General features: G+C 49.1%; 42 protein-coding genes (1 of these 42 only partly in view). 33 read left to right on the top strand and 9 right to left on the bottom strand.

The annotated features are described in order from the left end of the window. Positions 1-369: 369 nt before the first annotated feature. Together ABVT36_RS06305 and metH are read right to left on the bottom strand one after the other, a co-directional pair. On the bottom strand, positions 370-600 hold the full coding sequence (locus ABVT36_RS06305) for a DUF2970 domain-containing protein (RefSeq protein WP_368455795.1): 231 nt from the start codon (positions 598-600) through the stop codon (positions 370-372). A 56-nt stretch (positions 601-656) separates the two neighbouring features. Beyond that, positions 657-4,352 carry a methionine synthase gene (gene metH, locus ABVT36_RS06300; RefSeq protein ID WP_368455794.1) on the bottom strand — a complete coding sequence of 1,232 codons (3,696 nt, stop codon included), beginning with the start codon at positions 4,350-4,352 and terminating at the stop codon, positions 657-659. Positions 4,353-4,656: 304 nt separating this feature from the next. Between metH and nfuA the strand changes: the two genes are divergently transcribed. Further along, entirely contained in the window at positions 4,657-5,259 is a 603-nt protein-coding gene (nfuA, locus tag ABVT36_RS06295; RefSeq protein ID WP_368455793.1) for a Fe-S biogenesis protein NfuA, read from the top strand. A 71-nt stretch (positions 5,260-5,330) separates the two neighbouring features. On the opposite strand, the gene ABVT36_RS06290 is transcribed toward nfuA, so the two are convergent. Continuing rightward, on the bottom strand, positions 5,331-6,329 hold the full coding sequence (locus ABVT36_RS06290; protein ID WP_368455792.1) for an endo alpha-1,4 polygalactosaminidase: 999 nt from the start codon (positions 6,327-6,329) through the stop codon (positions 5,331-5,333). Positions 6,330-7,511: 1,182 nt separating this feature from the next. On the opposite strand from ABVT36_RS06290, the gene ABVT36_RS06285 reads away from it, so the two are divergent. Next, complete coding sequence (locus tag ABVT36_RS06285) at positions 7,512-9,629, top strand: Ig-like domain-containing protein (protein WP_368455791.1); 2,118 nt, start codon at positions 7,512-7,514, stop codon at positions 9,627-9,629. A gap of 761 nt (positions 9,630-10,390) precedes the next feature. Beyond that, entirely contained in the window at positions 10,391-11,944 is a 1,554-nt protein-coding gene (locus ABVT36_RS06280) for a cytochrome-c peroxidase (RefSeq protein WP_368455790.1), read from the top strand. Between the two features lie 320 nt (positions 11,945-12,264). Here the strand turns inward: ABVT36_RS06280 and ABVT36_RS06275 are convergent, their stop codons facing one another. From ABVT36_RS06275 to ABVT36_RS06265, 3 genes are read right to left on the bottom strand one after another with little or no spacing between them, the layout of a single operon-like run. After that, a complete protein-coding gene (locus ABVT36_RS06275) occupies positions 12,265-13,371 on the bottom strand; it encodes a mandelate racemase/muconate lactonizing enzyme family protein (RefSeq protein ID WP_368455789.1) in 1,107 nt (368 codons plus the stop codon). Between the two features lie 18 nt (positions 13,372-13,389). Beyond that, entirely contained in the window at positions 13,390-15,948 is a 2,559-nt protein-coding gene (locus tag ABVT36_RS06270) for a GH3 auxin-responsive promoter family protein (protein WP_368455788.1), read from the bottom strand. A gap of 47 nt (positions 15,949-15,995) precedes the next feature. After that, on the bottom strand, positions 15,996-16,436 hold the full coding sequence (locus ABVT36_RS06265; protein WP_368455787.1) for a hypothetical protein: 441 nt from the start codon (positions 16,434-16,436) through the stop codon (positions 15,996-15,998). 182 nt (positions 16,437-16,618) lie between these two features. Between ABVT36_RS06265 and ABVT36_RS06260 the strand changes: the two genes are divergently transcribed. The 15 genes from ABVT36_RS06260 to ABVT36_RS06190 all read left to right on the top strand — a co-directional run bounded on the left by ABVT36_RS06260 (position 16,619) and on the right by ABVT36_RS06190 (position 38,027). Then, positions 16,619-17,353, top strand: coding sequence for a helix-turn-helix domain-containing protein (locus tag ABVT36_RS06260; protein ID WP_368455786.1), 735 nt, complete (start codon positions 16,619-16,621; stop codon positions 17,351-17,353). Positions 17,354-17,748: 395 nt separating this feature from the next. After that, positions 17,749-18,432 (top strand): hypothetical protein, encoded by a 684-nt coding sequence (locus ABVT36_RS06255; protein ID WP_368455785.1) that lies wholly within the window; start codon positions 17,749-17,751, stop codon positions 18,430-18,432. A gap of 236 nt (positions 18,433-18,668) precedes the next feature. Next, the gene (locus tag ABVT36_RS06250) at positions 18,669-19,439 is read left to right on the top strand and encodes a zinc-dependent metalloprotease family protein (protein WP_367151317.1); all 771 of its coding nucleotides are present in this window, start codon (positions 18,669-18,671) and stop codon (positions 19,437-19,439) included. Between the two features lie 1,382 nt (positions 19,440-20,821). Further along, positions 20,822-21,862 (top strand): DUF1702 family protein, encoded by a 1,041-nt coding sequence (locus ABVT36_RS06245; RefSeq protein ID WP_368455784.1) that lies wholly within the window; start codon positions 20,822-20,824, stop codon positions 21,860-21,862. An 8-nt stretch (positions 21,863-21,870) separates the two neighbouring features. Next, positions 21,871-23,814, top strand: coding sequence for a CRTAC1 family protein (locus ABVT36_RS06240; protein WP_368455783.1), 1,944 nt, complete (start codon positions 21,871-21,873; stop codon positions 23,812-23,814). 20 nt (positions 23,815-23,834) lie between these two features. Beyond that, positions 23,835-24,761 carry a hypothetical protein gene (locus tag ABVT36_RS06235; protein WP_367151321.1) on the top strand — a complete coding sequence of 309 codons (927 nt, stop codon included), beginning with the start codon at positions 23,835-23,837 and terminating at the stop codon, positions 24,759-24,761. Between the two features lie 57 nt (positions 24,762-24,818). Next, positions 24,819-30,551 (top strand): SDR family NAD(P)-dependent oxidoreductase, encoded by a 5,733-nt coding sequence (locus ABVT36_RS06230; RefSeq protein WP_368455782.1) that lies wholly within the window; start codon positions 24,819-24,821, stop codon positions 30,549-30,551. Next, positions 30,538-30,987 carry an acyl-CoA thioesterase gene (locus ABVT36_RS06225; RefSeq protein ID WP_368455781.1) on the top strand — a complete coding sequence of 150 codons (450 nt, stop codon included), beginning with the start codon at positions 30,538-30,540 and terminating at the stop codon, positions 30,985-30,987. The genes ABVT36_RS06230 and ABVT36_RS06225 overlap by 14 nt, the downstream gene beginning before the upstream one ends. Positions 30,988-31,073: 86 nt before the next feature. Next, positions 31,074-31,355, top strand: a complete 282-nt coding sequence (locus ABVT36_RS06220) for a hypothetical protein (protein WP_368455779.1) — start codon at positions 31,074-31,076, stop codon at positions 31,353-31,355. A 2-nt stretch (positions 31,356-31,357) separates the two neighbouring features. Then, positions 31,358-31,819: a hypothetical protein gene (locus tag ABVT36_RS06215; protein WP_368455778.1), complete on the top strand. Its 462-nt coding sequence runs from the start codon at positions 31,358-31,360 to the stop codon at positions 31,817-31,819. A gap of 71 nt (positions 31,820-31,890) precedes the next feature. Next, on the top strand, positions 31,891-33,054 hold the full coding sequence (gene moeB / locus ABVT36_RS06210) for a molybdopterin-synthase adenylyltransferase MoeB (protein ID WP_368455777.1): 1,164 nt from the start codon (positions 31,891-31,893) through the stop codon (positions 33,052-33,054). A 22-nt stretch (positions 33,055-33,076) separates the two neighbouring features. Continuing rightward, entirely contained in the window at positions 33,077-33,694 is a 618-nt protein-coding gene (locus tag ABVT36_RS06205; RefSeq protein ID WP_368455776.1) for a hypothetical protein, read from the top strand. A gap of 307 nt (positions 33,695-34,001) precedes the next feature. Beyond that, the gene (locus tag ABVT36_RS06200; RefSeq protein WP_368455775.1) at positions 34,002-34,907 is read left to right on the top strand and encodes a hypothetical protein; all 906 of its coding nucleotides are present in this window, start codon (positions 34,002-34,004) and stop codon (positions 34,905-34,907) included. Between the two features lie 14 nt (positions 34,908-34,921). Continuing rightward, positions 34,922-37,264 carry an RND family transporter gene (locus ABVT36_RS06195; RefSeq protein ID WP_368455774.1) on the top strand — a complete coding sequence of 781 codons (2,343 nt, stop codon included), beginning with the start codon at positions 34,922-34,924 and terminating at the stop codon, positions 37,262-37,264. After that, positions 37,215-38,027 carry an outer membrane lipoprotein-sorting protein gene (locus tag ABVT36_RS06190; RefSeq protein ID WP_368455773.1) on the top strand — a complete coding sequence of 271 codons (813 nt, stop codon included), beginning with the start codon at positions 37,215-37,217 and terminating at the stop codon, positions 38,025-38,027. The genes ABVT36_RS06195 and ABVT36_RS06190 overlap by 50 nt, the downstream gene beginning before the upstream one ends. Before the next feature lie 61 nt (positions 38,028-38,088). Here ABVT36_RS06190 and ABVT36_RS06185 read toward each other — a convergent pair whose 3' ends face one another. Next, complete coding sequence (locus ABVT36_RS06185; RefSeq protein WP_368455772.1) at positions 38,089-38,478, bottom strand: hypothetical protein; 390 nt, start codon at positions 38,476-38,478, stop codon at positions 38,089-38,091. Between the two features lie 107 nt (positions 38,479-38,585). Between ABVT36_RS06185 and ABVT36_RS06180 the strand changes: the two genes are divergently transcribed. From ABVT36_RS06180 to ABVT36_RS06165, 4 genes are all read left to right on the top strand, one after another. After that, the gene (locus tag ABVT36_RS06180; protein WP_368455771.1) at positions 38,586-40,115 is read left to right on the top strand and encodes a hypothetical protein; all 1,530 of its coding nucleotides are present in this window, start codon (positions 38,586-38,588) and stop codon (positions 40,113-40,115) included. Positions 40,116-40,127: 12 nt separating this feature from the next. Beyond that, positions 40,128-42,818, top strand: coding sequence for a CRTAC1 family protein (locus ABVT36_RS06175; protein ID WP_368455770.1), 2,691 nt, complete (start codon positions 40,128-40,130; stop codon positions 42,816-42,818). Between the two features lie 115 nt (positions 42,819-42,933). Next, a complete protein-coding gene (locus ABVT36_RS06170) occupies positions 42,934-44,142 on the top strand; it encodes a hypothetical protein (protein WP_368455769.1) in 1,209 nt (402 codons plus the stop codon). 81 nt (positions 44,143-44,223) lie between these two features. After that, positions 44,224-44,733 (top strand): flavin reductase, encoded by a 510-nt coding sequence (locus ABVT36_RS06165; protein WP_368455768.1) that lies wholly within the window; start codon positions 44,224-44,226, stop codon positions 44,731-44,733. Between the two features lie 75 nt (positions 44,734-44,808). On the opposite strand, the gene ABVT36_RS06160 is transcribed toward ABVT36_RS06165, so the two are convergent. Then, positions 44,809-45,321 (bottom strand): Lrp/AsnC family transcriptional regulator, encoded by a 513-nt coding sequence (locus ABVT36_RS06160; RefSeq protein WP_367151335.1) that lies wholly within the window; start codon positions 45,319-45,321, stop codon positions 44,809-44,811. A 284-nt stretch (positions 45,322-45,605) separates the two neighbouring features. Here ABVT36_RS06160 and ABVT36_RS06155 point away from each other — a divergent pair, with 284 nt between their 5' ends. Further along, a complete protein-coding gene (locus tag ABVT36_RS06155) occupies positions 45,606-49,133 on the top strand; it encodes an indolepyruvate ferredoxin oxidoreductase family protein (RefSeq protein ID WP_368455766.1) in 3,528 nt (1,175 codons plus the stop codon). 234 nt (positions 49,134-49,367) lie between these two features. On the opposite strand, the gene ABVT36_RS06150 is transcribed toward ABVT36_RS06155, so the two are convergent. Continuing rightward, complete coding sequence (locus tag ABVT36_RS06150) at positions 49,368-49,895, bottom strand: phage integrase N-terminal SAM-like domain-containing protein (protein ID WP_368455765.1); 528 nt, start codon at positions 49,893-49,895, stop codon at positions 49,368-49,370. A 343-nt stretch (positions 49,896-50,238) separates the two neighbouring features. Here ABVT36_RS06150 and ABVT36_RS06145 point away from each other — a divergent pair, with 343 nt between their 5' ends. From ABVT36_RS06145 to ABVT36_RS06100, 10 genes are all read left to right on the top strand, one after another. After that, the gene (locus ABVT36_RS06145) at positions 50,239-50,604 is read left to right on the top strand and encodes a DUF4440 domain-containing protein (RefSeq protein ID WP_368455764.1); all 366 of its coding nucleotides are present in this window, start codon (positions 50,239-50,241) and stop codon (positions 50,602-50,604) included. Positions 50,605-50,716: 112 nt separating this feature from the next. After that, positions 50,717-51,166, top strand: a complete 450-nt coding sequence (locus ABVT36_RS06140) for a hypothetical protein (RefSeq protein WP_368455763.1) — start codon at positions 50,717-50,719, stop codon at positions 51,164-51,166. Positions 51,167-51,282: 116 nt separating this feature from the next. Next, complete coding sequence (locus tag ABVT36_RS06135; protein ID WP_368455762.1) at positions 51,283-51,732, top strand: hypothetical protein; 450 nt, start codon at positions 51,283-51,285, stop codon at positions 51,730-51,732. Between the two features lie 302 nt (positions 51,733-52,034). Continuing rightward, complete coding sequence (locus tag ABVT36_RS06130; RefSeq protein WP_368455761.1) at positions 52,035-52,904, top strand: hypothetical protein; 870 nt, start codon at positions 52,035-52,037, stop codon at positions 52,902-52,904. 140 nt (positions 52,905-53,044) lie between these two features. Further along, positions 53,045-53,923 (top strand): hypothetical protein, encoded by an 879-nt coding sequence (locus ABVT36_RS06125; RefSeq protein WP_368455760.1) that lies wholly within the window; start codon positions 53,045-53,047, stop codon positions 53,921-53,923. 74 nt (positions 53,924-53,997) lie between these two features. After that, positions 53,998-54,765, top strand: coding sequence for a hypothetical protein (locus tag ABVT36_RS06120; protein WP_368455759.1), 768 nt, complete (start codon positions 53,998-54,000; stop codon positions 54,763-54,765). A 151-nt stretch (positions 54,766-54,916) separates the two neighbouring features. Then, positions 54,917-55,726 carry a hypothetical protein gene (locus ABVT36_RS06115; protein WP_368455758.1) on the top strand — a complete coding sequence of 270 codons (810 nt, stop codon included), beginning with the start codon at positions 54,917-54,919 and terminating at the stop codon, positions 55,724-55,726. A 347-nt stretch (positions 55,727-56,073) separates the two neighbouring features. Beyond that, positions 56,074-56,364, top strand: coding sequence for a hypothetical protein (locus tag ABVT36_RS06110; protein WP_368455757.1), 291 nt, complete (start codon positions 56,074-56,076; stop codon positions 56,362-56,364). A gap of 14 nt (positions 56,365-56,378) precedes the next feature. Continuing rightward, the gene (locus ABVT36_RS06105) at positions 56,379-56,924 is read left to right on the top strand and encodes a hypothetical protein (RefSeq protein WP_368455756.1); all 546 of its coding nucleotides are present in this window, start codon (positions 56,379-56,381) and stop codon (positions 56,922-56,924) included. A gap of 133 nt (positions 56,925-57,057) precedes the next feature. After that, positions 57,058-57,671, top strand: partial view of a serine hydrolase domain-containing protein gene (locus tag ABVT36_RS06100; RefSeq protein ID WP_368455755.1) — the 5' portion only. Its footprint extends 844 nt past the window's final position; 614 of the gene's 1,458 nt are visible here — the first part of the coding sequence; its start codon is at positions 57,058-57,060; the stop codon falls past the right edge of the window.

Here is a 57,671-nt window from a genome sequence, read left to right as displayed (position 1 = left end):
TTATACAAAAAATAACAATTTTTTCCGCTATGTTAGTAACTAAAGGTTATATCAGCCGGGGGTTACAGCGGCCGGTCGGTTGCGCAGCGGTTGGGTATTTGGTCTACTTGGCCCACCGCCCTGTAGCGGTGGACCTCAGAAGATAAGAATAATCAGCAATCGGAGTACTGCGATGAATGAAGAGGCAGCTGTAACCAGTGATAGTGACAACCTGGCGGACGCAATCGCGGCAGTGGCATTGGTAGCGATTTTCGTTGCCGTGTGCATCTACTGGGTCGCCATTCAGTAAACCGCCACCTCCCTCGCTGCCCGGGTTCGTGTTGTACCGGGCTGGTTTCCGGCCCTTCCGGGGCCTCCGGATATCGACCCTCAGCCCATATTGGCCAGCACTGTCTTGACCACCAATACCAGGGCGCACACGAACAGGGCGGTGAAAATAACCCCGGCGGCAATGTAGGCGCCGAAACTGCCGCGGTTGAAATCCCGCTGTCGGTTCCTGTCACTCTGCACCCCCACCGCCGCAGCCAGGGTGCTCATCACCACCTGGCCGAAAGAGGGTTTGTGCGGTTTCTGCTGTGAGGATTCCGGTGTTTCTTTCATAGATAGTTTGTCTCCATCATTATTAACCCTGCAATCCAATGGATGATCCCTCACCGCTACTCCTCCAGATTCGGGGCCAGCCAGCGTTTCAGCTCCTCCACCGGCATACCCTTGCGCCGGGCCAGGCTGGCGACCTGGTCGCTGCCGATCTTGCCCACGTTAAAATATTTGGCGCCCGGGTGCGCGAAGTACCAGCCACTCACCGCGGCCGCCGGCGTCATGGCAAAATGCGATGTCAGTTGGACGCCGGTATTCTCCTCCGCATTCAGCAGCCGGAATAGGGCGGCTTTCTCCGTATGGTCGGGACACGCCGGGTAGCCCGGTGCCGGGCGGATACCGCGGTAGGCCTCCCTGATCAGTTCCTCGTTGCTCAGGGATTCGCCCTCGGCGTAACCCCAGTAATCCGTGCGGACCCGGCGGTGCAGATGTTCAGCGAAGGACTCTGCCAAGCGGTCGGCCAGCGCCTTCACCATAATTGCGTTGTAGTCATCGTGGGCGGCCTCGTACTGAGCCGCCAGCTCATCGGCGCCTATTCCGGTGGTCACCACAAAGCCGCCCACATAGTCGGCAACGCCGCTTTCCACAGGAGCCACGAAATCCGCCAGTGAGCGGCAGTGTCCGTCGCCGCCCCGTTTGTTCACCTGCTGGCGCATATGGTGCAGGCGCATCAGCTCTTCGGTGCGGGACTCATCCTTATACACGATGATGTCGTCCCCATCGCTGTTGGCGGGCCAGAGTCCGATCACCGCGCGGGCGCGGAGCAGTTTTTCGTCGATGATCTTTTGCAGCATCCACTGCGCGCTCTTAAATAAATCCGTCGCCGCTTCACCCACCACCTCATCGTTCAGAATAGCGGGATACTTGCCGGCCAGATCCCAGGAGATAAAGAAGGGCGTCCAGTCGATGGTGTCCAGCAGCTTTTGCAGCGGGAAGTCGTCGATCACGGTGATGCCCGGCTGTTTGGGCACGCTGGGCGTGTAACTTGCCCAGTCAAACCTGGGGGCGGCTGCCAGGGCTTCGCTATAACTCAGGCGGGTATCGGTGCGCCGGCGGTTGCCGGAGCGCTGGCGCACCTTGTGGTACTCCTCCCGGACGCCGCTGACAAAGCCGGGTTTCAATTCACTGGACAACAGGCTGCTGGCAACGCCCACCGCCCGGGATGCATCGGCTACGTAGACGGTTTGATCCCGTGAATACAGTGGATCGATTTTCACCGCCGTGTGGGCCTTGGATGTGGTGGCGCCGCCAATCAGCAGGGGGATGTCGAAGCCCTGGCGCTCCATTTCAGCGGCCACGTGCATCATCTCATCCAGGGAAGGGGTGATCAGCCCAGACAGGCCGATGATGTCACAGTTTTTTTCGGCGGCGGTCTGCAGGATCGTTTCCGCCGGCACCATCACCCCCAGGTCGATCACCTCGAAATTGTTGCAGGCCAGTACCACTCCCACAATGTTCTTGCCGATATCGTGCACGTCCCCTTTTACCGTGGCCATCAGGATGCGCCCGTTGGACTGGCGCGGGCCGCTCTTCTCCGCCTCGATATAGGGTTGCAGATAGGCCACCGCCTGTTTCATCACCCGCGCCGACTTCACCACCTGCGGCAGGAACATTTTGCCCTCGCCAAACAGGTCGCCGACCACGTTCATACCGTCCATCAGCGGGCCCTCGATCACCTCCAGCGGGCGGTTTGCCGCCTCCCGCGCCTGCTCTGTATCCTCTTCGATATAGGTGGTGATCCCTTTTACCAGCGCGTGTTCCAGGCGCTTGTTCACGGGCCACTGGCGCCAGCTGAGATCCTCCTTGCGCGCCTGTCCGCTGCCATCGCCGCGGTAGCTTGCTGCTATTTCCAGCAGTCGCTCGGTACTGTCCAGGCGCCGGTTGAGGACCACATCCTCCACCCGTTCCCGCAGCTCTTGTGCCAGGTCGTCGTACACTGCCAGCTGTCCCGCGTTCACTATGCCCATATTCAGGCCGGCCCGGATGGCGTGGTAGAGGAACACCGAGTGAATGGCTTCCCGCACCGGATTGTTGCCGCGGAAAGAGAAGGACACATTGGACACACCGCCGCTCACCTGAGCGCCGGGCAGGTTTTCGCGAATCCAGCGGCAGGCCTCGATATAGTCCACCGCGTAATTATTGTGTTCGTCGATGCCGGTGGCGACGGCAAAGATATTGGGGTCGAAAACGATATCCGAGGGCGCAAAGCCGACTTTTTCCACCAGCAGGTCATAGCTGCGGCGGCAGATCTCGACTTTTCTCGCCAGGGTGTCCGCCTGGCCCGTCTCGTCGAAAGCCATCACCACCACGGCGGCCCCATAGCGCCGGCACAGGTCCGCCCGCTGGATAAATTCCGCCTCGCCTTCCTTCAGGCTGATGGAATTGACGATGGGTTTACCCTGTATGCACTGCAGGCCGGCCTCGATCACCTCCCACTTGGAGGAATCGACCATAAAGGGCACCTTGGCGATTTCAGGTTCACCCGCCGCCAGGTTCAGGAATCTGCGCATCGCCGCGGTCGAATCCAGCATCGCTTCATCCATATTGATATCGATGACCTGGGCACCGTCCTCCACCTGCCGGGCGGCCACCTCCAGGGCGGTGTCATAGTCCTCCTCGAGGATCAGGCGTTTGAACCGCGCGGAACCCGTTACGTTGCAACGCTCCCCCACATTCACAAACAGGGAGTCGCTATCCACCACAAAGGGCTCCAGCCCCGCCAGGCGGAGAGCGGGCTTGGCCATCGGTGGTTTTCGCGGCGGTATATCGGCGACCGACCGGGCGATAGCGGCGATATGATCCGGTGTGGTACCACAGCAGCCGCCGAGAATATTGACGAATCCGCTCTGGGCGAACTCGGTGACAATGGCCGCGGTCTCCTGTGGAGTTTCGTCGTAATCGCCGAACTCATTGGGCAGGCCCGCGTTGGGGTGCGCTGAAACACAGGTGGAGCAGATACCGGAGAGGGCTTCCACATAGGGCCGCAGTTCCGTCGCCCCCAGAGCGCAGTTGAGGCCCACACTCAGCGGCTCCGCGTGGGCCACCGAATAATAAAAGGCCTCGGTGGTCTGGCCGGACAGAGTGCGGCCGGATGCATCGGTGATGGTGCCAGAAATCATAATCGGCAGCTCGGTTCCCAGGTCGTCAAACAGCTGCCTTACGGCGTAGATAGCCGCCTTGGCGTTGAGCGTATCGAACACCGTCTCGATCAGGATTATGTCGCTGCCGCCCTCTATGAGCGCCTGTCCCGCCTCCACATAGTTGTCCACCAGCTGCTGGAAAGTGACGTTGCGTGCCCCCGGGTCGTTCACATCCGGCGAAATGCTGGCGGTCCGCGATGTGGGCCCCAGCACCCCGGCCACCCATCGAGGCTTGTCCGGGGTCGACAGCGCATCGGCGGCCTTGCGGGCTATTTGGGCAGCGGCCAGGTTCAGCTCTGTGACCTGCTCTTCCAGGTCGTAGTCGGCCTGGGACAGGCGGGTGGCATTGAAAGTGTTGGTCTCAATAATATCGGCACCGGCGTGGAGATAGTCCCGATGCAGTTGTTCGATCAGATCCGGCCGGGTGATGTTGAGCAGGTCATTGTTGCCCTTGAGGTCCTGGTGGTGGTCGCCGAAGCGCTGGCCGCGGTAGTCCGCCTCCTGCAGCCCCGCCTGCTGGATCATGGTTCCCATGGCGCCATCCAGAATCAGGATACGCCGGGCCAGGGCGGCGTGAAGCTGTTGAATACGCAGGCGGCGGGAATCTGAAGACATGGAAACACTCTTATTGCGGACCGGGGCGGGCGGCGGCAATCTTAGCACAATCGCCGCGGGTGGCCCCGGTTGCCGGCACTCCCAAAGCCCTCCCCGAGATTGGTATGGCGCCTTGCAGCAGATCAGTGCCGTCGGTGATGACCCACCGGTCTAACCCGTAAGAGGCGGATGCCGCTATTGGGTCGCAGAAAGACACCATTTTCCCGCTTGGCCGGACTAACCCACCTTATTTCGGTGCAGGTTCCACTGCAGGGTCTCAGGGAGTAGAATACCCGACAAGGAAACTAGGTTATTCGGGAAAGCTATGTCAGAGCAGAGCGCAGAATTGAATGTGACCATCACCGAGTCCGCCCAGGCGTACCTGCGTGAGTTGTTGGAAAAACAGGACTGTGAGGGCATTGCCATTCGCATGTTTGTGTCCAGCCCCGGCACTCCCAACGCCGAAACCTGTATCGCCTACTGCCGCCCGGGTGAAGAGCAGGAAGACGATGTGGTTGTGGAACTGGAGGGTTTCAGGGCCTACTTCGAGAATCGCTCGGTTCCCTACCTGGATGAGGCCCGGGTGGATTACGCCAGTGATAAAATGGGCGGCCAGCTGACCATCCGCGCGCCCAACTCGCGCATGCCCAAAATCACTGACGACAGCCCCATCGAGGACCGTATCAATTACGTTCTCTACAACGAGATCAACCCAATGCTGGCTGCCCATGGTGGACAGGTCAGCCTGGTGGAGTTTACCGACGACCACTATGCGGTACTCAGGTTTGGGGGTGGCTGCCAGGGCTGCGGCATGGTGGACATGACCCTGAAGGAGGGCATCGAGAAGACTCTGAAGGAGAAGATTCCGGAGCTCGCCGGAGTGCGGGACGTCACCGACCACAGCGATAAAACCCAGGCCTACTACTGATATCAGGCTTGCTTTTCAAGGGCTCGCGCCGGCCTCCGCCGACGGTGCCATATCCCTGTACCGCGACCCGCTCACTGGGCTTCGAAAAACTCGAATTCGTCCACATTGTCCAGGTAGGCGCCGTCATACCCCGCATTGATAATCCGGTCCAGGTAGGCGCCCTCCCCACCGAACAGTATCTCCTGCCAGGGCTCCAGCCAGTAGCGTACATGGTAGTTTGTTGAAGTCACCGAGACCTGTTCGTCCAGCCAGATTGGGGGATTGGTGAGCCAGAAATCCTCCCAGTAAAAGAGGTCGCTCTGCGCCTGGCCGATACTCATATAGGCCAGCAGCAACCGCTCCCCGCCATCCCGCTTCAGGCGCATCTGCTGCAGCTGCTCCTGGCTGTAGGGTTCGCCATTGAAAAAGAAATCCAAAATCACCACGTCGTAATCCGTATCGGCCACCGCATCCACAAACGCCTGGGGATTCGCAAAGCTGCTCGGATTGATCAATTGCAAAAAATTGCGCGCAAAAGTGAGGTCCTCTATATCCGCCCGGTTTTCCCCCGGGAGCATCGTCGGGTGGGACGGAATTGTATTTAGAAGCCTTTGTGGTGCCGCGAATCCCAAATAATCCGCTTCCTGGTTGAGGCGGATGGACTCGTCGATATTCGCCTCACTGCTGGCAAAATCCGTCACCAGTGCCACCAGGTCCCCGTCGTCCCTGGCAATATTCAGCAACTGCTGCAGATTGTTGGATTGCGCCTCCGGCGTGGGTTGGTCGACTGCCGTGTTGAGCCCGAAAAAAACGCCCTGTTGCGCAATGCCATCCAGTGCATTGAGGTAGGCGGTTTCCGGGGTCCCCGAGGCCTGTCCACTGCTGGTCACCAATGGCAGAGCATCCTGGGGCACTATAATAAAGTCCCTGTCGCGGCGCTTGGCATAGCGACTTATTTCTATCACCAGGTCGCGCATTTCCTGGCGGTAATCGGTGGTAACGCCGTTGTCCGGCAGAAAATCCGGCACGTCGTCAAAATCACAGGCGAAGAGGGGCAATGCCAATAAAACGATTGCGAGGCGTTTTAGCATAGTCTTTTCCTTAAGCAGTGCATTTTATCCGCCCCAGCTTGGTATGGCCGGCTGAATCCCTGTCCACTTATAGGGTGGAGCTGCGCAAACAGGTATTGAGTCGCTGTATAAGCCGCTGAATAGGGATGAAGGGCTGGTGACTGTCGTTTATTCTGTCTATTCATAGATTCCCGGTCAACAGCCCTGGCCGCCCTTAACCTTAATTTACCGAGTTAAATGGGACACACAGATGTGCCACTGATGTCGCTTGCCGGATTAATCCAATAGATTTCAATAACAGCGGCCAACAGTGAATAGCTGTTTGGTGCTTCAGTCCCCACTGGATCTTTGGCCTCCTCCGGACAGGCTTATCCCGACCGGGTATCCAAGTATTGCAGCTTTGGCGGATATTGAAGCAGTGCTGTTCCAAATCTGTCCGCAACAGTCGTTTTGCTAAAAATATTGAATTTTTTTTCAGTTTTACCGCCCCGAATAGCTGATCCGGCTGTCGACCCAAATGGGCAATGCGCACTATTCTTCAGCCATTTGTGGCTTGACCTGGCAGGCACCGCCCATTGGAACGTCAAGCACATATCCAGCGCTTCAGGCTCAGGCGCCAGATCTGCAGATTTTTAGCTGGAGTAGGGAAACCCCTGGCACTGGCAGCGGGCAGGCAAAGAGGCGGCCTTGGCAGGCTGTTGGCAGAGCTTTTTCAGCAGCAATTTTGAACTGTTCGCTTGACGGGAAAGCTTAGGGCAGAGCTGTTGCTACGGTATTGAGGGCAGAACAGAGGGAATTTGTACAAGAAAAAATCTGATCGATTATTTTTATACCGAATTGCTCGCAAATTGGGCCGAAAGGCTTGGCGTGCACACTTCACAATTTGACAGGTCAAATGTAGACTTCCGTGCCATCTACAGGCTTGTGCAGATCCGGTGCGACCTCCTTTTAGTTTGCGCCAGATTGCGAAGCCATTGGGTGTTTGCATAGGACCTGGCGAATCACAGGACTCCGGTCCCCGGTCACTTCTTTTTTTAACTATGGCCCCCGCCTGGCCGTCGAATACTAGGGATAAAGACAGCTTTCTCATGAGTGGTACGACTTGGGTGAGCTTTTTCACGCGCGTCGACCTCCATTTGAGGTCTGTCGACAAAAACAATAACCGGGGAAGTGTTGCTCACCTGGGATATCAAAGGATAAACAGTGTCATTTAGTAAGCCTCTTCTGGTCGCTTTGGCCGCTCTGATTAGTACCATCCTGGCCGGCTGTGACTCCGGTATTTGGGATTCCCCCGCGGCCCAGCTGGAATCCATCCAGGTAACGACGCTGCAGGGCACCTCCACCGATATCTCGCTGACGGTGGGCGACAGTCAGTCATTGACTGCCCTGGGCCGCTACAGTGATGGCAGTACCGCCGATCTCACCAGCAGTGCCAACTGGAATAGCGGTGACCACGCCATCGCCACCGTAGATAGCCAGGGTGAAGTCACTGCTGTGGGCGTGGGCAGCACGACGGTGTCCGCCAGTCAGGATGGGATTGTCAGCAATACGGTGACGCTCACTGTGCCCTCCCTGGAAAAGGTACAGGATGTCACGCTGAATTTTGAGGCCGTCAAGCGTTTTCGTTTTGACTGGACCGAGGTTGCCGGCGCTAGCCATTACCGGCTATTGGAAAACCCCGATGGTATTTCCGGCTTTAGCCCGGTTGGCGAAGAGGTGACAACGGGTACCCTGGCACTGGAAGTGCCCCTCTACGCCCGTACCAATGCGCAATATATCCTGCAAGCTTGTGCCGGCCGGGGTGCTGGGGAGCTGTGTATCGACTCGGATCCCGTCTCGGTCAGCGGCACCCTGGTGGGCAGTATCGGCTACTTTAAGGCCAGCAATACGGACAGGCGTGATGGTTTTGGTTTCTCTGTGAGCCTGAGTGCCGACGGCCATACCTTGGCCGTGGGGGCTCCCGGTGAAAGCAGCAATGCTGTGGGTATCAACCCGGCTGGTCAGAGCAACAACGCTGCCGTTAATGCCGGCGCTGTGTATCTATTTGTTCAACAGGACGGCAGCTGGATCCAGGAAGCCTATATAAAGGCCAGCAATACGGATACAGGCGATAGCTTTGGTGGGGCTGTGAGCCTAAGTGCCGATGGCAATACCCTGGCGGTGGCGGCATCTGGTGAGAAGAGCAATGCCACTGGGGTCAACAGCACTGGCCAGGAGGTTAACCCGTTTCGATTTGCCGGCGCCGTCTATACCTTTACCCGCGATCAAAATGGCTGGGTTCAGCAGGCCTATATCAAGCCCAGTAATACGGATGCAGACATGGGTTTTGGTGGTTCCCTGAGTCTGAGCGCCGATGGCAATACCCTGGCGGTGGGGGCTGGGCGTGAAGACAATCAGGCCACTGGGGTCAGCAGCCAGGGGCCGCGCAATGGCGGTGCCCGCGACTCTGGCGCTGTGTATGTGTTTGCCCAAAATAACGGTATCTGGGCCGAGCAGGCCTATATCAAGGCCAGCAATAGCGAGGCAAATGATCAATTTGGTCTTGCTGTGAGTCTGAGCGCCGATGGTAATACCCTGGCGGTGGGGGCCAACGGTGAAGACAGCCCCGCCACCGGGGTGAATGGCAACCAAGGCAATAGTTTTCGCCAAGCGCAAACGAGCGGTGCTGTCTATCTATTTAGCCGCGATGCTGTGACTGGCTGGAATCAGGAGGCCTATATCAAGGCCAGCAATACCGGTGATGCGGACTTTTTTGGTACGAGCGTCAGTCTGAGCGCCGATGGCAACACTCTGGCGGTGGGGGCAGAGGGTGAAGACAGTAATGCCATCGGAATCGATGCAGACCAACAAAATAATAATGCCTTCAAATCCGGTGCTGTCTATGTGTTTAGCCGCGATGCCGGTACTGGCTGGGATCAGAAGTTCTATATCAAGGCCAGCAATACGGATAGAGACGATGGCTTTGGTGCGGCTGTGAGCCTAAGCGCCGATGGTAACACCCTGGCGGTGGGGACAATCAGGGAAGACAGCCGCACCACCGGAGTCAATGCTAATTCACAAAATAATACTGCCTCCAGCTCCGGTGCTGTCTATGTGTTTCGTCGCAACGCGGGCAGCTGGTTCGAGCAGGCCTATGTCAAGGCCAGCAATACGGACATCCGCGACGAATTCAGTAGTTCGGTCAGTTTAAGCGGAGACGGCACTACCCTGGCCGTGGGTGCACCCAAAGAAGACAGCGATGCCACCGGAATCGGTAATGATCAGAGCAATAGTGCTGATGATCCTTTTGATTATAATGCTGGCGCCGTCTATGTGTACTGAGCCTGGATGCCTGGCAGGCTGTTGCAAAAGTGTTTTTCAACAACCTGCTAGGGGCCAGTGAAAGGGGCAGTTAGTTTCCAAAACCCGGCTATGGGGCTTATCAAGCCGGCAATCCAATGGATGAGGGATCATTCACTGGATTGTCGCCCTTGAAAGCTTGCACCAGCATCCGCCCGGCGGTGACACACTTATGTATCGCATTAACCCGGCAATTTATCCAGCTGCCCGGTGAATAAAATGCGTTTAAAAAACAATTGTTAGACTGGGGCCCGGGGGCCGAACTCCCTGGGTTTTCCCCCTGGTAGAAAGAAGCAGTAAGCCCCTGGATTTATTGCCGGGTTTGCGGACATGCTCCGAAAATCCGGGCGGAGAAAAGCCGAATAAGACTTTTTTCAGTAACCGGTTTTTCTCAGTTGTCCCTTTCTTGATGCTTTCTTGGTGCTTTTGCTCCACACAGTTCAAAGGGCGGGTGTGTGGTTGCTGTTGTTAGTGGGGTCGAATGAAGCAAAATTCCTGCTTTCACGCTGATTTCAGCCAATTAATCAATGACAGGCAATGACAAGCAATTACAGTGGATTACACCGCTAAAAGCAATCGGTTAATTTGCTTTCTTATAAGTATTTTTTGAAAATAAAAATAGCTATAATGCGCCGCGCACAAAGAAGCACAATATTCAGTCCTTAAAATAGCCGGCTAATATTTTAATAGTGAGGCAGGTCGGGATGTTTAGATAATAGATTTACAAATAGCTGTAAGGGGGTATGGTGAATAGGTTTTCAATGTATTTCGGTAGGAAATCCCTAAACCTGGCGATTTCTTTTTGTATCTTAATATTGGCAGCGGGTTGTGAGGATAACCGCCGGCAAAATACAGCAAATACGCAAAGCGTGGGCGAGGATTCGCCGGAGGCTGAATTGCGCGAATTAGTCGCAGCCAAAGGCTTAAGCGGCGACCCGACGGAGGGGCGTGTTCTTCCCACTATCGATGATCCTGTCGCCCAACTGGGAATGAAGCTGTTTTTCTCCAAGGCGTTGGGCGGTGATATGAATGTGGCCTGTGTTAGCTGCCATCACCCGGTGCTTGGCGGTGGTGATGATTTATCCTTACCCATTGGAGTGGATGCTGAGATCGTGGATCTTCTGGGCCCAGGCCGATTTCACAGCATGGCCGGAGAGCATTTTGACGGTGGCCCAACGGTACCCAGAAACGCACCCTCCACCTTTAATATCGGATTGTGGGATCAGGTCCTGTTTCACGATGGACGGCTTGAAAGCCTGGGCAAAACGGCAGGTGCCAATGGCGACGACAATATGGGTATCCGCACACCGGATGTGAGTTTTGGTGAAGCCGATCCGCAGGCGGGTGATAATCTCGCTGTCGCGCAGGCGCGATTCCCGGTGACTTCACCGGAAGAAATGAAAGACTTTGGCTTAATGGCTGGCACTACCAACGCTGAAGTGCGTGCATTTTTGGCGCAACGAGTTGGGGGTTATGGCACACCGCCCGGTGGGGCATTATCGCCAAACGAATGGCTGCTTGAATTCCAGGCGGCCTTCAATGATGTTGACAGCACTGCAGAGGAACTGGTCACATTCGAAAATATCACCAAGGCCATTGCCGCTTACGAGCGATCCCAGGTGTTTGTTGAGACACCCTGGAAAGCCTATGTTCAGGGGGATAGTAGCGCGATTAGCGATAGTGCAAAGCGGGGCGCATTGGTTTTCTTTCGCAGTGTCGACGAGGGCGGGGCGGATTGCGCTTCCTGTCACTCGGGCGACTTCTTTACCGATGAACAGTTTCATGTTGTGGCCATGCCGCAGATAGGCCGCGGTAAAGGTGATGGAACCTATGGCGATGATGATTTTGGCCGCTTCAGGGAAACCGGTGATGAAAAAGACAAGTATGCCTTCCGGACACCTACTCTGCTCAATACCACGGTGACCGGTCCCTGGGGACATGCCGGCGGATACACCAGTTTAGCAGCCGCGGTGCGTCACCATTTAAACCCCCAGGCAGCCCTAAATTCCTATGATTGGGCACAGCTGGATCCAAACATTCAGGCAAGTAATATGCTTGAAAACACGCAATTGGCAATCGACAAGCTCCAGGCAAATCGCGCCGATGGCATAGCCGGTTTGCAAAATGTGAGCCTGGATAATCAACAATTTACCGATTTGATGGCATTTTTGGAGACACTGACGGACCCTTGTGTTGAAGACCGCGTGTGTATTGGCCAGTGGATCCCGGATGCGGGTGATACCAACCCGGATGCGTTGCGCGTTAATGCTATCGATTACAATGGCAATTTCTTATAACTGGATGTCATGGAAAAAGTGAAGGGTCGGTTTGCTACTCGCAGGCGATTCTCGTTTTTCGTGCTAATTTAAATCTCAACCAGGTAAGGGCGGCTGCTATCCAAGTGCGAAAGCAGCCGCTATTTTTTTGGCGGGTGGGATTTTTTTGAAGTTAGGAAAACTGCGACATTTCAGGCCGGATTGTTCGATAGTATCAGAAAGATATGGTGATCGGTATACGCCTCTAAGCTGTCCAATGAACTTGTAAATTCAGGCGATAACCGCAGAGGTCTTCAACGACCTTGATTTTTACCAAGTTCATTCTTGGTCATATTGGTTTGTCACAGTGCCCGTTGCATACCGAATCCAAGCGGGCCTACTTGTGGTGTAAGTCGGCCACCACGACCAAACATAAGATTAGGGTGAAAGATATCTTTACGAAGCAGCAGAGTACTGAATGCGCCCTCCTGGGCTATCAAATGGGGACCCGCCCGGCTCGCCAGGGTGAGAGCGACGCGGCTCAACAGACTGGTTTCGCCCACCTGGGCACCGATAATCACTGGAATCCCCAATTCTCTGGCGCGGTCAAGGATTTCAATGGACCTTAGCAGGCCACCCAGTTTTGATACCCGCAGATTCAGCAGCCAGGGCTGCGGAGTAAAAGGTTTCAGTTTTTTCAGGCATCCCAGGGTCAGGAAACTTTCGTCAAGGATAATTTTGCATCCCACAGCCGCTGCTATCTCCGCCATTGCCTCGTAGTCGTCTGCCTGCACAGGCTCTTCCACTGCGTAGAGCGGTGACCCCAGTCTTTTTAGATAGTCGATGGCGGTGGCACTGTTGTGCCAGAGGTTATTGCCGTCCAGCCGCAGGCGATATTTAACTGCTTTTCGGCGGAGGGCGGCTATTTTGACATTGTCGGCCCCGAAATCCCCGCTGAGTTTGAGCTTAAAGTCCCGGATACTCAGTGACAGGTAGCCGTTGAGCATGGATTCGAATGCTGGTGGTGAAGAATTATCCAGCACTGCGCTATAGCGAAATTCCCGCCCGGTAATCGAGGGCAGCTCCAGGCATTGTTCCACGGACTTGCCGGCGGCGCGGGAAAATGCATCTAACAGTGCCAGTTCCAGTGCGCACCAGGCTGCGGGGTTTTTGTCTATAAATATGCGGTTACACTGCACCCAGTGTCGCAGACTTTTCATATCGCTTACTTGTGCAACAACTTCTGCCATTACGTACTGACAAAAGGCCATCGCCGTCTGTAAGTTTTCTCCAGTAACATAGCTTCGCGGGCAGGATTCCCCAAACCCTATCTGACCTTTTTCCAGCTCTACGCGCACCAGCAGGGTCTCAGTGTGATCCCGGGTGGCGGATGCGTGGGAAAAGCTCCGCCGGAAGGGAGTTTGCAGTAGTTCCGGTGTGATACTGCGAATAGGATAGCTACAGTGCATTGCCTCTTAACCTCGCTTTTACTCACCCGCAGCCAGCAGGTAGTGGTCGCCAAAGTTGAATCGGTTTTCTCTCATATATTGCAGGCACAGGTATTTCAGCTGACTCTCTCGCTGACCGGCATCCAGAAGCGCACGCCGATAGTGTTTCCAGGTGCCGGGAGACAGAAATTGGACATGGACAGAGCCCAGGCGACCACTGGCCCGCTTGCATCGGTATTCAATATTGTGCGAGCTCAGGGCCTCATCCAGGTATTTTGCCAGTCTGGGCTCCGGGTCATCCCATGCCCGAATCGGGTCTCCCGCCTCCAATAAGAGTCGGTAATGGCTGCGTTCCTCATCGGCCAACATCAGGAAAAAGCGGGCGGATAGATCAAATGCCCGCTCGCAATCCGCTACCGCCTGCAAAACCTGCTGTTCGGATAGCTTCTCCCCGGTGATGTTGGTTACGCCCCGGCCTTTTTGTATAAAGTTCAGGCTGGGGGTTTGCTCAAATCTGCCATCTACCTGGACGATATCATTCATAAAGTAGCGGTAGAGCCCATTAAAATTAGTCACTATGACATAATATTGTTGCTCCTCCTGCAGTTGATGCAACAGCAGGTACTTTTCCTTCCCCTCACTACTGTTGGCTTCCCAGTCCGATCGTTCAACGAATTCGAAAAAATTCTGTTGCAGGCAGGGGAGCTGTCGGTAGCAACGATCTTTATTTTGTCCAGTACCAGCGGTTGCGGTAACGGTGCCACGTAATTCGGTGGCGATATAGCCTAGGTCCATCAGGTGCGTGTCGGGACTCATGGTCTGCCGGAGGTTTTTGATGGGAATGCCACAACTGCCACCGGTCCAGGTGACGACCAGCTTAAGCCCGGGCCAAATGTCGTTAAATCCGAGTTTGGGCCTGGTACTGAACAGTGTTTGCAGTTCCGCGATACGGCTCTCCCTGGCCAGTCCCTTTTTTTGTATCGCCTTCTCTATGTATGCGGGCAGCAACCCGGTTCTGGTTTTTCCCCGCACTGCATCGAGTAATTCCCAACGCTGTTCATTGAGTATTTCCAGTAGCATTAGTAGTGTCGATGGATTGGCGGTGCCCAGGCAGGAGATGTGTTTTTCACAAAGACTGATTCTCAGTATTTCCCGGTAGCGAATCTGGTGGTCTTCGATATCGAATAGCTCCCGGGGGAGCACATATTTTTTTTGCGCCAACCGGGACATGCTCTGAGCCACCAGGCCGGAGGTTGAGCCATAGGCGGCGCCTCCGGGCAGATAGCCCTCGACGGATGGGCTGGTGATTGTCAACAGTTTTCCCCGGTAGGCCTCAGGGCAAGCCTGGTAGATACAGTATCCGGCGAGTTCCTGGCTCGCTTTCAGCATGGCCAGTGCTGTGTTGCCAACGGGAATGAATTTGGCTGCGCCGGTGGTGCCACTGGTTTTGGCGTAGATAATGGGGCGGTCGGCGGTGACGCAGGGAGTGCCGGCCTCCCTTTGCCGGCGGATATAGGGTTCCAGGGTGTCATAGGTCTGCAGCGGCACCTGACGCTTGAAGTCGGCGTAACTGCGGATTTGCGCGAAATCAAATTCCCGTCCAATCTGGGTGTTGCGATTGTGTTGCAGAATCCTGTTCAACAGCTTCCACTGGGCGACTTCCGGTTGCTTTAGGTCGGCGAGAAACGGAGCCCAGAGCCGTTTTCCGGTCAGCCATATCCTCAGCTTGAGTCCGGTGTTCAAAAGTAGATTGCCGCATGGCGTTATTACCCGGTGGCAAAGCCACGCCCGGATGATACCGGTATCAAAGCGGTAAGGATTTGGGTGATTGCGGATTCCAACGGCATCAGGCGTTCTATGTTCCCTATTTGTGGGTAAATAGCGGGTTCCAAAGACGCTGTCCCAGATAATGAGGTTGTTGCCGAAATTGACTTGCGCAGCTTGCGGGTCCACATGATGGTGCCAACGGTGTAACTCGCCACCACTGATCAAGTGGTTTAATGGACCGAGGCGGATATCGAGATTGCCGTGCTGGAAAAATCCGTTGGTGGCATAGAACAGGAAATAGGCTGCCAGTACCTGAGGTTCCACCGCCAATAGCGCGAAAGGTGCCGTATCCAGTAGATATTGCATGGATTTCTCCAAGGGGTGGAAGCGGGCAACACTCAGGGCATAGAGCTTTTCAGTTTCGTGGTGCACGGCATGAAAACGCCATAGTAGGGGAATCTTGTGGCAGGCCACATGCAGCCAGTAACGGAGGAGATCCGCTATAGCCACCATAAGCAGAAGCTGGACCCAGACAGGGCTGCCGTGTGGCCACAAAAAGCTGGGGACTGCTGCAGATGCCCCAGCCCATGTGGCCAATGCAATTGACAGTGCGAGGGCCAAGCCGCGTGGCAGCATTACTTGCACCACCAGCATAAACACAGCGTCAATCTTTAAGTCACTGATGCTGGGCTGCCAGTCGCCCCGAAGGGGAATGACTCTCTCCAGCAGCAGAACACACAACAGTGCACCTCCAGCGGCGCCTGTGGATGCCGCAGTGGCGGACAGTCCCGCGGCCGCAAGACCTGAAAATCCCGCGAAACCCAGTAACATCACGACTGGGTATGCTGAAGCTGCCAATAGTTGCTTGCGGGATATCATCATTGAGATCCTCTCAAATGAAACCGAGCTACTAGTCCCAGATAAGCAGCCAATACCATATGGAAGAAGCTCGGCAATGCCAGTTGGAACCAGCGGATATGGGAAAGGTTGAAAAGGGCAGTCAAAAACCGCAGACACATCACGCTGAAATAGGTAAGCGCGAGATACATCAGAACCCTGCCCAATACCGGACTGGGCCGAATACCGGGTAGAGATCGGCAGAGGTGCACCATGCCCCAGAGCAGTAAGCACTGGAGGACGAACAGCTGCGGGTAGGGAATCAGGCCACTGGACCAGGCGTCGAATTCTGGCAGTGGCGCTGCGGGCCAAAGCAGTTCCAGGTACTGAGCTGCAACCCGCAGGCCAAACAGCAGCACAGCCAACCCCAACCAGGGCCTTAATCTTACGGCCACCGACTGGTGCCTTCGATGTGCTTTCATATGCCAGCTCCCTTTTTGTGCGGTTTTCACCACCCTAGAAAGCAGAATCTCGAAAAACAATACTTAAGACCATTGGTATTGAATGTTGCTACTATTTGTGCTGTATTGCGATACTCCCGGCGGCTGTTCCCGGGACAATCCATGTACTGGCGTGACGCGCCCGGCGCGGGAGTGTGACTGAAATGAAGGAAAGCCAATCACTGGTGAGAACCCTAAAGCAGTGTCTTAAGGCGCATGGCCTCACCTACAGGGATATCGCCCAACAGCTGGCGCTAAGCGAGTCCAGCATCAAGCGGACCTTTGCGGAAGAGACTTTCTCCATGCGTCGGCTTGAGCAGATATGCGGCTTGTTGGATATGTCGATTTACGACCTCGCCAAGCTCAATCGATCTGCCGAAGACGAGGTGAAGAATGTGCTTACCCATGACCAGGAGCAGGCGCTGGCACACGACGAGCGACTCTTTATCGGCTTTCACCTCGCCATCAACGGCTGGACCCTGGAAGAGATACTCGAGTTTTACGATTGGGGTGAGTCCGAGGCGATAGGAATGCTTGTGCGCCTGGACAGGCTGGGGCTGATAGAACTGCTGCCGGAAAATCGCATCAAGTTGAGCACCAGCAATGTAATTCACTGGAGGAAGAATGGACCGGTGCGCCGCCGATACGAACCCCAAGTGCGGGATGAATTTCTCCGTGCATCTTTTGCAGAAAAAGATGCAATGATGATTTTCGAGACAGTTGAGCTTTCAGTTGCCTCGACTACCTTGATTTCCCGCAAGATGGAGCAGCTGGTACGGGAAATCAACGAACTCGCAGATTTGGACAGCACATTGCCTATAAGCCGCAAGGAGAGCTGGGGCATGGTACTGGCGATGAGGCCATGGGTGTTTTCACTGGCGAAAAAGTTTCAGCTATAAACCCGGGTGTCCAAAGCTGGTCGCTTCCCTTATGTAGCTAGTGCTGACTTAAATGGCTTTGTAGCTATTTGTCGATTTTAAGTGCTCTTATCAACTTAAGGCTACTGGCATCATCTTACGCTCTGCACATCAAAAACCTGCATACGCAATAGAGCCGGCTGGTTCGCGAAAGTGTCGATTCTTCCAGGCTCCCTGGCCTAAGGAACCAGAATTTCTCCAGTGTGAAACTTTTGTGAAAAATTTCCTAAAAAGCTTTGCGTATTTTTCTACATTGCACGTCCTAGACAGATATCGGATCCAGCCGATCCGGTGTCTGGTACGGAGTCGGTGCCGCCCATGTGATGGGTTGCCTGTCTGAATCCCGGTTTTCTGTAGTGTTTGTAAGAGAAAGACCTGTGAGAAAAGTAATTCCCGCTATTGCTGTCCTGGCGATCGGAGGCTATTTAGCCTGGACAAAATTTAAGCCTGATGTTCAGCCGGTTACCGCGGCAGATGAAAAATCAGTACCCGTCAAGGGAGAAGTTCCTCCGCAGGCTGGTCTTGTGGACAGTGCAGGAGAGGATTCCATTACTGCCGAACCTGTAGAAGTTGTCGGGGAGGGGGAGAAAATCCTGTGGGCGGAGTCACAGCTGGCGAAGGAGGTCCTCCATGAAAATGGTCGCCTGCCGGTGGACCTGAATGGAGAAACCTACCTGGAGATAGATGTAGAGCTGCTGAATAGTCTCACAGTTGGGGACTACCTCGATATCTCTATACCCGGGGTAGAAGGCATTCACAGTGCCCAGGTGGGTGCTGTTGAGGAGCATGCCAGCGGGAATAAAAGCCTGCAGATGAACTTTCCCGGTTTGACCCGTTTGCACGGCGCTACCTTCACCCTGGGCCGGAACGCCGTATATGCCCAACTGAACCTTCCATCCGGTTCCTATTCCCTGGAGGCCCAGGGTGGCTATGCCTGGGTCGCTCCCAATGGTGCATTGATCCAAAATCATGTGGAAAAGCACGATGCAGATCTATCCTCCGACGCATCCCGTGAAAAGACCTGGAAGGACGAGGATGTCCCGCTCAACGACTTTGATTAAGGCAAGAATTGATTCGGGGCAAATTGCCGCGGATTGATGCACAGGGCAAAGGGACTGGCCCCGCAAATCCTGCAAATACCGGAAGTCTATCTTCACAGGCGATCAAAAGTCACGGACGGTCTTTTGGTCGAGTCAGGGTATTAACAAACGCATTGCCGACACACTATCGCGAAGCCGGTGCTCTATCTGGCTGTCGGGAAACGGCTATGCGTTACTTATAACAACAGGAGTCAACAATGAATCTCAAGAAAAGCCTCGCTGCCTTGGCTGCGGCATTGACTGTTTCCAGCGCAGTAACAGCGGAAACAGTGGATATTGCCATTATGTACACTTCGCCTGCGGCGCAGCATACTGGTGATATTTCAGCCAAGATTGATAATTACATCAGCTATGCCAATAACTCTTTCAGAAGAAACGGTATAGATATTCAGCTGCGCCTGGTGGATACCTGGCGCGCGACGTCGTCGGACCTCCGGGTGAATGAAGACACACTGGATCTGATTACCTTCCACCGCACTGTCAACAACTGGCGTGCGACAGAAAGAGCGGATATGGTGGTTTTCCTGGGCAAGGCGGAGAAACAGGTTATTGACGGCAGCACCTACACCACCTGCGGTATCGCCTGGGTAGGCAGGGGAGCAAATGGCTCCATGTATTCCAGTGCCCGTGATCGCGCATACAGTGTCACCGGTGTTGACTGTGGCTACAATACCTTCGTACATGAGCTGGGTCACAATATGGGGTTGACCCACTCCACCAAACAGGGTGATACAACCGGTGGTGTTTACTCCTACGGCCTGGGCCACGGTGTGGACAATAAGTTCTCCACCATCATGGCCTACCCGTGGCGCTATGGAGCCAATGTAACCCAGTATGACTGGTTTTCCGATCCGGACTGGTTCGAGTGCGGCGGTCTGGCGTGCGGTGAAAGGCGCAATGGTGTGGATGTATCCAACGCCTACCGGGCCCTGCGTCCCATAGTGGATGATATCGCCTCCTACTATTAATGCTCTGGCTGCTGCCTATAGGCAGCGGCTGCGCAGTTATCCGGTCTTTGACTGAAAGAAAACCAGGGCGCTCCCTGGTTTTCTTTCCGCTACGAAGCCAGCCAAACCTCTATTCATCGGCCCGCAATCGCTGTCGGTAGGAAGCGCACTTTGCAGACCCGTAATGCCCAGAGCTGCTATCCGCTGGCAGTCTGCATCATTCTGTACGTCTGTTGTCACTCCATCTGTAGGAGATGGAGCTGCGTGTGGCTCAATTCACTGACCAATTCCCCCTCCCCGATAACCTTATCCGCAAACCTGAAGCAATATAAACCTAGATCTGACTAACTGGTAGCTGTGATTACCGGATCGGTGAGCGTCGGTAAAAGGATGACGTATCCGGTTTCGAAGAGTTAGAACTGTCAACATTGACCTCTATCTACTGAGGTCGGATAACTTCCAGGAAGTTAAAATCAAAGTTTGGCAATAAGTAATAGTGTGAAGTATGGATTACTTATGGCGTACAAACTTCGACTTTATTCGGCTTAGTGTGTTTAAGAATTAAGATAAGCTTACTATCTAATTATTTATAGATTTTATGCCATAGTTGCTAAAACTGTTTTCCATAAACACGAAATCATAGATTTACCTCGAGTCAAAACACAATCACTCGATGCTTATAAGTGTTGTTCACAAATAATTAAAACAAAAAACATCTCTCTTGCGTTTTTAGTCTGTTTAATGGCAAATGTGACAGAATAAAATATTTATTTATGAAAATGTCTTATAAATAAAAAATTATTCGTTAACGAATATAAAACAAAGAAAAATGTAGATTTTTTTTCCGCTTGCTAGTACAAATTATCTGTGCGGGAGAAATCGCGCAACCTGAAAATTTAAGAAAGAAACTGAAAGAACATGAAAGAATCATGGACGTGTTATCCAAAAATAAATTAGGTTGGGATATCGTTTGGAAAGTATCAATTGTTACTTGTTAAGTGTCTGTGATTGGTTAGATAACTGAAAATCTTAAAATATTTCTTTGAATTTTTTAAGATAGAAGAATTGTATTTTTAATTTGATCCTATATGGATACTATTGACATGAAAAATAGAAGATAAAAATTTGGTTATAAGGTATAAAAAATTAGCTATAAGCCATTATGGGACTGTTTTGACATATAGATGTTCAAAATTATCAATTTTGAGAAAAATTATAATTAGCAGATATTCAAAATATGTAACGCAACTTACCTAATTATTACAAAAGTCTTGAAATAAAAGTTTCATCTCTCTCGGACTGGCTAATTATAGCCTGTGCCAGGGCGCTGTTTGCCAGATATAAAGTTGGGCTGAGTCTAAAAATTGAAATCAAGAAAGAAATAAAAAGAATGGATATGACTGATGTTAATTAGTTCCGGGATCTTTATTAAAGCAATTTTTGGGCAGCCGTTGAGTGAAGCAGATTTTACCAGGCGGGGCTTTAACTTGAACAGCTGTTCAAGAGATCGACTGGAGCTGGTCGCAAAAACGGTTCTTCGCGCCTATAACACCGCCCTAGAGGAGGGCTATTCATCGAAGCTGGTACAATCATTAAGAGCAACGCGATCGGAACTGAACGGGTTTTATAGCGAAGGCCTTGCGATGGGGCTGTTTTTGCGCAACGCCATTAAATTTTTTCGCAGTAGTGAGTTTTTTGATTTTATCGAAAATGAAGGCGCACCGCACAGCTATATGGCCTGTGTTGGCGCTGGATTAGCTGTGGGTGCAGTGGGCTTGCCCTACAAACGTTTTATGGACAGATTGAGCCCTCTATACGGCAGTCTGGTTATAAATGGGATTGGTTTCTACCATACCTATTTCAAGGCTCAGGCCAGCGTTTTTGAGCAATATCTTCCCAGAGGATTTGCCTCTAAAACTACTGGTAAACCAGTGCAGAATAACCTTTACATGGCCCAATACTACGCCGGTGCCGGTCGTGCCCTTTGGTTTATTTCCGGCGCGGATCCACATTCTCTCGAGCAATGTCTGCTGCATTACCCTGAATCGGTGCGCGCTGATCTCTGGTGTGGTATTGGCCTGGCCTGTGCCTATGCCGGCAGTATTGACGAAGCGGGAATTGCCTCATTAATCGCGATAGCGGGGGAAGAGCGCTATCAGAATGCGCTTCAGGTTGGGGCGGCACTTGCCTGCCATACGAGAATTCGTGCCGGCAATGCGGTAGAGCATAACGACCTCGCCGCAAATTGCCTGAGTAATAGCAGTGCCAGTCAACTGCATGCAATTGCAGTGAAAGCAATGGAGGGATTGGAAAGTACTGCAGAGATTGGACAAAAATCAAGTTGGGATGTCTGGCTGGAACGTATGGCTACAGTGCTATCGGAGGGAGGAGGCGATTATGCTTCCCAGGAAAGACAAGTTAAAAAAATAGCCAATGTGAAGTAGGGAGTGTAATGATGAGCCGCGTAGTTGCCATTTTTGTGATTATTTCCTGGATCGGTTTGTATGCCTTGGTTCAGCTGCCTTCTGTTAGCACAGAGGAAAAGCAAGCGCTGATAGAACGATTTGACTTTCGTCAATCTGCGGTTCCTGTGGACAACAGGATTCCGGCCGGTGACCGGCTGCCTGTGAATCCGGCTTTAAAACACATAGAGCCCTGGATATCCACGGTCGGAGCCAGCATCGCAGCCCTTGATTTGGACCTGGACGGATTGGAAAACGATTTATGTATTACTGATCCCCGTACTCGCAGCCTTTATGTGGCACCGGCAATGGCGACGGATCAGCGTTTTGCGCCTACCACCTTGCTGGTTGTCAATCGGGATTTCAGCGAGGCATCGTTTCCCAGTGGCTGTCGAGTGGGGGACTTTAATGAGGATGGCCTGGCAGATATCCTCGCAATATTCTTCGGACGCTCACCGATAATATTAATGCAAAAAGGCGATACAAATCTTCCCCTGGAGCAGAGGTTTGTCAAACAGGAACTGGTAACAGGTGATGTACAGGACTGGTATACATCGACGGCAACCCTCGCGGACCTGGACAACGATGGTCATATCGATGTGATTTTGGGAAATTATTTCCCCGATGGAAATAGTGTTTACAACGCAAACAGCACACACTACCCAAGCTTCCACAACTCCCTCTCGAATGCCGATAATGCCGGTAGCAACCGGATTTTTCTATGGCAAAAGTCGAACAGTGGTTCGGAGCCGTATGTGGAATTCAAGGAAACGGATTCCGGGATGCCGGAAGGAGACGATGAACGCTGGACTCTGGCTATAGGTGCCGCCGACATCAACCGCGATGGTGCCAGTGATTTGTATATCGCAAATGATTTCGGTCCCGATGGCATGTACCTCAATGAGTCTACTCCCGGGAGTCTAAGTTTTAGGCGCCTGACAGGTAAAAAGGGCTTTTCCATACCCAAATCAAAAGTGTTGGGGCACGACTCCTTCAAGGGAATGGGTGTGGACTTTGGGGATGTAAATCGCGATGGTTACTACGATATATTTGTCAGTAACATTGCCGGTGAGTGGAAGCTGGAAGAGGGGCATTTTTTATGGATGAATACCGGTGATAGAGCGGCAATAGACAAAGGAATTGCTCCGTTCGTGGAAAAATCCAGTTCCCTTGGAGTCGCATACAGTGGCTGGGGCTGGGATACAAAGTTTGCGGATTTTGACAATGATGGAGTCCTCGAGGCGCTTCAGGCAACAGGATTTTTCCGTGGAAAGGTCAATAAGTGGCCGGAATTACACCAGTGGTCGATGAATCTGGACCCACTGCTGAGCGACCCTAAAACCTGGCCAAATATGATTGGTGGAGACATCAGTGGGGATGAAGGAAACCCCTTCTATGTAATGTCCAGTGAAGGACACTTTGAAGATATCAGTGAAGAACTTGGTGTGGCTGGCCCCTGGCTGAGTCGCGGCTTTGCGATTGCCGATATTGATGGAGATGGGGATCTGGACTATGCCGTTGGCAACCAATGGGAAGATCATTATTTGCTACTGAATGAAACAAACAATGACAACGGTTTTTTGAGTCTTTCCCTCCTTTTACCCCTGGATAGCAATAGCGGCTTTTCTTCCTCTCCACGTCATCCTCTGGCGAGGGAGGGTACGCCGGCTGTCGGCGCGGAAGTCACGGTTACCGGGCCGAAAGGTGAAAAATTTATTGGTTTTGTCGATGGCGGCAACGGTCATGCGGGTGCGCGCAGTAAGTCGGTACATTTTGGTTTGGGTGCCGTTTCTGAAGATGAGGAGGTGAGTGTACAGATTCGCTGGCGCAATCGCCTTGGGAAATTGAACAACTGGGAAGGTAAGTTGCCAGTCGGACAGCATACTATTTTACTGGGCAACCAGGACCAGTACGCCGCAAATACAGATTTTTGAACGGATTAAGGATGGATACTGTGAGCATAATTAAAGATTTATTTGTGGGTCCGCCAAACCTGAAGATGGCGTTAATCAATAGCGCAAGCCTGGCTACTGTGTTGACGATTTTTGGTCACGCTTTTTTAGGCTTTGAGCAATCTTTGATGCAGATGGTGGTCGCGCTGTTGGCGGGATATTCTTCAGCTATTTTATTTGAATATATTGATGCTAAGTGCTTGAAGAGACGCCCACGCTATCTGGGCAACGGCTGGAATGGCTTTGTTTTTTTCATGTTGGCCCCCCACATGACGGCGATCACTATATCCTTCCTGATATATGTAAATGACAGCCTCCTGATGATGGTATTTGCAGTAGTCCTGGCGATTGGTTCAAAACATGTTTTTCGATTTAAAAATGGTGAGCGTTATCAACATTTTTTCAATCCATCTAACTTCGGTATAGCAGTAATCTTTTTGGCAGCCCCATGGGCAAATATTATTGTATATCAATTCACTGAGACCTACAGTGGATTTTGGGATTGGTTGGTCCTGATCGTTATTGCATTGTTGGGTATGCGAATGAACTTGTTTCTTACCAAACGCATGGCGATCATATTGGCTTGGGTGGCAGGTTTTTTCCTTCAGGCCTTCCTGCGCGGTCAATTATACCCCGTACAGATGGCAGCTGAAATTACTATGGTTACAGCGCCTGCATTCGTACTTTTTACTTTCTACATGATTACCGATCCAATGACTTCGCCTAGCAAGCTTATGGCGCAAATTGCGTTTGGTTTTTCTATCGCCATGGTGTATGGAATATTGATGTATTTCCATGTTGTTTTTGCCATATTTTTTGCCGTAACCATCGTTACCGGATCACGTGGTTTGTATATCATGACCAGCCTGTGGCTGGAGCGACAGAGGACGCAAACCAATCTAACAGGTAGCGCAGTACCTTCGTCCTGATTGATGTTTGCACTATAAAACTAAAAATTGTCTTGCGGGTTTATAGGAGAAGACAAGGTGAGAGAACATAGCTCAGTAGCTATTGTTGGGATTGACTGCCGATATGCGGGTATACACAATAAAAAGGATTTTTTAGATACTGTATTGAATCTGCGCCAACAATTTCGGCGTGTTCCAGAACAGCGTCTTAATCTGGACGACTACCACAATTCTGACAGAAGCGCTAAAGATCATACTTATTCAACCCAGGCTGCGGTGCTCAATCAATATACATTTGATCGGCTGAGTTATCGAATTGCTGAGTCAACTTTTCGGCAAACAGATATGACACACTGGCTGGCTCTGGATGTGGCCAACGGTGCCCTGGACGATGCTGGCTTTCCCAATGGCATTGGCCTGAACAAGGAGCGTGTAGGTGTTGTAGTGGGGAACTCACTAGCCGGTGAATTTACCCGTGCCAATAACATGCGTTTGCGATGGCCCTATGTTGCGCGTGTCGTGAGTCAAATCTGGGAACAGCAGGATTTGGGGTTGGGGATAGAAGCCAAACACCATTTCATGCATGACCTCGAGATGCTGTACAAGAGTCCCTTTCCAGAGCCGGACGCGGATAGTTTGGCGGGGGGGCTAGCCAATACAATTGCCGGGCGTATCTGCAACTACTTTGATTTCAATGGCGGTGGTTTCACTGTCGATGGCGCCTGCTCTTCCTCGTTGCTCGCCGTTACCCAGGCCTGTGACGCACTACAGGCCGGAGGATTTGATGCAGTAATCGTCGGTGGTGTGGATTTGAGTATCGACCCGTTTGAAATCATTGGCTTTTCCCGAACCGGTGCGCTGGCTCCCGAACAAATGCGGATCTTTGATCAGCACAGTCAGGGGTTCTGGCCCGGCGAGGGCTGCGGAATGATAGTGGTCATGTCTGAGGAGAAGGCACGCCGGCTCGGCTGTAATATTTACGCCACAATACAGGGTTGGGGGGTGTCCTCGGATGGTGGCGGTGCAATTATCCGACCTAAGGCTGAAACCCAGGCTCTGGCTCTGAATCGCGCTTATGAAAAGTCCCCCTATAACGCCGGGACAGTGAGCTACTTTGAAGGACATGGCACCGGTACAGCGGTGGGCGATGAAGCTGAATTGCGGGCTGTGTTAAGCCTGTTGCGAAAGACTGATCGAAACGAAGCCGCTTATATCGGTTCGGTAAAGCACCTGATTGGCCATGCCAAGGGCGCTGCGGGGATCGCGGGTGTGATTAAAGCGGCGCTGGTATTGAAGCACAGAATCCTCCCTCCCGGCATTCCCACTGATACGCTGCACCCCCTGCTTAAAGACAATCCCCTGTTATTGAAGCGATCCGACCGGCTTCTGGCCTATGAAGGCTCTGAACCTTACCGTGCAGGTGTTTCTTCCATGGGATTCGGGGGCATCAACACCCACTTGACTCTCGAGGCTGGAGACAGTGATTCAGATTCAACCCTGGGGCTTACTGCTCTAAGGAATCTGGGTTTTCTGACTGATAATCCCAGTATCGATAGTACCTGGCAGGATGCAAATCTTTTTCCCGTAGCTGGAACCAATAGAGCTGCATTGTTGGAACAATTGGAGAAGCTCAAGAGCTTCGCTTGGCAGGCATCAAATTCCGAGCTTACAGACCTGTCCTCTTATTTGTGTGGAAGACCTGAAGTAATTGATAAAAAGTGTAAGCACAGAGCTGCGCTTGTAATCGAAAATGGTGCCAAAAATGGCATCGCGCTCAGTAAAAAAATATTGAGTCTGATTGAAAAAATTGACAGCGGCGTCGACAGCTATTTTGATCCTGAACAGGGTATAGCTTATGGCAAGAGTGGAGGGGAAGCTCGCATTGGTCTGCTTTTCCCGGGGCAGGGTGCTCCTGTTTATCCGGATAGCGGTGCTTATAAACGTTTTCTCGACAATGAGGAGCTCTTCACTTCATTAAATAAACGGGGAGCCCGTAGTAGTCCCGTTGACACGGCGATTGCTCAACCGGCGGTCGTCAGTGGCAGCTTGAACGCGTTGCAGGTATTGGAAAAATTTGGAATCCAGGCCGAGTTGGCTATCGGACACAGTGTTGGTGAGTTGGTGGCAATGTGCTGGTCCGGATGTCTGGACAGCAAAGATACGGTTTCCCTGGCCGCGAAACGCGGCTCTTTGATGAGTGCCCGCGGTGAAGCCGGTGGCGCTATGCTGGCTTTGCATGCCCCCAGTGAATTGGCTTTGAATCTGGCACAGGAATTCGATGTCGAGGTTGCGTGCTATAACGGACCTGAAGATACGGTGCTCGCCGGTGCTGTCGATAAATTAAAAGCCTTACAGGAGCGTATTAAAACCGATCATTTCTGTACGCTTCTTCCGGTTTCGCATGGCTTTCACTCCAGAATGATGAAAGCGGTCGATAAACCACTTGCTGACTATTTGTCAGAGCTGGATTTACAAAATCCTGCCAAGCGGGTTATATCCACGATATCGGGGAATACTGTCAATGAAGCGACTGCATGGCGCTCACTATTGGTAAAACAGGTTTGCGATCCAGTGCAATTTTATCAGGCAGTCACGCTGGCGCAACCGGAGATCGATCTGTTTGTAGAGGTGGGGCCTGGACATACGCTGGCCAGTACCCTGAAAAATTATAGTGCTAAACCAGTAATTTCTATAGATATAGGCGGAAAGTCCACCTTTCCATTGCTGAGTTTGTTGGCCCTGAAATTTACCAGTGGAAAGATTGGCCCAAGCGAATTTGGCCAGCTCAATTTAAAAAATAATGCCATCGACTGGGATTGGTCATTTGATTTTCTTACCAGTCCCTGCGAACTGATTACCGACGATGAGAGTTATGAGGCGTGGTTGCAGGAACGCGAAGCCAAGGCCATGGAAGCGGCCAGTAAGCAGGCCAGCTCGAGCGAACATGTTTCACAGGGTGACGGTGCCAGTAATGGCGGTAATCCCACGGCGATACTGGCGTATACCAAGGAGCTAATCAGTGAGCGCCTGGAAATTCCTGTGGCTTCCATTCAGGATGACGACAAGATTTTATCTGATCTGCATATAAATTCCCTTGCCGTTGCAGAAGTGGTTTCAAAAATTGTCAAGCACTTTGGCAAGGAACACAAAGCTTATTCCACTGCAGCCCTGCTGGCCAACACCGACGGTCGCTTGAGAGAACTGGCACAACTGATTGCCGACAGCGCTGGCGATGCCCGGGCCCTAGACTCCACTGCAGATGTAGACCTGGAGGCATTACCCAACTGGGTGCACTGTTTTGAAGCGGTTAAAAAACAGTTGCCGCCGATGGATTTGGTTTCCCGGCAGGAAGCCATAAATGACTGGACTTACTTTGGGACAATACTGCCCCAGTGGCGCCAGATCTTGGATAAGCGGGGCAAAGATCCTGCAGCCCAGGTGGGTAAACTTGCATTTTACGGGCTGTCTGAAGGCAGTGCTGTCAATGACGCAATGCTGAATGAACTGGTTGAACTGTCCAAGCGGGAACTGCATTGTGTAGTTGTAATACAGCCGGGAAATGCGCCAAATATGGCACCCCTTTGGCGCACCTGGCACCTCGAGAACAGTCACATACCCGTGTGCTATCTGCGCATTCCCAACATCGATACGCGCTGGGTAGACCGGTCTCTGGTGGAGGCATCTCTGGGGGCAGGTTGGCATGAGATAGAGTATGACAGCGATTCCGGGCGCTCGCAGATGCAGTGGCAGCGGATCCAACTGGATGGAGAGGCGGCGCCCTCGATACTCACCCCGCAAGACAGGCTCCTGGTAACCGGTGGTAGTTCCGGGCTGGGCTATGCATCTGCCTGCCACTTGGCGAAAACCACGGGCGCATCTATTGTCCTGCTGGGGCGGAGAAGCCTGTCGCAAGATACGGAACTCAGCAAACGTATACAAACGTTGTCTCAAGAGGGAATCAGAGCCAGCTACGTATCCGTGGATGTCGGCGACACCCAGGCACTGGCAGGGGCAATAGACCTTGTTCAAAAGGAGGGGGGCCAAATTTCCGCTGTCCTCCATGCTGCGGGCATCAACCAGCCAAAAGTCCTGGGTGAACTCAAGCAGGAAGATTTTGACACCACGGCTGGGCCAAAAGTGGTGGGGTTGGCAAACCTGCTTAAACAGTTGCCGGCCTTGAAGCTATTGGTGGGCTATGGCTCCATCATTGCGGAAAGCGGCATGCACGGCAACGCCGACTATGCTCAGGCCAACGAAGAGATGGCGGAACTGATTGGAGCCTACGGGGCCCGCCACCCGGAGACCCGCTGCCATGTGCTCGAATGGTCTGTATGGTCAGAGATCGGTATGGGCAGTGCCGATGGTATGGAGAGACAATTATCGGCCATCGGCGTGTCATCAATCCCAGTGGAAACCGGGCTGGACATACTCGATGCGCTGCTGAGACAACAGCATCCTATTCCACTGCGCACGCTGGTTTGCGGGCGATACGCTGGGTTGCCAACCCTTAAATTTGCCTCCAACCGACTGCCATCCCATCGTTTCCTGCAATATGTTCAACACTACCATGCCGGAGTGGAACTGGTAGCGGACAGTGAGCTTTCCTTCGAGCGGGACCCCTACTTAAAAGATCACGTTTACCGTGGTCAGTGCGTATTGCCGACGGTCATTGCCCTCGAGGCTATGGCTCAAGTGGCCAGTGCATTGGTACCAGGGGCAAAAATCCAAACCATTCAGGACTTGAACATCCGTGAACCGGTCTTGATTCCGAAGCAGGGAGCCGGGCGTATACGTGTCAGCGTTGTTCGGCTCAGTAACAACCAGTTATGGGGCAGTGTGCAAAGCGGAGAAAACCGTTTTAACAGCCACTGTTATGAAGCCCGGTTATTACTCAGCGCCCAGGTGCGACAGGAGTTTCCACCTTTTCAGGATGGCGGGGAAAATCTGGCTATAAATCCCGTTGCGGATGTATACGAGCCACTATTGTTCCATACCGGTCAGTTTCGCTGTATCGATAGCTTTCAAAAAATCACACATCTTGGCGTACAGGCCAAGGTCGAAAGGCAGCAAGAAACTGCCTGGAGCAGCCAATATTCACTGGATCTTGTGTTGGGAGACATTGGAATCAACGACGCTGTGATTCATGCTCATCAGGCGGCGATACCGCACGAGAGTATTTTGCCGTCCAGTGTAGAGTCAATCTCCTATATCACTGAGAGTGATGCGACTCCTTACTATATTGAAACCGAACAAATGCGGCGTTGGAAAGATGGCTTTTTGGTCAACGCTAAGTTACGGGATGCTCATGGTCAGTTGCTGCAATATTGGCAGGGATTGACTTTGACTCCTGTATCCGGAGCCCAGGTATATCAGACTCTGCATCAGGATCTACTGCCGGCTTATATCGGTCACCGGTTGGGCGAGACACTGAATCAGTACAGTGTTGTGGACACCATTGCGCTGGTGGCAGATAAAGAGCATGAATTCGCGTTATCGGCGAATTCAATTCCGCTGAATTGTAATTCCCGGGTGATTAATATTGATCCACAGTTGACCCAAGGGCTGCTTAAAGTTTGGTTTGAGGCGAATGACGCTGGTGGAGCCGAGGTCTGGACCGAGGTAAGGCGGCTCTTGCCTGAGTTGAAGAGCGCCAAACTCGTTTCCGCTAATAGAGGTTGGGCACTGGTCAGCGCTCGTGGAGAACAATATTGGATAAGCTTAATTCCACTGAACAGTAGGGATAAATACCTCGTACTAAGTGGTGCGTGTAAAGAGGAGGAACTGGAATATGCCTATTGTGAGAACCAATGACGGTGCATTTTTTGAGCACAGTTTTATTACCACATTTGAACAGACCAATGTGGTTGGAAATATTTACTTTGCAAATTTTGTTGTCTGGCAGGGAAGCTGCCGGGAAATGTTCATTCAGGAATATTGCCCGGATGTACTGGAAAAAATTAATAGTGGATTGAAGTTGATTACGCTGGACGTTTCGTGTCAATACCTGGATCAATTGTACGCATTTGACAAAGTGGTGATGCATATGAATATAGGTGTCTTGGGAGCCGAAAAAATGATGCTCCAGTTTCGCTATTACAAAGAAGACAATAGTGGTGAAAGAAAACTCGTATGCGTGGGTTCACAAGGCACAGCGGCCATGCAGGAAATTAATGGGAAAGTCAGAGCGGTTCCATTCCCGGACTCTATGCTCGACACAATAGATAGCTATGATATGATCGAAAAATAATAATATTTTTAACTAGATATAGTGACGAGTATGGCGAGCGATGAAATTATTATTTCATAACTTGATTCCCTAAGAGGATTATATAGATGAAAAGTATAAAGCTTAATTTTCCTTCCGCATTGCAAAAGTTTATGCCCGGTATTTTCGAAGTTGATGTGGAGGGAGATACTTTAATGGATCTTTTCCGCACACTGGATGATCATTCGCCTTCCAGTGATATCAGCGAGCGTATGATCGATGATGGTGATTTGCGCCCTTTTTTAAGGATGTTTTTGGGAGAGAAGGACGTTAAACAGCAGGGTGGATTGTCAGCCCCCATAAAGGACGGCGATGAACTAACGGTATTAATGTCGAATGCAGGTGGTTGAGAATGCAGGATTTTTACATTTTTCTACTGAGTGTCCACGCCGTAAGTAACGCAATGTGGGTGGGAGCGGTATTTATGGGGTCAATTATAGATTGGCCCGCGATCAAAGCCATGGCTAAAAATGGGAAATTTCCCTTCCTATTTGTAGTCGGGCAGGGATCAAATGTATTTTTTTGGGTTTACCTGGCCATATTTTTGCAGATCACAACCAGTACCGGCCTGGCAATTATGCATCCCCCTGAAGGAAATACAGAAATATTATTTTTGGGATTGAGAACTTTTGCTTTATCGATAATGATTGGATTTACCCTGTATGGAACCTTTTCCAGCTGGCCAAAATTACAGGTTTCTTCCAGTGGCGAAGCTTGGACAATTTATCGATATTATATGTACAGGGCCTATGCTATTTTTGCCTGTGGACTGCTCAATACAGTGGCAATGGTGATGCTGTATATGGATATATAGTGTTAGCTAAATCGGCAAAGAAAATTTTTTGACCGAGTTGCCATTGTAATAATTGTTAGGGACAAGCGCCTATGTCTACAAACGATTTTTTTAAAAAGCTACAGACATCTGTAAAGGAAATTGCACCTACAACTGCTTTGGAGTTGGTTAGTGAAGGTACATCAAAATTATTTGATATACGCGAAGATCGGGAAATAGAATCCGGTACGGCGCAGGGCGCAAAACACATAGCTAGGGCATTTCTGGAGCTACAGATCTCTCAACATGCCCAGCCTGAGGATACAATCATACTGATGTGCGCCTCGGGTAAGCGATCCCTCATAGCCGCACATCAACTGCAGGAAATGGGTTACCCGGATGTTGTTTCCCTTGCAGGCGGATTTGACGCCTGGAAAGCGTCGGATTTACCCAGCTGCCAACCCCGCATTTTGGCAAGTCGGGAGCAATCACGTTACGCGCGTCATCTATTGATGCCAGAAGTAAGTCTAGAGGGGCAATTGAAATTAAAGGATAGCCGGGTACTGATTGTCGGTGCTGGTGGTCTGGGCAGCCCGGTGGCTTTATACCTGGCGGCAGCGGGTGTCGGCACCTTGGCTATGATTGACGACGATAAGGTGGAGTTGAGCAATTTGCAGCGTCAGGTCATGTATACAGAGGATGACCTGGATAATGCAAAAGTGCAAGCGAGCCTAAACCGATTACAGGGGATGAACGCGGATATAGAGATTATTGCTATTGAAAAGCGACTCAACGGCGATAATGTCGAAGAGATATTTGATGGTTACGATGTCATTATCGATGGTACAGACAACTTCAATACGCGCTATTTAATAGCCGATGCCTGCACCAAATTGAAAATACCCAATATACATGGATCAGTGTACCGTTTCGAAGGATTGGTGTCGATATTTGCACCGGATACCAATCCTTCTACGCCCTGCTATCGGTGCCTGTATCCGGAACCACCACCACCGGAATTGGCTCCCTCCTGCAGCGAAGCAGGAGTTTTAGGGGTTGTTCCTGGTGTGGTAGGGTGCTTGATGGCCACGGAAACGGTGAAGTGGTTACTTGGAATAGGGGAGCCATTGCTCGGCCACGTGTTGAGTATCAATGCTCTGCGCATGACTTTTAAAAAACTGCCGATAGAGGCTAATCTGGAGTGTCGCTGGTGTAAAAGCACTGCTGAAGATTTTCCCGATTACGTGGAAGTGCAATCAGCTGCCTGTGCACTGTAAAAATAACAATGAGGAGTAGGCAATGAGTGATTTTTCTTTGACTCGCGTGAGTAGCATAAACCATCTTAAGGCGTTTATCGCGGGCAGTAGTTATCCGGTTATGTTTTTACCTTTGTTTGTCTTTGGGCAAATGCACCGCTTGCATCCAATAGACTTAACCAATCCAAATGGAGTTATCCGTCCACTCATTATAGAAAATATGCTGATTGTTCCAGCTTTGTACTTCGGTATATGGAATATGCTGTTTTTGTGGATTAGCAGCATGTATAGCACACACCGTTTCTCCAGGATAGTTCGCTACGGGCTAGGTGGCGCCGCCCTGGGATTTTTCTTTGCAACTTATGGCTTGATTGTACATGAAATGCCAACCGAACTTTATAATTTACCGGCCGATCGACAATTTGTAGCACCCATTGGAGCTGCATTGGTTATGTCCATTATATACATGTTAGTGCAAAGACCACTAAATATTCTTTTTGGTGTTGAAGTCAACGATGCTACAGAAAGATATAGCGCCAATGGAGAGTCTCTACCATCCTGGGGGGCAAAGATAATTTGCGCGGGTCTTCTGTTCGCTGGTCTTCCTTTAATCGGTATGTTGATTTGGAGCAGCTATTTCCCCTGGCAATATCCTGGATAAAATAAAGTCAAGAATTAACCTTTAATTTGGTACTGAGAGCGAACGTAGAAATATATCTTCAGTACCAAATTAATTACGTAATTTACTAGGTCTGGCAGGTTGCGGATAATCAGAAAATCTATAGATAAAATATATTATATGGATATGAGTCGTACGTCTTTATCCGTAATTTGTATAAAATTAATGAATTTATACTATTCAGAAAATACATGGTAGGTTTAAGTTAAATTTTGATATCTGCGAAATTTATGGATTATCGCTAAAAATAGATGCGACTACATCAGTTAACTAACATTGAGCTATAGAGATGAATAATCAGTATTGGAGAGGTTTGGAGAAGGATCAAAAGTTTCTCTACTTGTCCGCTATATTCGGTTTGATTATTGGTGCTGTTAGCATTGTTCTTTTTGCGGTGCAGGGAGGTCCTCTTACAGGTACTGTATCCTGGCGGAAACCAATTCTTTTTTCTATCAGTTTCAGCATGATACAGATTAATATTGCCTGGTTATTGAGCTATTTGCCCGTATGGAGGAGGAGATCTCTAGTTACTGTGGGCTTTATCGGCTGGGCGGTAACATTGACACTGGTCTTTGTGTTTATGCAGCAACTGCGCGGGACCATGTCGCATTTCAATTGGTTGACAGGTACTTTCAATGCCATTATAGCCAGGCTAATCATATTGTTTGCGGTTTTGGCTTGTATAGGCGCACTCGTTATAACTTTTCAAAGTTATAAATCGCTATCTATGTCTATATCTCCGGCGCTGGCAAGGGCTATTAGGGCGGGACTGGTCTTCTTTAGTATAGGCAACGTGCTAGGCTTTACCATTATAGCCAATGTTGTCTATTTATTATTTTATCTTGGACGTACTGATGCCAATCTATATGTTGCCGGAGAGGCAGGACGTATCCTGTTACCCCATGTAATTGCATTGTATGGGCTATCTTTCTTGAGTATAGCCTATTGGGTTATTTCAAAATTTCATAATAGCGAAACTTGCTTTAAGAGAATAACTTATTGGATTTATTTCTATTCCGGGTGTATCGGCTGGTCGATGCTACAGGCATACCCTGGAGAGCATACAAGAAATTTTTACATGGTTTCATATATAACTTTTACGCTACTAGTAATCGCTCTTGCATACGGTGCCTACAGGACATTAAGCAGAACATTACATAAAAATAGTATTGTCCAAACTGTGTCATCGAATTAGGTAGGCTGAGGATAATGGAAAAGTGGGAAAACCGCCTTGCAGTTTGGGTTGTACAAAAGCGCTGGTTGGTAATAGTAGTGGCGCTAATAATAATTCTAACAGCAGCGAGTGGCATAAAAAACTTATACTTCACGAATAATTTTCGCGTATTTTTCAGCGAAGATAATCCAAATCGATTGGCCTATGAAGCACTGGAGAATACTTACACGAAAGATGATAATATATTGATAGTACTGGCTCCGGATGACAGGCAGATTTTTACAAAAGATAATCTGAAGCTGATTAGTAGGTTCACAGACAAAGCCTGGGGAGTACCTTTCTCGACCCGTGTCGATTCAATTACCAATTTTCAGCATAGCTATGCAAATGGTGATGACCTTAGCGTTCATGATTTGGTGAAAAAAGGCCAGGCTCTGGACGAACAGTCTCTGCGCAAAATCCAGGAGATCGCTCTGGATGAGCCACTGCTATTCAAGCGGCTAATTTCTGAGGATGCGGCGGTTACGGGAATAAATATAACCGTGCAGATGCCAAGGAAAAATGAAATTGAAGAAATCCCTGCAGCAGTGAAGTTTGCCAGATCCATGGCGGATGAAATACGAAAGGAAAGGCCTGATGTAGAGGTTTACTTGACAGGAACTCTGTTGTTAAACAATGCATTTCCAGAATCATCACAGCGGGATATGAAAAAGCTGGTCCCACTTAGTTTTGCAATCATGCTTATCCTGCTGGCCGTTATAGTAGGCCGTTTTTGGGGGACATTATCAACTTTTTTGGTTATTGTTTCATCAATCGTGGTGGCAATGGGAACCGCTGGCCATCTAGGATTTCCACTGTCACCACCCTCGGCACTATCTCCATCGATTATTTTGACAGTTGCAATCGCCAACTGCGTGCACATTCTTGGATCCATAAACTTTGCTATGCGTAGAGGTTTGGTCAGGGAAAAGGCGTTGCAGGAAAGTGTGCGCATTAATGCGCAACCTATCCTGCTGGCTTGTGTAACTACCGCGATTGGATTTTTGTCGATGAACTTCTCGGATGTACCGCCTTTTAATCACCTGGGAACAATAGTAGGGGTCGGTGTGCTAGCCTCCTGCTATATGTCTCTGTGTCTTCTACCGGCCATGATGAGCTTATTCCCCCTTAGAGTTCAAACAGGTGAGGGTAGGGGAGCACACTTAATTGAAAAATTAGCAGACCTGGTTGTACGTCGCAGGGTGAGTTTATTATGGACTACAACGATGATTGTAGTTCTACTTATTGGAAATATTCCCCGTAATGAACTAAATGATACTTTCTTACATTATTTTGATGATTCGATTCAATTTAGAGTAGATAGTGATTATACCACTAAAAATCTCACTGGGTTGTACTATCTGGGCTATTCCGTAGAGTCTGGAGAATCTGGTGGTATTCACAATCCCAGGTTTTTATCTGAACTGGAGGCATTCTCTCAGTGGTTTCGGCAGCAGCCAGAGACAATTCACGTTAGCAGTATTACCGATATTTTAAAACGCTTAAATAAAAATATGCATGGAGATAATCCAAATGAATATAGGATACCTGGGGATAGGGACATGGCAGCACAATATATCTTGTTGTTTGAGATGTCACTCCCATATGGACTAGACCTTAATAATCAGTTAAATGTCGATAAATCATCTACACGTATGACGGTATCAGTAAAGACTCTGTCATCAAAACAGCTATTAGCATTGGAGAAAAGAGCAAATGACTGGCTTGGAAAAAATACTTCAAATTTAAAAATTACCCAAGCTACAGGTACGAATGTTGTTTTTGCAAAGCTCGGGATGCGCAACATCAAGAGTATGCTTTTAGGCACAACGGTAGCATTATTAATTATTTCTTTTTTGTTAATGCTCGCTTTTCGATCCGTAAAAATTGGACTTATCAGTCTTATTCCAAACCTTGTTCCCGCCGCTATGGGTTTCGGTTTATGGGGTATATTAGTTGGACAGATTGGACTAAGCCTCTCAGTCGTAATGGCTATTACCATGGGGATAGTGGTAGATGATACCGTGCATTTCCTAAGTAAATACCTGCGAGCCAGGCGCGAACAGAATTTTAATAGTGAAGATGCTATTCGCTACGCTTTTAAAATGGTGGGTCCGGCATTAATTATAACTTCATTTTTACTGGTGATTGGCTTTTCAATACTAGCTACATCAAGTTTTTATTTGAATTCCGGTATGGGACTTTTAACTGCTATTGTTATCGTGTTTGCACTCCTTGCGGATTTGCTATTGTTACCTGCGATACTTATGAAAATTGAGGAAAGAAAGAGTGAAAATACCGTTTCTGATCATGGTGATCCTGTGCCTGGGACTGTATAACGGTTCTTTAGGAGCGCAAAGTGAGCAAGTTGAATCCACTGACCCAGTAATTAAAGGATTTGAAATTGCCAGTGAAATGATTCGTAAAGATTCAGGTTGGATAGATCAACATGTAGAAATGGAAATGATACTTTCCAATAGGCGGGGTGAAAGTAGTACGCGATCGCTTAATATTAGACGGTTGGAAGTAGAAAATGACGGTGATAAAACACTTACTACCTTCCATTACCCAAAGGACATTAAAGGGACTTCATTTTTAAGTTATACCCATTCGTTAGATCCAGACGACCAGTGGCTATATTTGCCTGCGTTGAAAAGAATTAAACGAATTTCGTCCGCTTACAAATCCGGTCCCTTTGTGGGGAGCGAATTCGCATACGAAGATATGACATCACAAGAGCTGGAAAGGTACACCTATAAATGGCTCAGGGATGAATTCGTTGGCGAGCGAGAAGCGTTTGTAATCGAGCGCCAACCTGCCTACGAATATTCCGGCTATTCTCGCCAGGTAGTATGGCTCGACAAAATTATGTACCAGCCATTACGCTTAGACTACTACGACCGTAAGGACAGTCTATTAAAGGTGTTGAATTTCGAAGGCTACAAGAAATATCTGAATAGGTTTTGGCGTCCCGATAAAATGCACATGGAAAATATTCAAACTGGAAAAAAAACATCATTGATAATGACTGATTATAAATTCGAGAACGGGTTTACTGATAGGGACTTTGATCGCAATGCATTGAGACGTAACCGAGGCTAGTAATTTTACTTGTGGAGCAGTATGTCCTGCTCCAGTCAAGGCTGGAGCAGGAAACAAAGTGCTAGACCTTGCTTTTAGCTAAGTAGGAAACAAATAGTGTATATATGCAGGTTAAACCGATTACAACAACCGCCCCCCAGAATGATACGGGGAGAAGATACTCGGCATCGGAACCGCCAGTGGCGATGAGGTAAACCCACTCGTCCAGTGCCAGGCATAGGCCGATTCCAAATAATATTGTTGCAAAATTGAGAAGCTTGTCATACCCCTGCAAGATTATTAGAGGCACACAGGCAATGACCATCAAAACTAATCCGGTATAGAGGTGATGGATGTTGTATGGACCTATGTCAAGATTCGTCCCAGGAGAAAAGTACAGATATGTACGCATAACAATAAAGCATACAATCATAGAAGATAAGAAAAGACTAAGACGGGTTTTGTTTAACATAATAATGAGGTCCTTTTATGATTTTGCAGTAGTTTAGCGGGCTTTACAATAAAATAAAACAGCAGTCTACAGGTATTTCTTTGACTGCCGAAAGTTTGGAGAAACTTATGACTCATTGGATACGGTATGGGCTGCCTATCGTGGCTATAGTGGCAATTTCGGCTTCGTTAATTGTTGGTGATTTTCGTGAAGGGGAGAAAATAAAGTTTGATCAAGAGCATCTCGATGCTAGTGGAAATGTGATCAATCCGTCCACACAATCCCTCAACCGTTACTATTCAGTACTTCGGGATATGGAACGTATTGACATTGAGTTTTCCGAAAAAACCAAAAGGTTATCCATGGCCATAAGGTCGGAGGATACGGACGCTGAAAATAAAAAAATATATCTAAGTCATATAGATGCAAGATTTTTGACGCCTCTACTTCCCTATCACCACGATGTACAGATTGATAGTTTTGACAAGGCCAATCTTATGCTTGCTGAGTATGCGAGAAATGGTATTCAGCTAAGCTATCAGCAAAATAATACACTATTTGGATATTTTAACGCACAGGAAGGATTGTTCAGCAAAGCCGATGGAGAATACGACTATCACAACGGCTTAATTCAGCCGAAACCGGATTTGAGGCCGACCCGCTTCAGTGTTACCAACAACTGTCTAAAACCCGGTTTGTGGGAACTTAACGCAACTGACTCTGTGGGAGAAATGTACCATGGTTGGTTCGACTTCCCCAAGGATACTTATTACCATATGATACGTTCCATAAATGGAATAGAGATTTCAGATATTTCTCTGTATATGACACTGCGTTATCAAAAGGATATTTCAGATGTACCATTGCAATTGGATAAGCTGCGCACCAAGCAAGAATCCCTTTTAACTGTCAAACCCACGGTAGTGCTGGACAAGCCGATTGCGGGTTATTCTACCCAGGATTCACGGCGCAAGGTGCAAAAGGGATACTTCAAAGTTTATAGAGATGACTATCAACTTAAAACCAAATATGTGTCAGAACTTAAAGAGGGTGATATTTTTCAGGTAAAGCGCTTTGTAGCCCCGGGGGTTTACAGTGGAACAGAATCCGAGGAAATTCCTTTTGGAGATGACTGGAATCTGGCGGAAATAAATAGCGTATTTCCGAAAACAAGTTATACCGAAGAAAATAATTTTAAAAATGAAAACGGATATATAGAAATTTTTCTTTATAAAGGTGACGGCGACCGGGGAATAGTCGTAGGTAATATCCCGGTGGATCTCTTGGTGGCTCAAGAAGACTATGGAATATCAGCCTTCGGTGTTGGTATTTTTCCGCCAATGGAATCGATAGAGCGACGCTACCTCCGCTATCACCAGGGTCCTGTTCCCCACTACGCCTATGAAGTTCAGAAGAAAGATGGAAAGTGGGCTTTGGTAAACAATCATGAGACTGGATACGAACAGGTTTTCTTGCGACCTTTCGAGCGTGATGGCGAGTGGTACCTGCGTGTCAACATTGTTTCCTACGAGCGAATCGTCGATCTTGTAGAGTTGGAGTTACCAATTACAGGAAGCCTGAAAAATAGGATTATCAATGCAACCGATTCCTATGTGCCTCCATTGTTTAGAGTTTATGAAGATATCAATATTCTGTGAGAAAGACTGGCTATGAAGAGATTTGGTATAGGTATTGCTAGCGCAATTATAATAAGTATTGCGGTGTACTTTCCGCTGAAAAATTATATTCTCAAGAAATACGGAGTATCTGAAGTAACCGTCGCTGTTAGTGTTATTAAGCAGTACTTGGGATTAGAGAAGCCAAATGTAATACAGCAGTCGCCTGCTTATCAGAGAGAAGCACCTGAGAAGCATCCGCAAGCTATAGCAATCGATTCTGAATTTATACCTTTTCGGGACATCGGATCATCGCTGGGCGACCGGGCACTCAGAAATAACAGCATGCTCTGGGCGCAGGGGGGAGCCATATTCGATGCCAATAATGATGGTCGGGAAGATATTTATCTAGCCCACTCTGGGAGGCCTGTGTCAAAAAGGGTTGATGAACGTAATGTTTTGACTGGGGAAACTGCTCCGGCTAAACCCAACGTTCTATACATAAACCAGGGTAATAATGACAGGGGACATCCAGTTTATCTAAGTATCCAGGAACTTTCCAAAAACGGTAATGACCTCTTTCTGGAAGAAGAATTGCTCATCGAAAATAAATATAACCCGCGCAATTCCTCAGATGATGATGAGTTCTCTGTAGGCCGTATATCGACTGGTGCTATAGCGGCGGATTTTAACGGGGATGGCCTGTTGGATCTGTATGTACTGGCATCCCACTACGGAATTATGGCGCAGAGTCACGAATTGGGATTTCCATCTTATCCAGCAAAGAACCACCTGGGTAGGGAGGCGCGCAGCGCTCGCGAAGCCGTGGTAGTCCGGACGCCTGCTTTTCTCTGGGGTGAGCTGCAGGACGGCAAAGACGTAATGGTAAATTTTGGTGAACAGCTTGAAGCCGAGGGGAGGAACTCTTTATTTATCAACCGGGGTGATAAGGACGGAGATGGTTTGCCAGAGTGGGAGGACGTGACCCTTGAGGCAGGTGTGGGCGGGAACTGGACTTCGACCAGTGCTGCCGTGGCTGATATCGACAGGGATGGAGATTTGGACTTGTATGTTGCCAACTTTCTCGACCCCGATTATTGGGGATTCGGGGCAAAGTACTTCGCCGGCAATCGCAACCAACTTTATATCAATCAACTCGCTCAAACCGGGAATTTGACCTTTTTGGATAAGAGCGAGAGCTTCAATGTTGCTGGCCTGCATTTAGAAGAAGATCTCGAGGCCAGCGTGTGGCGAGATAAGGATCAAGACTTTTTTAAAACCTCGATGCATATTGTGGAGGGTAAGCAGGTTGGCGAGCAGGCTGATCATAGTTGGTCGGCAATGTTCATGGATTTTAATCAAGATCACTGGCCAGATCTTGTTGTCGCCAATGATATGAGCAATCGCCTTAGGATCTATGAAAACGTAGAAGGCAATTCTTTTCGTTACCTGGAAGCTTTCAACGATGCTAATTGGGATGGCTGCTGGATGGGGCTTTCGGCCGGAGATTTAAATGGTGATTTAAAGGAGGAGCTATTAATAGCGAACTGTGGCAGCCAAACCATGTCGGCAAAAAATACCGGATTATTGGTTGATACTGAAGAGGAGCTGAACCTCACTGCACTCGCATACATTAATTATATGAAAGGTAAGAGTACCTTACACCACGCTGTGCTGGAATATCACAGCGATAGTGGTAAATTTCAGGATCTTTCGGCTGATGTGAAAGTCAATCATTCATCCCATATACCGCCGGATATGTCAAATCCTATGAATTTCACTCAACGTGACAAGGCGTTTTTTGAAAGGAATAGTTTCTCTACAAGTTTACGTGCCTATGAATTCGCCTGGAACATTTCTCTGCTTGATATTGATAATGATCAGGATCTGGACCTGTATATGGCAGGCGCATTGGCCAGGGGTAATGACAATTTCATTGGTGACACACTAGGCAGCCCGGGTCGCCTTCTGGTGAATGAGGGTTCCGACGGCAGTTATGAATTCACGGACAGGACTCTAGAGTATCAATTGTTGGATATTCTACATATGGATTACGCCCACAACCCTCCACGCCGTGTAGCTCCTGGCACTGGTTGGACTAAGAGAGATTACATTTATATAGGTGATACCGATGCCTATAGCGCCAGTGGAGTTGATGCCGCGGAAAGTACTATCCGCGATATTTTTCGTATGCACGAGGCCGCCAGTGCAACCTTCAATGCGGACGTAAATGGAGACGGATTTATTGATATCTTGGTGACTCATACTGGGGGCTATAATTCTATTTCACCCCAGGCGAGAAATCTTAAAGTCGAATTTGGTGGCAGAATTCTTGCTGTTCCAGCTCCCAATAAAGTGGTTAGCCCGCCAACTCAGTTTGAAGAAGGTCATACCTCACTGTACATCAACGGTGGTTCAGCTAGAAATTCACAAGGCAATTGGGTAAAGATTAACCTTCGCGATCGGAGTTCAAATAACCTGTTTGCGGTCGGTGCCAAGGTAATTGTCAATGAAAATAAACTCTATTACACCCGTATTGGTGGTCCAGTATTTGGTGCAGTCACTACCGACCTGCATATTGGCTTGGGCAATGAGGCTCTACACTCTGTTGACATTACCTGGCCATCCGGTAGTACGAGCACACAAAAGATAGTCCTTGATGGCAAGCTTGTAAATCAAACGATTTGTATTGACAGGGAAATAGGTATTTATAGTTGTGAATCAGTATTTTCTTATCAAGAGTAATGCAGCTATAGCTGGCGCATATTTTATGGTGAATACTATGCTGTTAAAAATATTAAAATTTATCAATCCATACTATGTTTTTTTATAACATTTGCTTTCAGCGAGCCAACTCAGTATGAAAATCACCTTGTGGCGTACCCTGTCAGCAGGTGTTTTTTCTGTGTCTTGCTATTTCTTGTCGACAAGCCTGGTGCATGCACATGAGATTGGCGGCGAAGTTGTTTTGGACAAGCGGTTTTTTTATCATTCGCCTGTATACCAGAATCAATCCCGGCATGAAGATCCTTCGGTTTCGCTGGAGGCTGAATACTACAATAATTGGGATAATAAGCGGCACTCTCTAGTATCTTCTATTTTCTATCGCTATCACAATAGTGGTCGACAACATTTCGATATCCGTGAATTCTATTGGGAGAGTGTCTCAGATCTTTGGGAGATGCGTATCGGGGTGCAAAAAATCTTTTGGGGGGTATTGGAATTTCGGCACTTGGTCGATGTGATCAATCAAACTGATGCGCTGGAAGATCTCGACGAAGAATCCAAACTGGGCCAGCCTATGGCCAATTTTACTCTGGTTAGGGATTGGGGAAGCTTTGATTTATTTTTAATGCCTTATTTTAGGAAGCGGGCGTTTGCTAATACAGAGGACAGATTTCGAACTCCTCTACCTGTCGACTCCAGTGAGAGTAGCTTTGAATCCGGGGCGGAGGAAAAGCATCTCGATGTGGCTCTGCGGTATGCACATTTAATTGGAGATTGGGAAGTTGGCTTTTCTCATTTCTATGGCACTAATCGAGACCCGAGTTTGATACTGGTAAATCGACTGGATTCCTCACCTGTATTAAGACCCCACTATTCTATTATTCATCAAACTGCACTTGATTTGCAATTGACCACAGGTAATGCCCTATTTAAGTTTGAGGGTTACCGACGTGTGGAAAATAACTCTATCTTCAATACTGTGGGTATTGGGTCCGAGTATACTTTTGTAGGGGTAGGGGAATCCGAAATTGATGTTGGAGTCCTGGCTGAATATTACTATGATGATCGCGGAAATGAAGCCACAACCCCATTTGAGAACGACTTGGTGCTTGGGACCCGTATTGTTTTTAATGATTATCAAACCACCTCTTTAATTATCGGTACGACTGTAGATATAAAAGACGATAGCCGCTTTTATACCATTGAAGGCTCCCGCCGTGTCAGTGACCAGTTGTCAGCAGAATTGAGGGCACGAATATTCTCTAATACGAATAACACTGAATATAGTTATCCATTTCGACAAGACGACTATTTCGAAATTTCAATATCGTACAACTTCTAAGTTTACCCGGGAGAATTTATGTTCGTTTGCCTTTATCAGAATTTATTCTCAAATGATTTATGAAGTAGAGAAAACTATATTATGCAAATGATTGGCCAAGATTTAAATTCAGATATTGGCGAAGCCATGAAGATGGGAATGAGGCGGCTTGCATCAGGAGTTTGTATACTCTCTACGAAATGTTCTGCGGGGACGCCATCTGCAATGACGGTTTCTTCGGTCACTTCCGTATCGGATACACCGCCCTCCCTACTGGTTTGTGTTAACAATAGGACATCGACCGGAGAGGTTCTGAGAGAGGGTGTACCTTTCTGCATCAATGTGCTCTCCTATAATCAGCAGCTTATCTCCAGGTATTGTGCTTCGCCAGACTCAAAAAATTTACGTTTCTCTGATAATCGCTGGAAGTATGTTAGCAGCAGTGGAGCACCCTATTTGGAGGGCTCTCAGGCAGTCTTTTTCTGTGATCAGGATCAAACTATATCCTATAACACCCACGATATTTTTATTGGGCGTATTCAAGAGGTGTTGGTAGAGGCTGGGCCAGTATCTTCCCTGATTTATCTCGATGGGAGTTATCAAAGGCTTTGAGAGGGCGGAAAAGAATTCCGCCATTTTTGGCAATGCCTTGGCTAAGTGTTCACTCTGGCCAGCGGAGCTCCGCCATTATAGTTGACCAGCGCCTGCTGGGCCCCCTTGCTGCTCCAGCAATTGTTCCAGCGGCAACTCAGTGCGATAGCGAACCTGCTTCAGGGAAAAACTGCTCTTGATATGGTCGATACCCGGCAGTTCGGTGAGCTTTTTATCGAGGAACTCCTGGTAGGCCTGCAGGTTGGGAACCACAACGCGAAGCAGGTAATCGAAGTCACCGGTCATCAGATAGCACTCCATAACCTCCGGCCACTGGCCGATCACAGACTCAAAGTCCTGCAGCTCTTTTTTTACCTGGTGGTTCAGGGTTACCTGAATGAACACGCTGACCGGGAGCCCCACTTTTTGGGGTTCCAGTAGGGTAACAGCGCGCTTGATAAAACCCTGTTCGTGCAGGTTTTTGACCCGGCGGGAACAGGGAGAGGGGGAAAGACAGACTTTTTCCGCCAGCTCAATATTGGCGATGGTGGCGTTCTCTTGCAGTATCTCGAGGATTTTTTTGTCGGTGGCGTCCAGTTGGTAGGCCATAGTGGATAAGTGTCTCCTGTGGTGGATGGCTGCCTATGTCGCACATTGACAAGTCGCCGGTTTATGGCTCCAGCCTGAGTGGCAGCGCAGTGAGGACCGGCCTCCATCCGCTTCTTCAATATTCTCTAGCAGTGACTATTTTGAGTGTTTTATTGCCTGTCAGCAGTAATCATTAGTGACCCGTGCCGCCATTATGCCCGATTTGGGGTTAAATTGGTATGACCTGCCCTTTGCAGCGGTGATAGCTTAGCCCCCGTAGTAATTAACAAAAGCAGGTGCTACCCATGGCGATGGTTGAAGGTGATCAGGAGTTTGGCTTTGACACGGAGTATTCGCTCCAGGCCGCCTTTACCCGGGAGTCGGGCCGTGTCTTTCTGACCGGCATCGACGCATTGGTACGTCTGCCCCTGATGCAGAAGCGCATGGATGAAATGGCCGGTATTGCCAGTGCCGGTTTCATCTCCGGGTACCGGGGCTCGCCACTGGGAGGCTACGACCAGGCGCTGTGGCGCCACAAGAAGCTGCTTGCCGGGTACGATATCCACTTCGAACCGGGCGTCAACGAGGATCTCGGGGCCACCAATATCTGGGGTACCCAACTGATTGACCACTATCGCCAGCATGCGACCCGGGACGGTGTCTTTGCCATTTGGTACGGCAAGGGGCACGGCGTGGATCGCAGTGCCGACGTTTTTCGCCAGGCGAATGTCCAGGGCACCGCCAAGCTCGGGGGGGTATTGGCCCTCTGTGGCGACGATCACACCGCCGAGTCCTCCATGTTCTCCCACAACACTGACCAGATCTTCGAGTCAGTGATGATGCCACTGCTGTTCCCGGCCACTATCGAGGAGTACCTGACCCTGGGTCTGGCGGGTATCGCACTGTCCCGCTATTCCGGTCTCTGGGTGGGTTTTAAAACCATCACAGAGACGGTGGAGGCCGGCGCCTCCCTGCTGGTTCCGGAGCTGCCACGGTTTGCGGTTCCCACAGATTTTCCCATCCCCCCCCACGGCCTCAATTACGACCCCCACCTGAATTGGCCGGCGGAGCGCCTGGAGTACGAGCGCCGTATGATGGAGGAGCGCCTGCCCGCGGCCCAGGCGTTTGCCTTCGCGAACCAATTGGACAGGACCACCCATGGGGCTGACCACAAGCGTTACGGCATTGTCACCGTGGGTAAGGCCCATGGCGATCTGCTGGAAGCCCTGCAGCTGCTCGATCTGAGCGAAGAGGATCTGCGCCGGGCCGGTATTTCCATTTTTAAGGTGGCCATGTCCTGGCCACTGGAGCCCAAGGGGATTGGTCAATTCGCAGATGGTATGGAACGCCTGCTGGTGGTGGAGGAAAAACGCCCGCTGGTGGAGGATCAGCTGAAAAACCTGCTCTACGGTTGGGACCACGCGCGCCGCCCGAAAGTGGTTGGCAAGAAAGATCTGAACGGCGAGGACCTGCTGCCGGCAATCTGGGGCTTCGGGCCGGATCAGGTGGCCAAAGCCATGGCCCGCTGGCTGGCGGATACAGATCTGGCGGAAAGATTGATTCCGGCGGCGGAAAAACTGGGTGGCGATGTGCCGCAGAAAACCCCGGGCTTGCTGGTACGGGAGCCGATATTCTGTGCCGGTTGCCCTCACAACACCTCTACCAAGCTGCCCGAAGGCAGCCTGGGCAGTGCCGGTATCGGCTGCCATATTATGGCCCTGGGGAAGGGGTTGCGCACGGATACCTATTCCCATATGGGGGGGGAGGGCGCCCAGTGGGTGGGCCTGCACCGTTTCTCCAGCGAAGGACATATTTTCCAGAATATGGGTGATGGTACCTACAATCACTCCGGCCTGCTGGCCATTCGCCAGGCGGTCGCCAGCCAGGTAAATATCACCTATAAAATACTGCTCAACGATGCGGTGGCCATGACCGGCGGTCAACCTGCGGACGGAGAGGTCAATGCCCCCAGTTTGGCTGCGCAGCTTATCGCCGAGGGGGTTGGCGAAGTGGTGTTGCTGAGCGAAAACCCGGATCACTGGCGGGAGCAGCGCCACAGATTGCCCGCCCAGGTGGAGATAATGTGCCGTTCCGAGCTGGATGCAGTGCAGCGTCGACTGCGCGAGACCCCCGGCGTTACCGCAATTATTTACGAACAGGTGTGTGCGGCGGAAAAGCGTCGGCGCCGCAAGAAAAAACAGATGTTCGATCCCCCCAGGCGCCTGCTGATTAACCACCGGGTGTGCGAAGGCTGTGGTGATTGCAGTGTGCAATCCAATTGCATCGCTGTAGAGCCCCTGGACACGGGATTCGGTCGCAAGCGCCAGGTCAATCAGTCCAGTTGCAACAAGGATATGCGTTGTGCGGATGGATTTTGTCCGAGTTTTGTCAGTGTCGAAGGCGGTGAGCTGAAAAAACCACCGGTACAGACTCTGGCGCAGTCCCTGGATGCGGAAATCCGGAAGCTGTCCGCGGCACCAGTAGCCGAGTTGGCGCAGCCCCTGAGTATTCTTGTTGCCGGTATCGGTGGCAGTGGAGTGCTGACGGTAGCGGCTTTGCTGGGTATGGCCGCACACCTGGAACAGAAGGGCAGCAGTACCCTCTATTTCACCGGCCTGTCGCAAAAGAATGGCGCAGTGGTAGCCCATGTGAAAATCGCCGGGACGCCGAAGCAGATTGCCACCGCGCGGATAAGGGACGGTGGTGCAGAGCTGCTGTTGGGCTGCGATATGGTGACGGCCGCTGCTCAGAGGGCCAAGTTTGCTGTGTCCCGGCTGAAGGCGCTGGTCAATGTGGCGGAGGTTCCGGTAGCGGCCAGCGTGCGCGAACTGTCCCGGGGGGAGGAGCTGGCCTTTCCGGCCGAAGCCACGCAACAGAGCATCCAGTCACTGAGTGGGGAATACCATGCATTTGATGCCAACAGCTATGCGCAGGCCCTGTTCGGGGACACAGTTACCTCAAATCTGATGATGTTGGGTTATGCGGTGCAGAAGGGGCTTTTGCCCGTCGGCGAGGCGGCCCTTGAGCGCGCAATCGAGCTCAATGGGGTCGCGGTAGAGAATAATCTGCGCGCTTTCCGCGCCGGCCGTCTGCTGGCCGAAGACCCCGCCGCCATTGCGGCGCTGGCGGTCCCGGCACAGCCGGTGCGGTTGCCTCAACCAGACGAGGGCACCGACCAGCTGATCGAACGACTCGGCGCAGAACTGGGCCGTTATCAAAATGATGCCTATGCGCACAGATTCCACCTGGCTATGCGGGCATTGCGGGCGCAGGAGAGCAAGCTGTCACCGGGGCAGGAGTCTCTGACACGGGAGGCGGCACTCAGCCTGTTCAAGGCTATGGCATACAAGGACGAATACGAGGTGGCGCGGCTCTATAGTGGTGCGGACTTCAAGCGACAACTCGAGGAGACATTTACCGGCCGGTACCGGCTTCGCTTCCATATGGCCCCGCCGCTACTGGCGCGCCCGGACGCCAGTGGCCGGGTGCGAAAGATGGTGCTGGGCCCCTGGGTGGGCCGGCTGATGCCATTGCTGGCCAAAGCAAGGTTTCTGCGGGGTACGGTATTGGATCCCTTTGGCTATAGTTGCGAGCGCCGCAGTGAGCGCCGCTGGGCGCGACAGGTGGAGGAGGCGGTTTACACCGTGGCCACACACTTGCGCCGCGACAATATCGGCCCCGCCCGGGAACTGCTGGAACTGCCGCGGAAGGTACGGGGTTACGGACATGTGCGGGCACGCAGTTTCGCGGAGGTGAGCGACCGTTGGGATCGGTTGCTGGCGGAATTCAGTGGCCAGGGGACTGGCATATCCCCCCAAGCGGCCAGTGTTTGAGCGGGGATATCCCTAGCAGGCTATTGAAATTCGAAGAATTTCAATAGCCTGGTGCCGGAATATGGATGTTCCGGCAAAATCGGCGACGCCTAAGTCGTTGATTTTGGGAGAAAAGTGAAAATCACATTTTCGCTTTTCGTGTGTTGAAACAGGCAGGATGCCTTTTTCAACAACCTGCTAGGGAGCCTCTGATTAATTCAGTACTGCGTCAGGGGAGCCTGAGGTTGCACCGACTTAATCAACCAATGAGACAGGTAATAGGGTATAGCGGTCCTTACCACCTTTGCCCCGGAAGATGAAAATGGCGCGGTTCGCAAAGTCGATATCCTTGACCCTGAGCGTCAATGCTTCCTGGATTCGAAAGCCACACCCATACAACAGGGCAGTGAGTAACCAGTACTTTCCGCTAAGCTGTGCGAGAATCGCTTGTACCACCTCGGGCGACAATACCGTAGGGAGATTTCCGGGCCGACGCGCGTATCCGAACTTCAAGCCCTCAATCTTCCGCCCGATCACGTGACGATACATGAAGACCAGGGCGCAGAGAGCCTGGTTTTGCGTTGACGAACTTACCTCACTTTTGACAGCCAAGTGCGACAGAAAACGCTCGATTTCTGCATTGTGAAGGGTGTCAGGGTGCTGTTTGTCGTGAAAGTAAATGAACTGGCGAATCCAGTAGAGGTAGGTTTTTTCGGTTCGCAGACTGTAGTGGCGCGAGCGAAGCTCACAGCGGACTGACTCAAGAAATGGAGATCGGGACACGAGTTTATCTCACTAAATGCCGTATATATCCAGTCATAACGTAAGTTAACGCTGTATCTCAGTAGCGGGCCTCATGAGTACCGACATATCCGAGGCTCGAAAGGCCCGATTTATATTGGCTTTCTAACGGATTTTATAGGATATTTGCAGAGATAACGGATGCTATAGAAGCCGCCCCGGAGGCCTCATGAGTACCAAAGCTTACTGTCCGCGGCAGGCAGCGGCTACTAGCAAGGTGTAACCTTATGATTTTTATAGGTTTTTTATTCGATCAATACCGACGAACTGGGCGGTATAGACGGAATTCCGCCCAATAAACTGTTAGGAAGCACCCGAGGGTTCAGTGGAAGAATTAGGTTCCGTAATTATCACCTTAGAAGAATATTTGTTTCGTTCTAGTACTCGCGCTTCAACAGCTGAGCTTCAAAGACTGATATCAGATGACTTTATTGAAATCGGTGCGGCCGGAAATCAATTTGGCAAATCTAAGGTGTTGTCTCGCCTTCCTAGTGAAGATGCTCCTGAAATTACAGCAGATAACTATGAGGTTAGAAGACTGAGTGACGAGTGCGTTCAGTTACTCTACCGAGCAACACTTAAAAGAGGCGACAGTGAGCCGTCGTATTCAAAGCGTTGTTCAATTTGGACTATGAGTTCAGGTAGCTGGCAAATGTGGTATCACCAAGGAACGCCATGCCAGCCATTCTGAGTGGTGCTCCTAACAAGGCACTGTAGGCGGATTTCAGCCCGCCCGGCTGCGCTCGTGCCTCGCGGAGTATAGCCGTGCAGTCTGCTCCCGCTAAGTGGAGCGTTAGAGCTCTATGAGAATCGCGCAAGATACAAGATTGGAAGAGTTCAAAAGAATTGAGAATCTTCTTTATGGAGTTAACTACGAGGTTTGGTTCAATCTTTATGGCCCTGCCGATCCAGAGCTGGGCTTGACCGACACCCTCAAAAGGTTAATTTCAAAAGACTGCGAAGTTTCTGGTGTAGTTCCTTCCACACCGAACGAGGCCATGTCTGAGATTATGGATATGGTTTTGTATAAAGGCGATACAAGTTCAGGCCCATTAAAGCTTGAGTCTAAAAAGGTTGAAATAACCGAATTAATGGGCAAGATATTTTCAATTATCGGTATCGAAGATGCAGAAATGGTTGTAGAGTTTGGCTTTAAAAACGGCCATCCTGCATATCCAGTATTTTGGGATTTTTCGTATGATATCCATTCAAGTGGTCAGCGCTGGATATTTGTCGGTTCAAGCAGTGACTAGCCCTAACAAGTTGATGCTGTTCGTTCCGCCCCTGTGGGCCTCCACCGGACGGTCCACGCTTCGCGCGGCCCGCCGCAGATCAAGGCGTAAACTATCGACATACCAACGGAGAAAATTTGATCAAACTTCTAGTGGTTTCTCTGCTCTGTGTCTTGATCGTAGTATTGCGGGAGGATGTTTTCGGAGCACCTTCGTCTCTAGTAAATGCAATATATTGTAGTTATGACACTTCCGTATCAGGTGAAATTTTGAGTTCATTTTTGGAAGGGCGCCGCTATGATGCAATTAAAGCCGAGGTGCTGTACGAGTATATGTACGACGGAAAGTACTATAATGGAGATAGAGTCAATCTTTCCTTGAAAACCATAGGCTCGCAAGAATTCGTTGAGAAGCATCCAGCGGGAAAAAAGATCCAGGTTTTTATTGATTCATCTAATCCTAATTGTGCCGTATTGGAATCTAAAGGTCCTGGCTTTTATGTTTATAGAGAACTAATAATTATCCTACTCTTCTGTATGTTTGTTTTCGGCTTTGGTTTTTTGGGTACACGCTCGCGCGTCAAATAGATAGCTAACAAGCGCAGGCAATGTACTCCGGCCCTATGGGCCTCCGTGGGACGTCTCACCTTGTGCATATTTTGCGCAGGTCGCTTCGCTCCAAATTTTGCGCAAAATACACACAAGGTAAGCCGCCCCTGCTGCGGGCGTTATATGCTTGGAATAACTTGTTTATCGTCGTCAGAACAAAATCATCTAAAAGTCATACGGACGTCAGGTATTTTGAAGCCGGATTGGTTAAATTGACCGCTTGGTCAATCGCATTTAAGCAAAGTGAAATGATTCGTTGGTTTCAAAATAAGGAATAAATAATGAAGCACGTTAGCTCTGCAACTGTTCTACTGTTTTCTGCTCTAGTGATGAGCGGCACCAGTTATGGCCAAGATGAAATTCCCATTCCAGATGGTCCTTATCTCGGTCAAACGCCACCAGGCTCAACGCCTGAGATTTTTGCACCCGGTATTGTTAATACGGAGGAATTTATTGAAATTCAGGGCATGTTCGGGGCGGACATGAATACCTTTTATTTCGTCAGGTCTGATGAAAAAGAAGTTTATTCCTTGAATGTCATTGAGTATAAAAATAATCAATGGCAGCATTCTATTGTCAAACATAATACGAGCCAGCCAAGTGTTTCTCCCGATGGCAAGACCATCTATTTAGCCAATAATTATATTGAGCGCACCAGCGACGGTTGGTCGGAGATAACAAAGCACGGTGCACCTTTCGAAGATATAGACATTATGCGGCTTTCGGCGTCTTCCAACGGCACTTATTATTTTGATACCTTTACCCCCGAATTAGATACCCCTATTCGCTATTCACGTTTGATAAACGGTAAATATGAACAGCCTAAGTCACTGGGCCCGCAGTTTGGCATCGGCAGATACAATGCCCACCCCTTCATTGCACCGGATGAAAGCTACATTATCTTTGATAGCGTTAGAGAAAGTGGATATGGCAGATCTGACCTCTACATCAGCTATCGAGCGAAGGATGGCTCATGGGGCCCTGCCATCAACATGGGCGACAAGATCAATACAGCTCACTCTGAAAAAAATGCAAGTGTGTCACCCGATGGAAAATTTCTATTCTTTAGTTTGCGGACAAAACGCGGAAACGAAGATGCAAATATCTCCTGGGTGGATGCACAAATCATCGAGAAGCTCCGACCTAAATAGCAAACCATATAACAAGCTACTCCAGCGGAGCAAAACTCGCTACGCTCCCATTTGCCCGCTGGGTAGGGCGTTATATCTATAGAAGGCGGCTTCAATAGAAAGTCAAATAAACTACGGATTTAGATAAAAAGGAAAGGATCATGAAATCTATATACCCTTCACTATCGCTGCTACTTTCTGCATTGATGATGAGCAGTGTGAGTCATGCCAAAGATAATTTTCCAATACTTGAAGGTCCCTATCTTGGACAAAAGCCACCGGGATTAATACCTGAGCCTTTTGCCCCAGGCATTGTTACGACAAAGGGGTTTGATGATGGTGGCGTTTTCTCACCTGACATGGATGAGTTTTATTTTGTTAGGAAACGAATAGATAATAATAAATTTGAAACTGTCATTTATAAACAAGAAGGTAACCAATGGGTTGAGACAATTAGTAAAGAGTCTCGACCCTTTTATCCTTTCTTCTCGCCGGACGGCAAAACTATGCATTTGGGCAAGCAATATAGGGAACGTACAGATACTGGCTGGTCAGAGATAAAAGATATTGAAGCTCCTTTTTCAGAAATAAACATCATGAGCCTTTCTGCTTCATTGAAAGGGACCTATACCATTGATGAAAGACACCCAGAAGATAACGGCCTTCTACGATATTCACGGTTGATAGATGGCAAGCGTGAAGCGCCAAGACCGTTCAGCAAAAAGATTAACTCCGGAACAAGGAATTCTCACCCCTTCATCGCACCAGATGAATCCTACATTATGTGGGACGGCATAAAAGACAGCGGATTTGGTAATGTAGACCTTTATATCAGTTTTCGGCAACACGATGGCTCATGGGGTGATGCTATTAACATGGGTGATAAAGTAAATACAGATGCTTACGAAGCAGGCCCAAAGGTTACGCCAGATGGGAAATATCTATTCTTTGTTAGAAATATGGGCTCCGACAAGTTCGAAAATGTGGATATCTTCTGGGTAGATGCGCATATTATTGAGACACTTAGGCCTAAAAAGTAAACGATATAACAATCGCAACAAGAGCGACGCCAAAAGGCAGCACACCTTTTGCTGGCGTTAAAGCTAAGGAAGATATGAGCACTACATTAAAGTTAATTGGCATATTCGGGATATTATTGTTTGGCGGACTATTCTCTGTAACGCTTATTTCAACTGAAAAAGTTGAAGAGTCCGCCAAGGAATTCATAAAAACCCAGATTGAAAAGGAAGTTCGCGCAAAGCATCAAGCTATTGGTGATTCATCCGTAACAGATGCGGCATTAAATATTGCAGATAGACTAGGTCTGGAGAAAGAGAAAATTCAGTCTAATTTAGACAATGATTTACCTGAAAAAATTGCCAGCATAATCGCTTTTATGTGTGGGTATGATTGCGAGAAGAAAAAAGCACTAGCTCAGTCTATAGCCTCGGGCTACATGGAAAGAATAAAGAATATTCAAATTGCTGAAAGCACTTTAACTAATGTCGTAAAGGGAAAATACCTCGAAATCACAGCCAGCCTGAAGCTTGACCTTAGAATATTTCTTGCGTCAAATTTTTTCATGTTCCTTATTCTCCTTACTATATCATTTTTAAAACCCAGAGCTATTACGCATTTGTTCATTCCTGGCCTGTTGTTGGTCGTATCAACAATAATATCTTCAAGTATATATATCTTTGGTCAAGATTGGTTTTATACCATTCTTTACAATGACTATATGGGATTTGGGTATCTGCTCTATATAGCAACAATCTTTGGGTTTCTGATCGATATAAGTTTCAATAAGGCTAGGGTCACAACTGAAATTATTAATGGCATAGCAAACGCGATTGGCTCTGCGTTTTCTGTGGTTCCGTGCTAGGCGCATGGAACAAATCAATCAATTTCGCGCCTTCGGCGCCGAAAGCAGCAAATCAGCGCCGATTATTGAAGCGCTATATGCACAGGAAAATCAATCGTCATCTGCATAATGGAAACTAAATCAATAACTGATTTTAAATTAAGGATAAATTATGAACCGTACTTACACTTCAATTTTTATATTTCTCTTTATTGTAATATTTAGTGTTACCGGTTACGGTTTTGATAAATTTCCAACTTTAGAAAATCGCTACTTTGGTGAACGACCACCAGGCATCACCCCAAAACTTTTTGCGCCCAAAGTACTTTCACCAGATGATTTATTTGAAGATGGTACATTTTCACCTGATATGAAATCATTCTATTTTACAAGGAAAAATGGCAAATATAAAAAACGTGCATTTTTCGTAATTCATTATGAAAAGAATCAGTGGGGCGAGATTTATGAGACAGATTTAAAATGGCCTTTATTTTCTATTGATGGAAATACCATGTACCTTGGAAAAAAGTATAGCGAACGGACAAAAACTGGATGGTCAAAGCCTAAAGAGATGGGAGACTTTTTAAAAGAACAAGCTCACGGTTTGTCAGTTTCAGCTAAAGGCACCTTTTATTTTCCTTTTTTCAAAAAAGAAGATGATGGCCATGGAAATATTGGTTATTCGCGCTTGATAAGTGGAAAATATGAAGAACCCAAAAAATTAGGACCTGATATTAACCAAGGTAATTATATTGCTCACCCATACATCGCACCAGATGAATCTTACTTGATGTGGGATGTAGAACGAGATGAAAACCACGGTAGTAGCCAACCAGATATTTATATTAGCTTTAAGGAGAGTGATGGATCATGGGGACAGGCTATAAATATGGGAAACGAAATAAATACATCAATTTATGAACAAAGCCCTCGTGTCTCGCCAAATGGAAAATATTTGTTTTTATTCGTGGTGAGTGGGTAACGGAAGAAGATGGAAGTCGTAAGTGGGTAGGTAAAAGTTACTGGGTGGATGCGCAAGTTATTGAAAATATAAAGGCAAACAATAGTTGATTGAATATAGCGCATATAACACGGATTTAAAAGCGGATTCGTAATGGTTGGCTCGATTCCGCTTCGCTTCACATTGGAGCCAACTATTGCCGTTTAATGATCCGTTATACGAATATGATTAAATCACTAGTAATCACTACCGTTTTATTATTTCCTCTTCAAACATTTGCAGAGTACACCGATGCACAAGAGAAAGCTGAAATAGAACTATAAGTCATCAAAGAGCCAAAAAGTGTTAACGCAAAGGGCAATCACGAAATGATGGACAAGCTAATTATCAAAGTCCCTGCCTCAGTATCAGGGGTTGAGACTGAGGCAATGGAATTAACCCGAAGTGAAGTTGCCGAGCTATGGATTCCAATTACACATCAGATAATAAATGGCGTCGCAGTAACTGCTATTAGCGGATATTTTAGTGCATTAAAAATTTTCAAACCGCGGTTTACTATTAAAATGGCAACCGTAATAAATCAATTAGGCGTATGCGGTAATAGTATAACAAGTTTGGGTTGCGGAAAACCCAGGCGCAGCTTCGTTTTCCGCAACTAAAGGCGTTACGTGATATGAGAATTGGCGATTACACGGAAATAATAAGTGCTGAAGATTTAGAGAAATTTCTGGAGAAGACAGTAACTTTTCATGACAGCATGATGAAGGAAATGCAGGCAATTAATCGTGGCTATGTAATGCAAGATAAATCCATGAATATGGATCACAGATTAGATGTAAGAGTTTTGTTTCAAGCTCAATGGAATCCTTCTTCATTTGAATTGCTGTGTATAAATGTTAGTCATCTTAATATCACAGGGCCAGAAGAGTTTATGGAAAGTGCTGGAAAAATTATCGAGTCGCCAGATAGGTTAATTGAGCTTTCATTGGATGGAGAGCTTGTCATTCAATGTAAAAGACTATTCTTCAAATTAACGCCGGATTTTATAGGTAACAATGAGCATTTTGGCTCGCAGATACCGTCTAGTAGCATGGTAGTTGCTCAGTCACTGGTGGGAGAATGGCGACAGTGTGGAAATTGTGGAAATGCCTGGGAATTATCGAGTACTCGTAAGATTGCTACCTGTCCTTCTTGCAATTCCGTAACATACATCGAGTAGCACGTAACAAAATGAGATAGTTGATGCTCCTTGGCCGCGCAAATGTTAATGACGTTGGCAAAGACCTTCATTCAACTTTCTACAGGTTCGTTATGTTTCCATGTGGCACTAATCTATATTCATTGGGATTTATATGACTATAAAAATAATTTGTATGACTTTACTTTGCCTCTCTTTCACATGGTACTCTCATGCAAATGAAGCAATTTCCAAAGTTCACTTTAAAGGCGGAGAATCTAAGACTTATGAACAATTACTTACAGATAATGAATTAGCCGGAATTAGTGTTGCAGTAGTCGATGATTACGAAGTTATCTTTTCTTTTGCTGGTGGTAAAAAAGATTTCACGACAAAAAGTGATGTTGATAACAACACCTCATTTAACGCTGCTTCAATTTCTAAACCTGTTGTCGCGACATTAGCGGTTATGCTGGCAGAGCAGGGGGAGCTAGATCTTGATGCACCAGTAATAAGCTATTTGAAAAGTTGGAAGATGTCTGAATCCGACCTCGATAAAGGTAAAGCCATAACATTACGTCATTTACTTACACATACCGCAGGTACAAGCCATAGTGGCTATGGTTCTAAATACTTAGGTGACATAATTCCAACAACAGCGGAAACTCTTGACACATATAAAAATGAAAAGATTACAATATCTTTTGAACCTGGCAGCAATTGGAAATATAGCGGAGGGGGATTTCTAATTTCCCAGATTGCATTAGAGGATATTACAGGTAAAAGCAT

It is taken from the genome of Microbulbifer sp. TYP-18 (assembly GCF_040932045.1).
In the GTDB taxonomy this organism is placed as follows: Bacteria; Pseudomonadota; Gammaproteobacteria; order Pseudomonadales; family Cellvibrionaceae; genus Microbulbifer.
The sequence above is the reverse complement of the archived record's forward strand: the minus strand, read 5'-3'. Positions and strand labels throughout refer to the sequence as shown.

What these genes read in the sequence shown, in the direction of transcription:
- ABVT36_RS06220 (WP_368455779.1), top strand. Translation starts at nt 31,074, where the DNA reads ATGAAAAGTATAAAGCTTAATTTTCCTTCCGCATTGCAAAAGTTTATG.
- ABVT36_RS06170 (WP_368455769.1), top strand. Translation starts at nt 42,934, where the DNA reads ATGAAAATCACCTTGTGGCGTACCCTGTCAGCAGGTGTTTTTTCTGTG.
- nfuA (WP_368455793.1), top strand. Translation starts at nt 4,657, where the DNA reads ATGTCAGAGCAGAGCGCAGAATTGAATGTGACCATCACCGAGTCCGCC.
- ABVT36_RS06305 (WP_368455795.1), bottom strand. Translation starts at nt 600, where the DNA reads ATGAAAGAAACACCGGAATCCTCACAGCAGAAACCGCACAAACCCTCT.
- ABVT36_RS06200 (WP_368455775.1), top strand. Translation starts at nt 34,002, where the DNA reads ATGAATAATCAGTATTGGAGAGGTTTGGAGAAGGATCAAAAGTTTCTC.
- ABVT36_RS06165 (WP_368455768.1), top strand. Translation starts at nt 44,224, where the DNA reads ATGCAAATGATTGGCCAAGATTTAAATTCAGATATTGGCGAAGCCATG.
- ABVT36_RS06175 (WP_368455770.1), top strand. Translation starts at nt 40,128, where the DNA reads ATGAAGAGATTTGGTATAGGTATTGCTAGCGCAATTATAATAAGTATT.
- ABVT36_RS06195 (WP_368455774.1), top strand. Translation starts at nt 34,922, where the DNA reads ATGGAAAAGTGGGAAAACCGCCTTGCAGTTTGGGTTGTACAAAAGCGC.
- ABVT36_RS06125 (WP_368455760.1), top strand. Translation starts at nt 53,045, where the DNA reads ATGAAATCTATATACCCTTCACTATCGCTGCTACTTTCTGCATTGATG.
- ABVT36_RS06275 (WP_368455789.1), bottom strand. Translation starts at nt 13,371, where the DNA reads ATGCACTGTAGCTATCCTATTCGCAGTATCACACCGGAACTACTGCAA.
- ABVT36_RS06245 (WP_368455784.1), top strand. Translation starts at nt 20,822, where the DNA reads ATGTTAATTAGTTCCGGGATCTTTATTAAAGCAATTTTTGGGCAGCCG.
- ABVT36_RS06290 (WP_368455792.1), bottom strand. Translation starts at nt 6,329, where the DNA reads ATGCTAAAACGCCTCGCAATCGTTTTATTGGCATTGCCCCTCTTCGCC.
- ABVT36_RS06155 (WP_368455766.1), top strand. Translation starts at nt 45,606, where the DNA reads ATGGCGATGGTTGAAGGTGATCAGGAGTTTGGCTTTGACACGGAGTAT.
- ABVT36_RS06250 (WP_367151317.1), top strand. Translation starts at nt 18,669, where the DNA reads ATGAATCTCAAGAAAAGCCTCGCTGCCTTGGCTGCGGCATTGACTGTT.
- ABVT36_RS06180 (WP_368455771.1), top strand. Translation starts at nt 38,586, where the DNA reads ATGACTCATTGGATACGGTATGGGCTGCCTATCGTGGCTATAGTGGCA.
- ABVT36_RS06215 (WP_368455778.1), top strand. Translation starts at nt 31,358, where the DNA reads ATGCAGGATTTTTACATTTTTCTACTGAGTGTCCACGCCGTAAGTAAC.
- ABVT36_RS06130 (WP_368455761.1), top strand. Translation starts at nt 52,035, where the DNA reads ATGAAGCACGTTAGCTCTGCAACTGTTCTACTGTTTTCTGCTCTAGTG.
- ABVT36_RS06265 (WP_368455787.1), bottom strand. Translation starts at nt 16,436, where the DNA reads ATGAAAGCACATCGAAGGCACCAGTCGGTGGCCGTAAGATTAAGGCCC.
- moeB (WP_368455777.1), top strand. Translation starts at nt 31,891, where the DNA reads ATGTCTACAAACGATTTTTTTAAAAAGCTACAGACATCTGTAAAGGAA.
- ABVT36_RS06280 (WP_368455790.1), top strand. Translation starts at nt 10,391, where the DNA reads ATGGTGAATAGGTTTTCAATGTATTTCGGTAGGAAATCCCTAAACCTG.
- ABVT36_RS06115 (WP_368455758.1), top strand. Translation starts at nt 54,917, where the DNA reads ATGAACCGTACTTACACTTCAATTTTTATATTTCTCTTTATTGTAATA.
- ABVT36_RS06240 (WP_368455783.1), top strand. Translation starts at nt 21,871, where the DNA reads ATGATGAGCCGCGTAGTTGCCATTTTTGTGATTATTTCCTGGATCGGT.
- ABVT36_RS06110 (WP_368455757.1), top strand. Translation starts at nt 56,074, where the DNA reads ATGATGGACAAGCTAATTATCAAAGTCCCTGCCTCAGTATCAGGGGTT.
- ABVT36_RS06140 (WP_368455763.1), top strand. Translation starts at nt 50,717, where the DNA reads ATGAGAATCGCGCAAGATACAAGATTGGAAGAGTTCAAAAGAATTGAG.
- ABVT36_RS06205 (WP_368455776.1), top strand. Translation starts at nt 33,077, where the DNA reads ATGAGTGATTTTTCTTTGACTCGCGTGAGTAGCATAAACCATCTTAAG.
- ABVT36_RS06105 (WP_368455756.1), top strand. Translation starts at nt 56,379, where the DNA reads ATGAGAATTGGCGATTACACGGAAATAATAAGTGCTGAAGATTTAGAG.
- ABVT36_RS06260 (WP_368455786.1), top strand. Translation starts at nt 16,619, where the DNA reads ATGAAGGAAAGCCAATCACTGGTGAGAACCCTAAAGCAGTGTCTTAAG.
- ABVT36_RS06185 (WP_368455772.1), bottom strand. Translation starts at nt 38,478, where the DNA reads ATGTTAAACAAAACCCGTCTTAGTCTTTTCTTATCTTCTATGATTGTA.
- ABVT36_RS06270 (WP_368455788.1), bottom strand. Translation starts at nt 15,948, where the DNA reads ATGTTACTGGGTTTCGCGGGATTTTCAGGTCTTGCGGCCGCGGGACTG.
- ABVT36_RS06160 (WP_367151335.1), bottom strand. Translation starts at nt 45,321, where the DNA reads ATGGCCTACCAACTGGACGCCACCGACAAAAAAATCCTCGAGATACTG.
- metH (WP_368455794.1), bottom strand. Translation starts at nt 4,352, where the DNA reads ATGTCTTCAGATTCCCGCCGCCTGCGTATTCAACAGCTTCACGCCGCC.
- ABVT36_RS06120 (WP_368455759.1), top strand. Translation starts at nt 53,998, where the DNA reads ATGAGCACTACATTAAAGTTAATTGGCATATTCGGGATATTATTGTTT.